At 72.9% G+C, this 52,735-nt stretch carries 40 protein-coding genes and 3 pseudogenes; 16 read left to right on the top strand and 27 right to left on the bottom strand.

All coding sequences use genetic code 11. From position 1 onward, the window contains the following. Positions 1-113 precede the first annotated feature (113 nt). Positions 114-1,643: an FAD-dependent monooxygenase gene (locus ACFC0B_RS10160; RefSeq protein WP_376084464.1), complete on the bottom strand. Its 1,530-nt coding sequence runs from the start codon at positions 1,641-1,643 to the stop codon at positions 114-116. After that, on the bottom strand, positions 1,640-2,506 hold the full coding sequence (locus ACFC0B_RS10155; RefSeq protein ID WP_376084462.1) for a TIGR03621 family F420-dependent LLM class oxidoreductase: 867 nt from the start codon (positions 2,504-2,506) through the stop codon (positions 1,640-1,642). The genes ACFC0B_RS10160 and ACFC0B_RS10155 overlap by 4 nt, the downstream gene beginning before the upstream one ends. Before the next feature lie 293 nt (positions 2,507-2,799). On the opposite strand from ACFC0B_RS10155, the gene ACFC0B_RS10150 reads away from it, so the two are divergent. Further along, a complete protein-coding gene (locus tag ACFC0B_RS10150; RefSeq protein WP_376084460.1) occupies positions 2,800-4,020 on the top strand; it encodes a cytochrome P450 in 1,221 nt (406 codons plus the stop codon). A 159-nt stretch (positions 4,021-4,179) separates the two neighbouring features. Here ACFC0B_RS10150 and ACFC0B_RS10145 read toward each other — a convergent pair whose 3' ends face one another. The 7 genes from ACFC0B_RS10145 to ACFC0B_RS10115 all read right to left on the bottom strand — a co-directional run bounded on the left by ACFC0B_RS10145 (position 4,180) and on the right by ACFC0B_RS10115 (position 13,584). Next, positions 4,180-5,124 (bottom strand): GlxA family transcriptional regulator, encoded by a 945-nt coding sequence (locus ACFC0B_RS10145; protein WP_376084458.1) that lies wholly within the window; start codon positions 5,122-5,124, stop codon positions 4,180-4,182. After that, a complete protein-coding gene (locus ACFC0B_RS10140) occupies positions 5,121-5,705 on the bottom strand; it encodes a cysteine hydrolase family protein (protein ID WP_376084456.1) in 585 nt (194 codons plus the stop codon). The genes ACFC0B_RS10145 and ACFC0B_RS10140 overlap by 4 nt, the downstream gene beginning before the upstream one ends. Positions 5,706-5,865: 160 nt before the next feature. Further along, the gene (gene vph, locus ACFC0B_RS10135; protein ID WP_376085090.1) at positions 5,866-6,822 is read right to left on the bottom strand and encodes a viomycin phosphotransferase; all 957 of its coding nucleotides are present in this window, start codon (positions 6,820-6,822) and stop codon (positions 5,866-5,868) included. Between the two features lie 95 nt (positions 6,823-6,917). Continuing rightward, positions 6,918-10,469 (bottom strand): indolepyruvate ferredoxin oxidoreductase family protein, encoded by a 3,552-nt coding sequence (locus ACFC0B_RS10130; RefSeq protein WP_376084454.1) that lies wholly within the window; start codon positions 10,467-10,469, stop codon positions 6,918-6,920. Positions 10,470-10,685: 216 nt separating this feature from the next. Next, positions 10,686-12,410: an FAD-dependent monooxygenase gene (locus tag ACFC0B_RS10125; RefSeq protein WP_376084452.1), complete on the bottom strand. Its 1,725-nt coding sequence runs from the start codon at positions 12,408-12,410 to the stop codon at positions 10,686-10,688. Beyond that, positions 12,407-12,922, bottom strand: coding sequence for a VOC family protein (locus ACFC0B_RS10120; protein WP_376084450.1), 516 nt, complete (start codon positions 12,920-12,922; stop codon positions 12,407-12,409). Before ACFC0B_RS10120 ends, ACFC0B_RS10125 begins: the two co-directional genes overlap by 4 nt. A gap of 95 nt (positions 12,923-13,017) precedes the next feature. Continuing rightward, positions 13,018-13,584, bottom strand: coding sequence for a TetR/AcrR family transcriptional regulator (locus tag ACFC0B_RS10115; protein ID WP_376084448.1), 567 nt, complete (start codon positions 13,582-13,584; stop codon positions 13,018-13,020). A 185-nt stretch (positions 13,585-13,769) separates the two neighbouring features. Between ACFC0B_RS10115 and ACFC0B_RS10110 the strand changes: the two genes are divergently transcribed. Next, on the top strand, positions 13,770-14,714 hold the full coding sequence (locus ACFC0B_RS10110; protein WP_376084446.1) for a fumarylacetoacetate hydrolase family protein: 945 nt from the start codon (positions 13,770-13,772) through the stop codon (positions 14,712-14,714). Here ACFC0B_RS10110 and ACFC0B_RS10105 read toward each other — a convergent pair. The 3 genes and pseudogenes from ACFC0B_RS10105 to ACFC0B_RS10095 form a co-directional block, all read right to left on the bottom strand. Beyond that, the gene (locus ACFC0B_RS10105; RefSeq protein ID WP_376084445.1) at positions 14,711-15,631 is read right to left on the bottom strand and encodes an LURP-one-related/scramblase family protein; all 921 of its coding nucleotides are present in this window, start codon (positions 15,629-15,631) and stop codon (positions 14,711-14,713) included. The two genes, ACFC0B_RS10110 and ACFC0B_RS10105, sit on opposite strands and share 4 nt — an antisense overlap. Before the next feature lie 297 nt (positions 15,632-15,928). Beyond that, entirely contained in the window at positions 15,929-16,546 is a 618-nt protein-coding gene (locus ACFC0B_RS10100; RefSeq protein ID WP_376084444.1) for a hypothetical protein, read from the bottom strand. Between the two features lie 521 nt (positions 16,547-17,067). Beyond that, positions 17,068-17,196: pseudogene (locus tag ACFC0B_RS10095) on the bottom strand (family 1 glycosylhydrolase); the annotation flags it as partial. Between the two features lie 301 nt (positions 17,197-17,497). On the opposite strand from ACFC0B_RS10095, the gene ACFC0B_RS10090 reads away from it, so the two are divergent. The 3 genes from ACFC0B_RS10090 to ACFC0B_RS10080 all read left to right on the top strand — a co-directional run bounded on the left by ACFC0B_RS10090 (position 17,498) and on the right by ACFC0B_RS10080 (position 23,821). Then, on the top strand, positions 17,498-21,553 hold the full coding sequence (locus ACFC0B_RS10090; protein WP_376084442.1) for an AAA domain-containing protein: 4,056 nt from the start codon (positions 17,498-17,500) through the stop codon (positions 21,551-21,553). Then, on the top strand, positions 21,553-22,392 hold the full coding sequence (locus ACFC0B_RS10085; protein WP_376084441.1) for a hypothetical protein: 840 nt from the start codon (positions 21,553-21,555) through the stop codon (positions 22,390-22,392). Before ACFC0B_RS10090 ends, ACFC0B_RS10085 begins: the two co-directional genes overlap by 1 nt. A 334-nt stretch (positions 22,393-22,726) precedes the next feature. Next, positions 22,727-23,821 carry a hypothetical protein gene (locus ACFC0B_RS10080; protein ID WP_376084439.1) on the top strand — a complete coding sequence of 365 codons (1,095 nt, stop codon included), beginning with the start codon at positions 22,727-22,729 and terminating at the stop codon, positions 23,819-23,821. Between the two features lie 12 nt (positions 23,822-23,833). Here the strand turns inward: ACFC0B_RS10080 and ACFC0B_RS10075 are convergent, their stop codons facing one another. The 11 genes and pseudogenes from ACFC0B_RS10075 to ACFC0B_RS10025 form a co-directional block, all read right to left on the bottom strand. Next, positions 23,834-24,445, bottom strand: coding sequence for a hypothetical protein (locus ACFC0B_RS10075; RefSeq protein WP_376084437.1), 612 nt, complete (start codon positions 24,443-24,445; stop codon positions 23,834-23,836). A 339-nt stretch (positions 24,446-24,784) separates the two neighbouring features. Continuing rightward, a pseudogene (locus ACFC0B_RS10070) lies at positions 24,785-24,943 on the bottom strand (family 1 glycosylhydrolase); the annotation flags it as partial. A gap of 186 nt (positions 24,944-25,129) precedes the next feature. Further along, entirely contained in the window at positions 25,130-25,861 is a 732-nt protein-coding gene (locus tag ACFC0B_RS10065; protein ID WP_376085089.1) for an SDR family oxidoreductase, read from the bottom strand. After that, positions 25,858-26,292 (bottom strand): SRPBCC family protein, encoded by a 435-nt coding sequence (locus ACFC0B_RS10060; RefSeq protein ID WP_376084435.1) that lies wholly within the window; start codon positions 26,290-26,292, stop codon positions 25,858-25,860. The genes ACFC0B_RS10065 and ACFC0B_RS10060 overlap by 4 nt, the downstream gene beginning before the upstream one ends. A 192-nt stretch (positions 26,293-26,484) precedes the next feature. Then, the gene (locus tag ACFC0B_RS10055) at positions 26,485-26,655 is read right to left on the bottom strand and encodes a hypothetical protein (protein ID WP_376084433.1); all 171 of its coding nucleotides are present in this window, start codon (positions 26,653-26,655) and stop codon (positions 26,485-26,487) included. Positions 26,656-26,705: 50 nt separating this feature from the next. Then, a pseudogene (locus ACFC0B_RS10050) lies at positions 26,706-26,972 on the bottom strand (transposase); the annotation flags it as partial. Between the two features lie 63 nt (positions 26,973-27,035). Next, entirely contained in the window at positions 27,036-28,571 is a 1,536-nt protein-coding gene (locus ACFC0B_RS10045; RefSeq protein WP_376084431.1) for a S8 family serine peptidase, read from the bottom strand. Positions 28,572-28,892: 321 nt separating this feature from the next. Further along, positions 28,893-30,236, bottom strand: a complete 1,344-nt coding sequence (locus ACFC0B_RS10040) for a GH1 family beta-glucosidase (RefSeq protein ID WP_376084429.1) — start codon at positions 30,234-30,236, stop codon at positions 28,893-28,895. Positions 30,237-30,359: 123 nt separating this feature from the next. After that, on the bottom strand, positions 30,360-31,106 hold the full coding sequence (locus ACFC0B_RS10035; protein WP_376084427.1) for a hypothetical protein: 747 nt from the start codon (positions 31,104-31,106) through the stop codon (positions 30,360-30,362). Between the two features lie 406 nt (positions 31,107-31,512). Then, a complete protein-coding gene (locus tag ACFC0B_RS10030; protein WP_376084426.1) occupies positions 31,513-32,061 on the bottom strand; it encodes a hypothetical protein in 549 nt (182 codons plus the stop codon). 1,032 nt (positions 32,062-33,093) lie between these two features. Beyond that, positions 33,094-33,654, bottom strand: a complete 561-nt coding sequence (locus ACFC0B_RS10025) for a hypothetical protein (protein ID WP_376084424.1) — start codon at positions 33,652-33,654, stop codon at positions 33,094-33,096. Positions 33,655-33,787: 133 nt separating this feature from the next. On the opposite strand from ACFC0B_RS10025, the gene ACFC0B_RS10020 reads away from it, so the two are divergent. The 3 genes from ACFC0B_RS10020 to ACFC0B_RS10010 all read left to right on the top strand — a co-directional run bounded on the left by ACFC0B_RS10020 (position 33,788) and on the right by ACFC0B_RS10010 (position 36,797). Beyond that, a complete protein-coding gene (locus ACFC0B_RS10020) occupies positions 33,788-34,465 on the top strand; it encodes a TetR family transcriptional regulator (protein WP_376084422.1) in 678 nt (225 codons plus the stop codon). Between the two features lie 173 nt (positions 34,466-34,638). After that, on the top strand, positions 34,639-34,833 hold the full coding sequence (locus tag ACFC0B_RS10015) for a DUF1918 domain-containing protein (protein ID WP_350544413.1): 195 nt from the start codon (positions 34,639-34,641) through the stop codon (positions 34,831-34,833). Between the two features lie 47 nt (positions 34,834-34,880). Continuing rightward, entirely contained in the window at positions 34,881-36,797 is a 1,917-nt protein-coding gene (locus tag ACFC0B_RS10010; RefSeq protein ID WP_376084420.1) for a SpoIIE family protein phosphatase, read from the top strand. On the opposite strand, the gene ACFC0B_RS10005 is transcribed toward ACFC0B_RS10010, so the two are convergent. After that, a complete protein-coding gene (locus tag ACFC0B_RS10005) occupies positions 36,794-37,537 on the bottom strand; it encodes a PIG-L deacetylase family protein (RefSeq protein WP_376084418.1) in 744 nt (247 codons plus the stop codon). The genes ACFC0B_RS10010 and ACFC0B_RS10005 overlap by 4 nt on opposite strands. A 263-nt stretch (positions 37,538-37,800) precedes the next feature. On the opposite strand from ACFC0B_RS10005, the gene ACFC0B_RS10000 reads away from it, so the two are divergent. From ACFC0B_RS10000 to ACFC0B_RS09980, 5 genes are all read left to right on the top strand, one after another. Further along, positions 37,801-38,820, top strand: coding sequence for an MDR family NADP-dependent oxidoreductase (locus ACFC0B_RS10000; RefSeq protein WP_376084416.1), 1,020 nt, complete (start codon positions 37,801-37,803; stop codon positions 38,818-38,820). A 36-nt stretch (positions 38,821-38,856) separates the two neighbouring features. Further along, positions 38,857-39,237: a MerR family transcriptional regulator gene (locus ACFC0B_RS09995; protein ID WP_376085088.1), complete on the top strand. Its 381-nt coding sequence runs from the start codon at positions 38,857-38,859 to the stop codon at positions 39,235-39,237. Between the two features lie 204 nt (positions 39,238-39,441). Then, complete coding sequence (locus ACFC0B_RS09990; RefSeq protein WP_376085086.1) at positions 39,442-40,050, top strand: ArsR/SmtB family transcription factor; 609 nt, start codon at positions 39,442-39,444, stop codon at positions 40,048-40,050. Next, a complete protein-coding gene (locus tag ACFC0B_RS09985; protein ID WP_376084415.1) occupies positions 40,047-41,342 on the top strand; it encodes an MFS transporter in 1,296 nt (431 codons plus the stop codon). The genes ACFC0B_RS09990 and ACFC0B_RS09985 overlap by 4 nt, the downstream gene beginning before the upstream one ends. A 139-nt stretch (positions 41,343-41,481) precedes the next feature. Further along, a complete protein-coding gene (locus ACFC0B_RS09980; protein ID WP_376084413.1) occupies positions 41,482-43,506 on the top strand; it encodes an FUSC family protein in 2,025 nt (674 codons plus the stop codon). 15 nt (positions 43,507-43,521) lie between these two features. Here ACFC0B_RS09980 and ACFC0B_RS09975 read toward each other — a convergent pair whose 3' ends face one another. After that, positions 43,522-44,928: an amidase gene (locus ACFC0B_RS09975; protein ID WP_376084411.1), complete on the bottom strand. Its 1,407-nt coding sequence runs from the start codon at positions 44,926-44,928 to the stop codon at positions 43,522-43,524. 243 nt (positions 44,929-45,171) lie between these two features. Between ACFC0B_RS09975 and ACFC0B_RS09970 the strand changes: the two genes are divergently transcribed. Continuing rightward, the gene (locus ACFC0B_RS09970; RefSeq protein WP_376084410.1) at positions 45,172-46,968 is read left to right on the top strand and encodes a beta-galactosidase family protein; all 1,797 of its coding nucleotides are present in this window, start codon (positions 45,172-45,174) and stop codon (positions 46,966-46,968) included. A 63-nt stretch (positions 46,969-47,031) separates the two neighbouring features. Here ACFC0B_RS09970 and glmS read toward each other — a convergent pair whose 3' ends face one another. Continuing rightward, entirely contained in the window at positions 47,032-48,858 is a 1,827-nt protein-coding gene (gene glmS, locus ACFC0B_RS09965; protein WP_376084409.1) for a glutamine--fructose-6-phosphate transaminase (isomerizing), read from the bottom strand. Between the two features lie 73 nt (positions 48,859-48,931). Further along, entirely contained in the window at positions 48,932-49,216 is a 285-nt protein-coding gene (locus ACFC0B_RS09960) for a hypothetical protein (protein ID WP_376084407.1), read from the bottom strand. Positions 49,217-49,419: 203 nt separating this feature from the next. Between ACFC0B_RS09960 and asnB the strand changes: the two genes are divergently transcribed. Both asnB and ACFC0B_RS09950 read left to right on the top strand, forming a co-directional pair. After that, positions 49,420-51,270 carry an asparagine synthase (glutamine-hydrolyzing) gene (gene asnB / locus ACFC0B_RS09955; protein ID WP_376084405.1) on the top strand — a complete coding sequence of 617 codons (1,851 nt, stop codon included), beginning with the start codon at positions 49,420-49,422 and terminating at the stop codon, positions 51,268-51,270. A 211-nt stretch (positions 51,271-51,481) separates the two neighbouring features. Beyond that, positions 51,482-52,606: a hypothetical protein gene (locus ACFC0B_RS09950; protein WP_376084403.1), complete on the top strand. Its 1,125-nt coding sequence runs from the start codon at positions 51,482-51,484 to the stop codon at positions 52,604-52,606. Positions 52,607-52,735: the final 129 nt, after the last annotated feature.

The following is a 52,735-nucleotide window of genomic DNA, read 5'->3' as shown; positions in this document are numbered from 1 at the left end:
TCACTACGTTGAGGGCCGCGGCGAGCACGCCGATGGCCACCGTTCCGACCACTGGCCACACCGAGGCAGCGAAAGCGGGGGCGGGGCGTCCGCCGTCGTTGTCGCCGCGGGGGTCAGCGCGGGTCGCCGAACCAGGCCCTGAGGGCCTCCGCGAGGGCCGGTCCGCCGCCCGGAGCCGGGGCGGTGGCGGGCGCCGCTGCCGGGTCGGTCCAGGCGATGTGGCCGTCGGGCCGCAGGAGCACGGCGGCGCCGCCCGTGGCGGCGGTGAGCTCCGGCGTGGGGCGGGCGCTGACGGTGTCGACCCGGTCGCTCCAGCGGTGCGCGCCGTCGTGGTGGCGCCGTCCGTCGCCGCCGGGTCGGAGCAGGATCCCGCGGGCCCGCCGCTGGAGGGCGGCGGTCGTGGTGCGGGCGCCGTCGGTGGTGACGAGGGGCAGGTTCGGCAGCCGGCGGCCGACGAGGGGGTGTCCGTCCACCGGGCTGGGGTGGCGGACGTCGGTGCCGGTGACGAGCTCCAGCAGGTACCGGTTGACGTCGTCGAGGCCGATCAGGTCGGTGAGCAGGTCCCGGAGTGCGCCGACGTGTTCCGGGCCCTGGACGAGGGCCAGTTGGGCGTCCAGCGCGCGCACGGCCCGGGCGCCGGCGGGGTGGCGCTCGTCGTGGTAGGTGTCGAGCAGACCGGGGGGCGCCCAGCCGTTCAGGTCGGCCGCGAGCTTCCACCCGAGGTTGACGGCGTCGTGGACGGCGGTGTTGATGCGCAGGCCGCCGAGCGGACAGAAGGTGTGCGCGGCGTCGCCCACCAGGAACACCCGGCCGTCGCGGTAGCGTTCGGCGTTGCCGCTGGTACTGGTGAACCGCTCGGCCCAGCGCAGCGCCCCCGCGGGCAGCGGCCAGCCGGTGAGCCGGGTGATCTCGCGCTGGAGCTCCTCCAGGGTGGCGGGTGCCCGGACGGCGCCCCGGGCCCGCCCGGTGGCGGTGGCGGTGGCGGTGGCGGTGATGACGCGCAGGACCCCGGGCCCGGCCGGGCAGGCGGAGTACATGGCGCCGGCCTCGGTCAGGCGCGCGCCCAGGTGCTCCGGGGCCAGCGCCGCGAAGTCCGTCTCGACGTCCGCGACCAGGCCGGAGAGCGCCCAGTCGCCGCCGGGGAAGGCGATCTTCGCGAGGCGGCGGACGGTGCTGTCCTGGCCGTCGGCGCCGACGAGGTAGGAGCCGCGCAGCTCGTACGGGCCGTCCGGGCCGCTGATCCGGGCGGTGACGCCGCCGGCGTCCTGGCGCAGGCCGGTCAGGCCGTGTCCGCGCCGGATCTCGACGCCCGAGGCGGTGAGCCGTTCGGCGAGTGCGGCCTCCAGGCGGGTCTGCGGGACGATCAGGCCGTGCTCCCGCGGTCCGGCCAGGCGCTGCGGGTGCAGCCAGAGCAGAGCGTAGTGGGCACCGGGCAGCGGGATGGCGTCGGCGCGCAGGTCGTCCAGGAGCCCGCGCTGGTCGAGCAGTTCGACGGTGGCGGCGTTGACGGCCTGGCCGGGGGCGTGCGGGTCGGCGGCGGGCAGCCGGTCAAGGACGACGACGGGCGCGCCGGCCAGGGCGAGCTCCCCGGCCAGGGTCAGACCGGCAGGGCCCGCCCCGGCCACGATGACGGGTGAGCTCACTGCCCGTCCTCCCGTAGCAGGCGGATCACGGGCGCGAACTGCTCCAGGTAGGGGCCGAGGACGGTGATGTAGCCGAAGCCGTGGTCGGCCCGGTGCCTGCGGATCTGCTCGGCGATCTCCCGGTGCGTGCCGATCAGGACGGTCGGCAGGTCCAGAATCCGGTCGACGCTCAGCTGGGGGGCCAGCGCGCGGGCGGCCAGGGCGCCGGAGCGCCGGTCCTCGGTGACGACGACCAGCTTGACCCCGATGTTGAACTCGGGCTCCCGGCCGGCCGTATGGGCGCGGACGAAGGCGACCCGCTCCGCCAGTTCCCCGGCGTCGGCCAGGGTGAGGCCGCCGCCGGGCTCCAGACGGGCGCCGATGAAGGCGACGGTGTCCGCCTCGCGGGCGGCCAGGGCCAGTTCGGCGTCCTCGTGGCCGCCGATCAGCAGCGGCGGGCGCGGCGCCTGGACGCCCTGCGGGAGGTGCTCCGGGTCGGACAGCAGGCGGCCGACCCGCTCGACCGTCTCCGTCAGGTGGTCGAGGCGCCGTTGCGCGCTCCACCCGGCGGTCGCGGCCACGACGCTCTGGCCCGCGCCGATGCCCAGCTCCAGCCGGCCGCCGGAGAGCCGGTCGACGGTGGCGGCCTCGCGGGCCAGCAGCTCGGGCTCCCAGAACGAGGCGTTGGCGACGTAGGTGCCGAGCCGGATCCGCTCGGTGGCGGCCGCCGCCGCCACCAGGCCGGGGAACGGGGACGAGCGGCCCACGTGGTCGACGGCGGACAGCACGTCGTAGCCGAGGCGCTCGGCCTCGCGCGCGACGACCGGCCAGTCCACCGCTGGGTCGATGATGCTGACCCCGAACCTCAACGGGCGTTCTGTCACGGGTTTCTCCTCGTCGGCTGGAAGGGTGGCACGGCTGCCGCGGCCGGGAGCACGAGCGGGCTGTGGCTGCCGGTCCACGGAGAGCAGCCGAGGTCGCGGCGCGGCCGGCGCGGCCGGCGTCCTCCTGCGGCCACTGTCGGGACGGCGCTAAAGCCACCCCTAAGGAGCCGAGCCCCGGCTCCGCCCGACTCCGCCCGCCACCGCCCGCCGCCGCAAGGCGGCCTTTAGGCCACGCCAAGCGGAGGCGGAAACGCTGGGCGCCGCCCGGACCGACCAGCCGCAGGAGGACCCCCATGGAGGGCACGGCCCACGCCGATGCCGCGCAGCGGCTGCCGGAGTTCCCCCAGCCGCGGACCTGCCCCTACCACCCGCCGGCGGGCTACCGGACGCTGCGCGAGCAGCAGGGCCCGCTGGCCCGGGTGCGGCTCTACGACGGCCGGGCGGTCTGGACGGTCGTCGGCCACGCGGAGGCGCGCGCGCTGCTCACCGATCCGCGGCTGTCCTCCGACTGGTCGCACCCGGGATTCCCGGTGACCAGCCCGCGCCGCGCGTCCATCCAGAAGCAGGCCCTGCTGATCGGCATGGACGCCCCCGCGCACACCGCCTACCGCCGCCGGCTGATCTCCGCCTTCACCGCGCGGCGGATCAACGAGCTGCGCCCGGCGATCCAGCGGCGCACCGACGAACTGGTCGACGCCATCCTGCGCCAGGGCCCGCCCGCCGAACTCTCCGGCGCGCTGGCGCTGCCGCTGTCCTCCCTGGTGATCTGCCACATCCTCGGCGTGCCGTACGAGGACCACACGTACTTCGAGCAGCAGACCGCCCGGCTGGTGGCCCGGCAGGCGGGCGAGCAGGACACCCTCGACGCGCTGCGCGGCCTGCGCGGCTACCTGGACGCCCTGATCGTCCGCAAGGAGGGCGAGCCCGGCGACGGCCTGATCGACACCCTGGTCCAGGAGGACCTAGCCGACGGCACGCTCAGCCGGGAGGAGATCTCCGCGCTGGCCCTCATCCTGCTGATGGCCGGCCACGAGACCACCGCCGGCATGATCACCCTGGGCACCCTGGCACTGCTGGAACACCCCGACCAACTGGCCGCCTTCCGCGCCGACCCCCGGCTCGTCCCCGGCGCGGTCGAGGAGCTGCTGCGCTTCCTCTCCGTCGCGGACGTCGCCACCCGGGTTGCCGCCGAGGACGTCCAGGTCGGAGCGCTGACCATCCGCGAGGGCGACGGCGTGCTGCTCCCGAACTCCGCGATCAACCGCGACCCGCGGGCCTACCCCGACCCCGACCACCTGGACCTGGCCCGTACGGACGCCCGGCACACCGCCTTCGGCCACGGCGCCCACCAGTGCCTGGGCCAGAACCTCGCCCGCACCGAACTGCAGATCGCCCTGCACACGCTGGTCACCCGCATCCCCACCCTCCGGGTCGCCGGCCCGGCCGACCGCCTCGCCGTCAAGCCCGCCGACAGCGGTGTCCAGGGCATCTACGAACTCCCGCTGGCCTGGTGACGACGGGCCCGCAACGCGTGGCCGAGAGGCCGCACACTCCGCAGCCGACGGAGGCCGACCGCCGCGCGTGGAGCGCCCGGCGGGCGGCGATCAGCTCGCGGTACCCGGTCCTGGAGGCCCTTGGAGTCCGGGATGGCCCTCGGCCCGTCGAACGGGCCGTCATGAGGCGAGGGCCTTGCCCGCACCGGTGCGAACAGCCTCGGCGCGGGCGCGCAGGCGGCGGAGCATCCTGGCGTCCTGGAAACCGGCCGCGCGGGCGGCGGCCTCCGTGGTCGCGCCGTGCGCGATGAGGTGCTCGGCCCGCTCGACGCGCAGCTCCTGCTGGTAGCGCAGCGGGGTGAGTCCGGTGGCCTCGGTGAAGTGGCGGGTGAGGGTGCGCTCGCTGACGCCCGACGCGCCGGCGAGGTCGGCGAGGCTGAGCCGGGCGGTGAAGCGGGCGTCGATCAGGTCCTGCACCCGGTGGACGGCGTCGACCAGGTGGGCGCGGTGCCGGAGCATCACGCTGACCTGCCGCTCGTCTCCGTTGCGCCGCGCGTGGACGACCATCTCCCGCGCGATCCGGGCGGCCGCTGCCGGCCCGTGCCGGACGGTGACCAGGTGCAGGGCCAGGTCGATGCCGCTCGCGATGCCGGCCGAGGTCACCACCCGGCCGTCCACCACGTACAGCACGTCGCGCACCACGGCCGTCCTCGGGTAGCGGCGGGCCAGTTCGTCCTGCAGGTCGTGGTGCGTGGTGCAGCGGCGCCCGTCCAGCAACCCCGCCCGGCCGAGCGCGTCCGCGCCCGCGCAGACGCTGGCGACCGTACCGCCGGCCGCGTGGTGGGCGGCCAGTCGCTCCAGCGTCGCCGGGGAGAGCTCCCCGTGCGCCCGCAGCATCGGCGCCCGCCAACCGGGAACCACGACCAGGTCGTCCGGCGTGAGCCGCGGCCACTCGACGGAAGCCCGCAGCGCGAGCCCCTGCGCCGTGGGGACGTCCTCCTGCTCGGCCACGTAGCCGACCGTGTAGCCGAGCCCGTGGTCCGCCGCCGTCGAGAACACCTGGGCGGGCCCGGAGAGGTCCAGCAGGTGCAGCTGCGGGACCAGCAGGAAGACGACACGGGTCACGATCCGGTCAGCTCCTTCACGGTGGTGACGGTGGCGAAACGGCCTGCCAGAGCGTACTCGGTGCGGGCGATGATCTCGTCCGTGGAGAGCGTGCGCGGATCGGCGAGGATCTCGTCGAGGCTGCGCCCGGCCGGCGCGTCGCGGTGCTCGATCGGGTGGGTGGCGGTCGCGTCCACCACGAACGTGACGTCGTAGCCGAGGTCGGCCGCCACCCGGGTGGTGGTCTCGCAGCACTGTTCGGTGCGAATGCCGCTGACCACCAGTCGGCGGACCCCCCGCTGGGTGAGCAGCTGCTGCAGGTTGGTGGTGGTGAACGCGTTGTGCGAGGTCTTGGTGACGACGGGCTCCCCCTCCACCGGCTCCAGCCCCTCCATCAGGCGGACGTGGCCGAGAGCGGGGTCGAACACCGTCCCGGTGCCGGGCTCGGCGTGCAGGACCCAGACGACGAGGTCGCCCTCGGCCCGGGCGTGCTCGACGAGCCGGGCGACCTTCCCGACGATCCCGGGGTCGGAGACGGCCGCCCAGTTCTCGCGGCGGCGGAAGGATTCCTGGACGTCGATGACGAGGAGTGCGTTGGTCATGCCTCGATCCTCACCGCCACGGGGCGCCCGGGCGAAGACCCCATCGGGCCTGGATGCGGAACGATCCGGTCAGGGCGGGTGCCGGCTGGTGCGTGCCGCAGCGACGGAAGGCCCCGGCATCAACCGTGGCCGCGCCGCCGACGGCGCCCGGCACAGGTGTTCAGCGGTAGCCCGCCAGCCCGTCGGCCACTTCCCCTTCATCGCCGTCGCGCCGGGCCTGGAGGGCCTGCTGGAGGGCGAAGGTGCCGCGGATCGCGGCGATCCGGCCGGCCGCGTCGCCGCCCGCGGCCCCGCCGCCGAGGGCGAGCACCCGGCCGAGCAGCTCCTCGCCGTAGGAGGCGCCGATCGCCGCGAGGTCCTCGGCCTGATCGCCGAGGGCGACCTCGTCCCAGTCCACCACACCGCTGAGCCTCGGCAGGCCGTCGACGGTCTCCCACAACACGTTCTCCCCGCCGAGGTCGCCGTGGACCACGGCGGAGGTGAGGTGGGGAAGACCGTCGAGGGCGGCGAGTTCCCGCGCGGCCCGGACCCGGCCGGCGTCGTGCATGAGCGGGAGGAGCTCCGCCCGGACCCCGTCGGCGAACTCCCGCCACTCCCCTTCGGGAGCGTGCGGAAGGGCCGCGCGCGCCCGATCGTCACCGCCGGCCGCGGCCAACGCCGACAGCAGCGCGGCGTACTGCGCGGCGACCGCCTCCGCCGCCTCGGGGTCTTCGAGGACGTCCTCCGCCAGGACCGCCCCGGGCACACGGGTGAGCACCAGGTACGCCGGCTCGTCCGGGCCCGCGCCGCCTCCCTCCTCCAGCGGCTCGGGGGTGCGGAACCCGAGGCCGAGCCCGGCGAGGTCGCGCAGTCGCGCGGCCCGGCCGGGGAGCCGCTCGGCCGCAGCACCGGTGCGGGCGAAGCAGACGACGCGCTCCGCCCCGATGACCACGTGGTGGAACTGCCCCTGGCGGATCGTCAGCCCCGCCGGATCCTCGCCGGGCAGCAGTCTGCCGAGCAGGGTGCGGTGCGTTCCGGAGATCACCATGGCGCCTGAACCCTCCTGCTGCGAACGGCGGTCGGGAGGCGACCGGACCGGGCGCCGCCCGAGAGACCGTACGCCCCGCCGCTTCGGCAGGCCAACTACCCGAAAGACCGGCCCGATGAGCGGCGATCAGGCCGCCGCCCCGCGGGTACTCACGGTCCGGGGTTACCGGACCGGACGAGCCGCCGTCAGGCGAACGGCTCCGGCGTCACCCCGCCCTGGGCGCGGTCCGGGGAGTGCAGGCGGTCGACCAGCTCCTCGGAACGGGCCCGGTACCGCGCGACCGATGCCATCTTGATCTCCTCGTAGCCGCGCACCATCTCGGGCAGTGCGGCGATTTCGAGAGCCAGCGCGTGAACGTCCTCGTCGAGGACTCGGCAGACCTCGGTCATGGTGGCCTCGTACTCGGCCACCAGGGCCCGTTCGGTGCGTCGCACGCGGGCCGCTCCGAACGGGTCGAGGCGGGTGCCGCGGAGGCCGCGCATCGCCGCGAGGGCGCGGAAGGCGGGCTTGAACCAGGGGCCCAGTTCGATCTTGCGGGTCATCCCGAGTGCCCGCAGCACGGGCGGATGGAGCCGGTAGGAGATCCGCGCGCCGTCCCCGAAGCGGGCCCTCACCTCCCGCTCGACCTCGGGGTCGAGGGAGAGCCGGGCCACCTCGTACTCGTCCTTGTACGCCATCAGCTTGTACAGGTACGTGGCCACGGCCTCGGCGAGTGCGGTCGAGCCGGGCACGCGTTCGCCCTCGGCCCGCCGCACCCGTTCGACGAAGCGCAGGTACCTCGTCGCGTAGGCGACGTTCTGGTACGCGATGAGCTCCGGAACGCGGACCTCCAGCAGCCGGGCGAGCTCCGACCCGGGGGCCGCCCCGGCCGAACCGAGGACGCCGCGGGCCGTGGCGGCGAGGCGGCCCCCCGGCCGCGCCGGAGCGGAACTCCCGTGCAGGAGGGCGGCGAAGGCCTCGGGGTCGGCAACGGCCTGACGGCCGAGGCGGAAGGCCTTGAGGTTGGCTTCGACCTTGATGCCGTTGAGGGTGATCGCCTCCTCGATGGCGTGCGCCGGGATCGGCAGCGCACCGGTCTGGTAGGCCGCGCCCGTCAGCAGGAGATTGGCGAACTGGTCCTCGCCCAGCAGGTCGCCGGCGAGCCGCCGCGCGTCCAGGAAGACGGTGTCCCGGGCTCCTGCCCGAATCCGTTCCTTGAGCGGTTCGGACGGCGGGAACGGCACGGTCGGGTCGATCACCATCCGTCCGGTCGGGACCTCTGCCGTGGAGACGACCGCCACCGTCCGCGCCCGGGCGGTCGCCGACAGGTTTCCGGGTTCCGCGGCCACGAGCAGGTCGCAGCCGAGGTAGAGGTCGCACTCCCCCAGGGCGGCCTTGCCGGCCTGGTCCGTCGGTTCCGTGGTGATCTTGATGTCGGAGACCACCGCGCCGCCCTTCTGGGCCAGGCCGGTCTGGTCGAGGGTCCGGACGTGCAGGCCCACGAGCGAGGCCGCGGTGCTGAGGATCTGCGCGAGGGTGACCACGCCGGAGCCGCCGATGCCGGCGATCCGGGTGGTGTGGGACGCCGGCACGGCGGGTTCCGGATCGGGCAGGGCGGCGCTGTCCGGCATGGGTGCGGCGGTGAAGGCGCGCCCCCGGGCGGCGGGGACGACCGTGAGGAAGGAGGGGCAGTCCCCCGCCAGGCAGGCGTAGTCCTTGTTGCAGGAGGACTGGTCGATCCGGGTCTTGCGGCCGAACTCGGTGTCGACGGGTTGCACGGAGAGGCAGTTCGACTGCTGCCCGCAGTCGCCGCAGCCCTCGCACACCCGCTCGTTGATCACCACGCGCTCGGCAGGCTCCGGCGCGAGGCCGCGCTTGCGCTTGCGCCGGAGTTCCGTCGCGCACTCCTGGTCGTGGACGAGCACGGTGACGCCAGGCGTCCGGGCGAGCAGGTCCTGGGCCTCGGGCAGCCGGTCGCGGTGCCAGACGACGACGCCCTTCGGAAGCGCGGCCCTCCGGTAGCGCTTGACGTCCTCGGTCGTGACGATGACGCGCTTGACGCCCTCCGCCAACAGCTCCTGGGCGATCGCGGGCACGGGCATGACGCCGACGGGCTGCTGCCCACCGGTCATCGCCACCGCGGAGTTGTGGAGCAGCTTGTAGGTGACGTTCACCCCGGCCGCGACCGCCGCCCGGATGGCGAGGCTGCCGGAGTGGTGGAACGTGCCGTCCCCGAGGTTCTGGATCAGGTGGTCGCGGGTGAGGAACGGTTGCATCCCGATCCACTGGGCACCCTCGCCCCCCATCTGCGTCATGCCGATGACGTCCCCGGCCTGGGCCGGGTCCATGAGCGTGACCATGGCGTGGCAGCCGATCCCGGCTCCGACGGCGGCGCCCTCGGGTGCCTTGGTCGAGAGGTTGTGCGGGCAGCCGGAACAGAAGTAGGGGGTCCGGGTCGCCATCGGCAGGAGCGGCAGCACCCTGCGCCGGGCCGCTGCCGGCTGCTCGGCGTCCAACCAGCCGCGCACGGTGGGGAATTCGGCCATCGCGGTCAGCCGGGGGGCGAGCCGGGAGGCCACGGTGTCGGGGTCGAGTTCTCCGTCGAGGGGGAACAGGACCGTTCCGTCGGGTGCGCGCTTGCCGGAGACGGACGGCTGGTCACCGCGCCCGTAGAGCAGGTCCTTGAGGGCGGTCTCGATCAACGGCCGCTTCTCCTCCACGACCACGATGTGGCGCAGTCCGCTCGCGAACCGCTCGACGACCGTGGGTTCGAGCGGGTGGATCATGCCGAGGTGGAGCAGGCGCACACCCCGCCGCTCCAGTTCGGCGTCGTCGAGCCCGAGGATGCGCAGGGCCTGGCGGACGTCGAGGAAGGTCTTGCCCGCCGCGACGATGCCGATGCGGTCGTCGGGCCCCGTCACGGTGATCCGGTTGAGGCCGTTGGCGGCCGCGTACCGGCGGGCGATCTCCAGGCGGGCGCCGTCCCGGGTCCGCTCCATCCGGCCCAGGGCCGGCTGCACCAGCCGGGTGCCGACGGTATGGCGGTACGGCACTCCGTCGATGACGCGGTCCGGGTCGACCGGGGAGATCCGGCCCGCGCTCACGTCGACGGTGCCGGATCCGTCGGCCACCGCCGTGACGATCTTCAGGGCCACCCAGAGGCCGGACGCCCGGGACATCGCCACGCCGTGCAACCCGAAGTCGAGCGCCTCCTGCGGGTCGGACGGGTAGAGGGTGGGCAGACCGAGGTCGGCGAGGAGCAGTTCGGAGGCGCCGGGAACGGTGGACGACTTGGCGGCGGGGTCGTCACCGACCAGGGCCAGCGCGCCTCCATCCGGGTGGGTGCCCATCAGGTTGTTGTGCCGGATCGCGTCCGAGGCGCGGTCGAGCCCCGGGGACTTGCCGTACCAGACGGCCGTGATGCCGTCGACGCGCTTGTCCGGCTGCGCGGCGGCGAGCTGGGTGCCCTGGACGGCCGTCGCCGCCAGCTCCTCGTTGACGCCGGGGCGGAAGACGATGTCGTACTCGTCGAGGAGGGGGCGGCAGCGCGCCAGCTCCATGTCGTATCCGGCGAGCGGCGAACCCTCGTACCCGGAGACGAATCCCGCGCTGCTGCGGCCCGCCCGACGGTCGGCGCGGCGGATGTCGAGCGGCAGGCGGGCGAGAGCCTGGATGCCGGTGAGATGGATGGTGCCTTCTTCGCGGACGTGGCGGTCCTGGAGCGAGGGCCGGGGTCCGGTCGTGTTCTGAGGGGTCACCGCTGTGTTCCTCCGGGTGGGGCATCGCAGGTGGTCGGCGGGGAGGGCGCGGGCCCTTCGGCCGGTCTGCCGGGCGCGCCGGGCCGTCGAGTGGGGGCGGGAGGCCGGGGCGATGGATCGGGAGCGCCGGGCGCGAGGACCGGCGCTCCCCACAAGGTCCGCCCCCGGACGGAGCCGTAATGCCGGCCGCGGCCGGGGGCAGGACCTGACGAAGCACTACGGGGCGGGCCGCTCGGCTCCGCGGAGCAGGTCGGTGAGAGCCGACGCGGGGGTCGATCCCCCGGTGCTGTGCCACGCGATGTGACCGTCCGGCCGGACGAGGAGGGCTCCGTCCGCACCGATCCCGAGCAGCTCGGGACAGCGGCCGTCCGGGCTGGTGACGTCACGCCCGAGGACGACGGTCCGCTGCACCATGCCCTCCCAGGTCTCCGCGGACTCCTCGCAGGACTCCGTGAGGGACTCCGTGAGGGGCTCCGTGAGGGACTCCGCCCAGCCGGTTCCCTTCGGCCCGGTGATGAGGGTGAAGCCCGGTCCGAGGAGGTCGTGAGTGGACACCGGTTCCCCGTCGCGTTCGACCCAGGCGTGCGGAAGCCGCGCTCCGGGAACGGCGGTCGGCGTGTAGTCGGTGGCCGAGGGCGGGGGGCCGCCCGCGCCGAACACCTGCCGGGCCGCTCCGTAGACGTACCCGATCTCCTGGTTGAGCGCGTCGAAGTGCGGGCGCTGCCGGGGGACGGCCTCCGCGATCCGCCGGCGTTCCGCCTCGGCGACCTCCGGGTCCGGACTGGCGAGGCGTGCGGCGATTCCGCCCGTCTCGGGCCCGATGCCGACCTCGGCCATCTTGATGGCGTTCAGCATGCTGTGGCGGGCGTTGTCGACGGCGATGGGGCGGCGTTCCCGCTCGTAGCTGTCGAGCAGGGCGTCGGAAGCACGGCCGCCCAGCACGGCGGCGAGCTTCCAGCCGAGGTTGTCCGCGTCGGCGAGGCCGCTGTTCATGCCGAGACCGCCGGTCGGCGGGAACTGGTGCGCCGCGTCGCCGGCGAGGAGGACACGGCCGCGGCGGTAGGTCTCGGCGGTCCGGGCCGTCAAGGTCCACGACCCCACGGAACGGATGTCCACGTCGAGTTCGGTGGTTCCGACGGCGTCCCGGATGATCTGGGCACACCGTTCGGGCGGGTAGTCCTGCGGCGATTCGACGGCCGGGTCGAAGCTCCGCTGGAAGGTCCACCGGCGGGCGCCGTCCATCCCGATGAGGACTCCCGGGGAGGTGTCGTTGATCAGCCAGACCAACAGGGCGGGGTCCTGGTGCATCCACGGGGAGAGATCGGCGTGGAAGTAGATGTTCAGCTCGTGGCCGAGGACCGGAGAGCCTTCCATCGCGATGCCGAGCTTGTCGCGCGTGCTCCCGACCGCTCCGTCCGCCGCCACGACGTAGCGGGTGCGCAGGACCTGCCGCCCGCCGGGGCCTTCCAGGGTGACGTCGACGGCATCACCGTGGTCCGCCACCTCGACGACAGTGGTGTCGTAGTGGACGGCGGCCGCGCCCTGGGCGAGGACCGCGTCCAGGAGGTGCTGCTGCACCCGGTCCTGGGCGCAGGAGGCGAACAGCTCGGCGGAGGCGTGCGCCCGCTGCGCGAGCGAGCTCTGCGCGCCGTCCGCGAAGTCGATCCGGCCCAGGGGCTCCCCGGCGAGGGTCCGCTTCCACAGGATGGTGCCGGCCTGGGCCGGGTCCACCGCGTCCGCCCGGACGGCGTCCGCGATGCCCCAGGCCCGGAACAGTTCCATGGACCGGGTGTTGACGACATGGGCCCGGGGGTGCGGGTTGATCCCGCCATACTGCTCGCAGACGACACTGCGGACGCCGTGGCGGCCGAGGACGAGCGCGGTGGCCAGTCCCACGGGACCGGCTCCGATGATGACGACCGGGGCGTCGATGTCCGTCATGCGCGCCTGACCAGGTCCGCGAGGGACTCACCGGATTCGAAACGCCGCACCAGGTCGTCGGGGTCGAAGTCGACCCCGATCGGGTTGGCTTCGAAGTCCCCGGACCGGAACCACTCGTCGAGCGCCTCCGCGGTGGCGAAGTTGTCGATCTGGAGCTCGACGTGATTGCCGTCGGGGTCCTCGAAGTACATCGAGGTGGTCGGCCCGTGGTTGATGCACCAGAAGGGGGCGATGCCGCCGCCCTTCAGCCGCTGGTACGTGTCGAGCAGATCCGCGATCGTCGCGTAGGTGAACGCCACGTGGTGAAGGCCGCTGTGGGCCTCCGTCGGACGCTCGGACGCCCCGGTGGCGACCAGCGCGACGCGGTGGTGCTCATCGTCGTAGGTCAGGAAGGCGAGGGCCTTGTTGGCGAAGGCGATGCGGCCTTCGAGGACGCGCACGTACCAGTCGGTCATGGCCGACAGGCGGCCGGTGCGCAGCACGACGTGGGCGAGTTTTTCGGGAGAAGCCATGGAGTGGCGACCTCCTGTTCGAGGGCACGGCAGCCCTCTTGACTGCCATACAAGAGAAACTTAGGCACTCTCTTGTATGGCAGTCAAGAGATGGTTCAGCGCGCCGCCGCGACCGCGACCAGCGCCTCCATCAGCAGGTCGACGAGCTCCTCGGTCGGCCGGTCCAGCTCCCGGATGCTGACCAGCAGCCCTTCGAAGAGCACGTGCGCCACGTCCGCCACCGGCGCGACGTCCGCCCCCTCGGGCAACCGGCTCGCGACAGCGGCGAGGAGGCGGCCCTCCAGCCACTCCCGCATGCGGGAGTAGGCGTCGGCGAGGGCCGGCGACTCGCCCATGCGGTCGTACGCCTCCCGGTGGAGCCCGCGATAGGCCTCCAGGTCGACGAGGAACGTCACCAGCTGCCGCCGGGGATCGCCCCCGATCGCCGGATCCGCCTCGACGCGCTCCCGCTCCCGCAGGAACAGGCGGTCCAGCGCGGCGGCGAACAGTTCGTCCTTGGTCGGGAAGTACCACCGCACGGCGTTCGCCGCGACGCCCGCCGCCCTGCCGACCTCGGCCAGGCTGGTCCCCTTGTACCCCTGGGTGGCGAATAGTTCCCAGGCGCTCTCGACCAGGACGGCCTCGCGCTCGGCTTTCGGGATCTGCTGACGGTTCCTTGGCATGACAACCAAGCCTAGGCGGCACCCCCGCGCACCCCCGCCCGCACCCCCGCCCACGCCCCGTCCACGCCCCACCTGCGGCTCCGGAGAGCCGGAGCCCGACGATCGATGAACTCTTGACTTCGAAACAAGAACGCTCTTGACTTTAAAACAAGAGAATTCCTTCCCCCGACCCGCGGGAGTCATTGATGCGCCTCTACAGCACAGCCCTGGGCATCGCCAGGGAGGACGCCCCCGGTGAGCTCTCCCTGCTCGATCTCCCCTTCTCCGACCTGGGCGCCCTCCTGCGCGGCCCCGGGGTCGCGGCGGCCCGCACGGCGGCGGTCCTCCGGCGGGTCCCGCTCGACGGGGTTCGGGTGCACGCCCCCGTCCGCCGGCCCGGGAAGATCCTGATCGTCGGCCTGAACTACCGCAGCCACGCGGAGGAGGCCCTGGAGATGTTCGCCGCGATGGGGCGGCCCGACATCGTCCTGCCCGCCGAGCCGAACTTCCAGGTCGTCGCGGGATCCGCGGTCATCGCCCCCGGCGACGACATCCGCCTCCCGGCGGTCGCGGCCGGACAGGTCGACTACGAGGGCGAGGTCGCCGCCGTCATCGGCAGGCCCGCGACCGCCGTCGACGCCGCCGACGCGAGGGACCACCTCGCCGGCCTGACCATCGCCAACGACGTCTCCGCGCGCGACATCCAGAAGCGGGCGATGTCCGGCGATCCGATCGCCTCCATCGGCGTGTCCAAGAGCTTCGACACCTTCAAGCCGCTCGGCCCCTGCCTGGTCACTCCGGACGAATTCCCGGAGCCGCTCGACCTGCGGCTGCGCACCCGGGTCAACGGCGAGGTGCGCCAGGACGATCGCACCAGCGGCTTCCTTCACGGCGTGGCCGAGCTGGTCTCCTTCCTCTCGCACTACCAGACCCTCGAACCCGGCGACGTGATCCTCACCGGAACGCCCCGCGGCGCCGGCGTGTTCTCCGGTCGCCACCTGCGCCCCGGCGATGTCGTCGAGGTCGAGGTCGAGCACCTCGGCACGCTCCGCAACCGCGTGGCGGCCGCCCCCGGGACCACCGGCGCGCCGACCGGTGCCGGCCTCCCCGCCCGCACGGGGGAGGCCGGCACCGCGAACCGGGCTCGCTAGCCGAGGCCGCGGGCGTCCTGCTTCAGCGCGGTGTCCACGGTCAGCGCGGTCGCCACGACGAGGCTGAGCAGCGGGTCGGCGAGCGGGCGGTGGATCTGGAGCACGTAGTTGTCGGCCGTGGTGAACATCGTCTTCGCCAGGCCTTCCCAGGTCTTGGTGATCCGGGCGATCTCGGTGTCCGTCTCGTCGACGATGGAGAAGTTCCAGGCCCGCCAGTTCTCGGCCTTGACGGCGCCGACCTTCCGCCCGCCGACCTCCAGCGCGAAGTTGATCTTCCCGATGGCGTTCTGCTGAACGATCTGGCCGACTTCCTGGCCGTTCGGAAGCTGCACGATCACCCGCGACTTGATGAACTTCGCCGGGCGGGTCAGCAGCAGCGCCGGGGCACCCTGCGCGTCACGGATCTCCAGCTTGTGGGTCAGGTACTGGTCGAGGGAGGTGAGCAGCCGGAGAACCTTGCGCAGACCGCTCTGGCCGACCTGGACCACCGAGCCCAGCGCGGCGCCCTGCTGGTCGAAGACGGCGTACTCGTTGGTCAGCTCGATCAGCTTGGCCTTCTGGTTCACCACGAGGACCGGCTCGGAGAACAGGGTGCCGCCGCCACCGGAGACCGGGCCGACACCCGCCTGCTGCTGTACCTGGCGCTGCACCTTGGCGGAGTCGCCGACCGGAGCGACCGGCTGCCCGGGGAAGCCGGGAGTGTTCGTGTTCTGGGACATGGCGGGCAGGCTAGGCCCAATCCTCCCCGGATCGCCAGATCGTTCGACCGCCGCCGTTCGTCCGCGGACCGCCGGTTCCGCCCGTGACCTGCGGCTTCTGCGGCTGCGAACGCCAGTTGTCCGCCACCCGACGGCGGCGGTATGACCGACGTCACACCCGGGACGCCGGCTCGGGCCCGGTCGAGCCACCTCAACCACCGTGCCCGCCAGGCCCGGTGGGCCGCGATCAGGTCGCGGCACCAGGCGCAGGAAGCCCTGGGGGTGCGGCGCTGCGTCTCGAAGTCGACCTGGACCAGACCGAGCCTTTGATTGAACCCCTCGGCCCGTCGAACGCCCTGTCATCCTGCGCAGGCCGACACATCGTCAGCCCGGGGGGGGGAATGCCCGGGCACGGATGGCCACCAGTCGGGTGCACCTGCTCACACCGGTCGTGCCCATCCCACGGACTTCGTCGACGCGGCGGCTGCTCACCACAGGCCGGTGTGCCCGCCTCGTCTACTGCAGGATGTTGATCGCGCGGGCGATCACCAGGGCAGCGACGATGAGGGAGGCCGCGGCCTCCACCATCATCAGCAGCTTCGCCCATCTCCTGACAGCGGAGACGTCGGCCGGGCTGAACGCCGTGGCGGTCCAGAAGGCCAGCGACAGGTAGTCAGCGAACGTCGGCACCCAGTCGGCCGTCACGTAGGCCGAGTGCTGCATCTCGGGAAACACGAAGCTCGGGCTCGACTGGATCGGGTGGGCGCGGGCAGCTGCACCGCCTCGGTCGAGGTCCCAGTACCACAGCGCGAAGGCGATCACGTTCGTGGCCCAGGTCACTCCCCCGGTGGCCAGCAGACCGGTGGCGTTGTCGGCGAACAGCTTGTCATTGGTCAGGATGTCCGCCACCAGGTGGACACCCGCATAGAGGTTGGCCACGGTGATGAAGCCGATCATGACGTCGGTGACCACTCTGAGCCACCGCTTCTGCCGATCGATCCGCCCCGGGTCACCGAGGATCAGTGCCCCCAGCAGGGTGAGCATGACCACGGGAACCATCCATGCGGGGTCCAGCCGGTACGAGGCGGGCAGCGCCAGGTGGAGCATCGCGGCCGTGGCGATCGCCAGTGCCACCGGCCACCAGCGCTCACCCCGCGCGGCGGCCTGATCGAGTGTCGCCGACGGTGAACCGGTCGGCCCAGGGCTTGATCCCATGCCTCATTGTGCCGACGCCCGCCGCGTTGGCCTCGGACGGCACACCACCCCGGACGGGTGGACCAGGTGATCTTCACGGCCCTGCGGTCCTCGGCAAGCCGCTTGAGCACCCACCAAGACCCTGGCCACCGGGCCGGGCCGGTTCGGCACCACCGTCAACGCCGTCGCCTCGGGCTTCATCGCCACCGACAAGGCCGCCGCCACCGCCGCGCGGATCGCCGTGCTCCTTCGAGGACCTGCCGACGCTCGCTGCCGAGCGGATCCAGGTAGGCCGTGTCGGCCGCCCAGAGCCGGTCGGGTCGCCGACCGGGACTACTGGTGACGGCTCCTGCGCCCGTCGATCACCCGTTGCCGTGACGTGCGACCACAGACGCCCCTGTCCGCCATGCCCGCCTTCCGGGACTGGACCGTCGCGCGCCACCACTGACCCCGAAGGCCAACTACCGTACGCGGCGATTCCGGTGCGCCGCGATCAGGTCGCGGTACCAGGTGTATGAGGACCTCGGGGTGCGCATCTGCGTCTCGAAGTCGACGTGGACGAGGCCGAAGCGCTGGTGGTAGCCCTCGGCCCGTCGAACAGGGTGTCATCCTAATCCTCGTTCTGGAGCTCCCCCTCGACGCCGGCTCGGCCAGCGCGTACACCGTCTAGCCCGTTTCTCTCCCGTTGCCCTGCGTGCCCACGAAGCGCCTGCTTGCCGATGACGCGCCCGGGGCGCACGTCTTCACGCAAGCAACACTCCTATGCGCTCCCCGTCATCTCCGATCAAGCTCCGAATTTTGCCTCTTCCTCTCAACAGAGCTCGTAGCCTGGTGCGTTCGCCCACCGACCAGGCGGACTTACGAAGAGGATCGGACCAGAGGGGTAGCAAAGTGAACGGCACCGCCACTCGCGCACGGGAGGAGGCCGTGGCCTCTCAAGCTCAGCGATGGGCCGACGAACTCATTGATCTCGGGCCGCGCAACACCTTGCTGCACTTCAAGGACTCGAAGACTGGCAGTCTCGACCTGACCGCAATCTCCGCCGAGCAGCAGTACGCGCTACTGAGCGGCCGAAAGGTCCGGCTCGCGAGCCTCGTCCCCGATCCGTCCGATCACAAATCTGCCTGCCTTCGCGCGCGCTACCTGCGGCGCCGGATCCTGGAACTGGACGAGGAACAAGGTGTCGAGGCAGGTCGCCTGGCCTGCGGACTGCTGAACGTGGACCCGCCGAAGACACGTGGCACAACCGTCGTCCCCCCGCTGCGCGCTCCCCTCGTGCTGCTGCCCCTGACGATCCAGCCGCGCACAGCCACCGAGAACGACTACGTCCTCCAGATCGACGGCGAGCCGGAGATCAATCCGGTCCTGCTTTACGCGCTGAACCGCCAGTACGGTCTGGACGACGACCTCGACCAACTGGCCGACCAGGCTTCGGCCACGCTTGAAGAGCAGACGGATCCGGGTACCCGGGTTCGCGCTGTTTACGACCACCTCGCCAAGTCCCTCCGTCGAAGCGGGCTGCCCGCGTCGTTCGAGGAACGCCTCGTGGTCGGGGCATTCAGTTTCGACCGTCTGCCCATGGTCAACGACCTGAAGAACTCGGTCTCATTGCTCGCCGAGCACCCCGTCATCGCCGCCATCGCCGGCGACAGCTCGGCGGCCCGCTCGCTGCTGGAGGACACGGAGACCCCTCCCCCAGTGGGCGAGATCCCGCCACAGGAGGAGTTCCTCGTCCACGATGCCGATGCCTCTCAGCAGCAGGCGATCCGCGCCGTGCTGGCCGGCCGACATGTGGTCATTGAGGGCCCTCCCGGAACGGGTAAGAGCCAGACCATCGCCAACCTCATCGCCGCGCTGGCTGCTGAGGGACGGCGCGTCCTCTTCGTCGCGGAGAAGCGCGCCGCGATCGAGGCGGTTACCGATCGACTCGCCCAGGCCGACCTCGACGGACTCGTTCTCGATCTCCACGGGAACAAGTTGAACCGTCGCCAGCTGGCCCAACAGCTTCTTGAGACCCTCGACCGGTCCGGCCAGGAGCCGCCGCCGCGCCCTGAGCAGTTGCACACCTCGCTCGAGCACTTCCGCAGTCAGACCGGTCAGCACGTCGCTGAGTTCCACAAACTGCGGTCCCCGTGGGGAGTAAGCGCCTACCAAGCCCTGACGGTGCTGTCAGGAGTTCCGCCCGAGCACCGGACCCGCTGGCGCCTGCCCAGCGGCGTCCTGAAGCAGTTGGACCTGGCTGCACGGCAACAGGTGGAGCGGGACCTTCACAAGTTCGTCAGCCGAAAAGGGCTGCAGATTCGGCGCGGCCAGTCCCCCTGGGCGCGCACCCGTGTACGGGACGCCAAGGAACTCCGTCCAGTCCTCGAACGACTCGACCAGCTGGCGGGCACGGCCTTCCTGGATACTCGCCGGGATATCGAGACGCTCATCACCGCAGCAGGGCTGTGCCAGGCACAGGACGTCCACGGCTGGCAGCAGCTGCTAGAACTCTTGCAGGCCGTGTCCGGCACCTTCGAGGAGTTCACTGCGGAGGTCTTCGGACCACAGCTCGACCGGCTCGTCGCCGCCACCGCTGACCGAGCGTGGCGTAAGCAGCACGGGCAGCCCATCGGCTGGTGGCAGCGGCGCTCCTTGGTCCGTGAGGCCACGGCCATCCATCGGGACGGACTTCGCGACCGCCAGCTCCTCCACACACGGCTGGTCCAGGTCCAAGCGCAGCGGACTCGCTGGCAGAGCGTGTCGGCGGACGGCGCACCGCCGTCCACCGTTCCTGAACTCGGCGCCACCCTGAAGAACTTCATCGAGCTTCGCGACCGGATCGCCGCAGTCGCCCTCTGCGCGGGTGTCGACGGCTGGGCGAAAAAGCCTGCCGATGAGGTCGCCGAGATCGTACGAGTACTCGACGCCGACCGCGCGACGCTCTACCAGATGCCCGAACTCAACCAGCTGACCGACCGCTTGGAGGCCGCCGGGCTTGGGCCGCTGCTTGACGAGCTGGCTCAGAGCCTCCCCACGCCCGAGGCGGTGGTCGACCGGTTCCAGTACGCCTGGTGGTCATCCGTGCTCGACGAGATCAAGATGCATTCCCAGCACGTTCGCACCTTCACCGGACGGGAACACGACCACGCCGTCGCGCAGTTCCGCCGCACCGACAGCGACCACACGGCCGCCAACGCCGGCCGCGTGCGATACACCGTGGCGGCCCGGCTGCGCAAGGCCCGCGATACCCACCGCGACCAGAACGCCGTGGTCCGCGACCAGGCCGCCCGCAAGACGCGCCACCTGCCCCTGCGCAAACTGGTAGCCAAGGCCCCCGACGTGCTGTTGGCGGCCAAACCCTGCTGGGCCATGTCGCCGCTCGTGGTCAGCCGGGTGCTACCGGCCACCCGGCTGTTCGACGTGGTGGTCTTCGACGAAGCCAGCCAGATCCTGCCGCACGACGCCATGACGTCGATCATGCGGGGCCGCCAGGTCGTCGTCGCGGGCGACCGGAACCAGTTGCCGCCCACCTCGTTCTTCAGCCGCGTACTGAGTGGCACCGACAACCAGGAGGACGCTGACGACGAGGACGGGAACGATCCCGGCGTCTTCGAGTCGCTCCTGGATTTGCTCAGCAGTCGGCTGCCCCGCGTCCACACCCTCCGCTGGCACTACCGGAGCAGTGACGAGAGACTGATCGCCTTCTCCAACCGCGAGATCTACGGCGACCAACTCGTGACGTTCCCCGGGACCGCCGTCGAGAGTCCGATCCGTTTGGAGGTCGTCGACGGACACGCACTGCCCGGCCAGGACGGCTCCGCGCCCCAGGAGGTCGCGCGAGTGGTGGAGCTGGCCCTCGACCATGCCTGCCGTACCCCCGACCTCAGCCTCGGCATCATCACCATGGGCCAAAAGCACGCCGACCGCATCGATCTAGCCCTACGGAGAGCCCTCGAGGCACAGCCGGATCTGCAGGACTACTTCAGCCCCGAGGCGGGCCCCGGCCGGCGCTTCTTCATCAAAAACCTCGAGCGCGTGCAGGGTGACGAACGCGACGCCATCATCCTCAGCATCGGGTACGCCAAGGCCGCCAACGGGCGGCTTGCCCAACGTTTCGGGCCGCTCAACAACGAAGGCGGAGAGCGCCGGCTCAACGTCGCCATCACGCGCGCACGCAACCGCATGACAGTCGTCAGCTCGTTCTCCCACCACGACTTCGGCCCGCGTGCCGAAACGAAGAACCGCGGCCCCGAGCTGCTGCGCCTGTTCCTCGAGTACTGCGCTGTCCAGGGTGACCTCACCCGGTCGGGCGGACGCCAGGAGACGTACGAGCTGAACCCGTTCGAGCGGCAGGTCCTGGAGGCCCTGCGGTCCTCAGGCGTCCCCGCCGTCCCACAATGGGGCGTCTCCGGCTACCGCATCGACTTCGCCCTGGCTCATCCTGAACGCCCCGGCCAGATGCTGCTCGCCGTGGAGACGGATGGCGACCGCTACCACCGGACAGTGAGCGCACGAGACCGTGACCGGCTCCGCCAGGCTCACCTGGAACGGCTGGGATGGCAGTTCCACCGGATCTGGGCCGCAGACTGGTTCGCCGACCCCCAGGCCGAGACGGACCGCCTTGTCGGTGTCTGGCAGGACGTCGTCCGCGCGGCCGATGAGCCGCCGAGCGGCACAGCGCCTCAGACCTCGGTCCCCGCTCCGCGCCGGGCAGAAGAGCCGTCGACGCGGCGAGGACACAGACCGTCGTTGACGCCCGGTGGCAGCATCGGCACCTACTCCGACACGGATCTCCGCTCGCTCGCCGGCTGGATTCTCAGCGACGGCTACCAACTCGACCGTGACACCCGGATCAGTCAGGCCATGACCGAACTCGGCTTCCGGAAGCGAGGACGGGTCATTGTCGAACGCCTCAACCAGGCCTTCGATCACTCTCAGCAGTTCGCGGACGAGGAGCACATCTGATGGCCCAGCTCGATCCCATGACCATCCAGCGCATCGCGCGACTCGTGGTGGACGTGGACGGCCCCTTCGAACGCCCCGGCTACCAGCTCGCCGAACTGCTGAAACGAGCGGCATGGCCGGTAGCCGCCGAGTACGACGGCACGGCGCGAGTGTCCTGGCTGACGGAGACGATCACGGAGTCGGCCAGTGACGAAGCCGCCATCAGTCGCTTCCTGTGTCGTATCTGCGACCCGCTGGAGTACGAGGACGGCATGGCGTCCGCCGACCTCCTCCGGCAAGGTCTCAACCAGATCCTCACCGCAGAGCAGCTGTCGATCACCTACGTTAGCGGCCGCCCGATGGTGGGTGCGCTCGGGCAGGACGGCCGGTCGACCACCTTCAGCCCGCCCGAGGACTTGGAGGCACGTGTTCGACGACTGGTCAGCAGCGAGGAGATCACGCGTCAGCTCATGCAGCGGGTGAACGAGACTCGTATCTGCGCGGACAACGGTGCGTACGTCTTCACCCTCATCGGTATCGGAAGCTTCACCGAAGGTCTACTACTCGATGTGCTGACCAAACGCGACCCGAGCCTGGCCCAGGGGTTCCCGAATCCGAACGGTGGAAGGCCGGTGCCGCTGGCTAAGGCCGGCCTGGCGCTGCTACTGGACACCGCCCGGTCCCGAGGTTGGATTCAGGTCGACGCACACGACTTCATGAAGATCGTCCGCGAGTACCGCAACTTCGTCCACCTTCGTCAGCAGCGGGAACGCGGGATCGATCCCGACCACGACACCGTCATGATGTGCTGGGGCCCTGTCCTAGCCGTTCTCAACGATCTCGATTCGAGTCTGCAGTGACCACTGCCTGGCAGATCATGCCCGGTGAGTGACGACCGAGTCGCGGTACCAGCCGCACGACGGCCCCCTGCCCCTCAACACAACGCCGCCATCCTGGCCGCAGCCACCTGACCTTCGGCCAACTATCGCGTTGTCGACAATAACTGGCATTGCTGCGAACCGCGGAGTTTCGCTCCGCTCCGTAGATTGGAAGCACGAGTACGTCGTCGAGTGTTTCCGCCGATTCGAAGGCGAGGCCATGTCCGACTCCTCCGTCCCGCGCTCCCGTTCCCGTGGATCCTCCCGACGCCGGAGGTCCCGTTTCACCGACCAAGATCGATTCACCCAACCGGAGTTGCTCGCCGAACGACTGCTCATCCATGTGGACGCCACGCGTGTGGGGTGGGTGCGGGAGCAGCTCAACACAGGCCGGAGCGGGCTCGTGATCGGTGGGCCGAAGGCCCTCAGGAAAGCGCTGGACCTACGGGAGGAGGGCTATGAGGACGTGCTCCTCGCCGACCCGGCGTTCTACGAGGTCGACATAGCGACAGCAGACGTGCCCTACCTGCAGCGGACCGGTGAGTTCCCCGCCACCGACCCGCTCGGTCAGGCAGTCCAGGAGCAGCTCGCCGTCGGCGCGACGGCGGCGCTCACGCCAACCGGGTACCTCCGAGCCGGGGACACTGCCGCTGTGCGGGCTGCTGTGCGCGAGGTGGCCGTGCGTGAGGATCCTCGAATCGTGCTCGCGCTACCGATCGACGTGGGCTGGTTGCAGATCGCCCTGGTCGACAGTCTCATTGATGAACTGAGCACAGCACCGGGGTCCAAGGCCATCATGCTCGGCGGCCAGTTGGACCCACTGGCGCGCTTCCCCGAAGCTATCACCGGCCTGACCCGAGTCCTGGCTCATGTACCAGGCACCGCCTTGCTGCGGGCCGATCTCGCGGCGTTCGGCGCGCTCGCCGGGGGCGCGGCATTCGCTGGCTACGGGCTTTCGGGGCGCCTCCGGCACGTCGTACCGCCCGGCGAGCCGACGAAGAGCTCGGGGTTCGCCGATTCACCGTCCGTTCTGTTCCCCGAGTTGATGGCCCTGTTCCTCGGAAAGACCCTCGCGCGCCGCTTCGCCGCGACGCACGCACCCGTTTGTGAGTGCACGGCCTGCGGACGACGGCCGTTGGACAGTTTCCCGAGCAATCGTGACGCCAGAACGGCAGCCCAGCACAACACATCCGTGCTGTTGTCCTGGCAGCAGACGTTGCAGACCCAGGCGCCCGGGCCCGACCGCCAAAGGTGGTGGCAGGAACGCTGCCGTGCCGCCGTGAACCGCTATCCGCTCGTCAACGCCGCCATCCAGCAACCGAACGGATTCAGGGTCCAGCCGCAACTGCTGCGATGGTCCATCCTGAATGCGACGACACCTTCGACATCGGCAGGCGCAGGAGCAGACTGATAGACGGGCGGTTCAACCAAGTCGCCCATACAGCTCCTCGACGAAGTGCCAGGCCGCTGCGGTGTGCCGCAGCGGCCTGTACGCCTCAGGTTGCAGGGCTATCCGGATCCCGTCCTGATCATGGACGAAGACGCCGATGCCGTAGAAAGCGGCCTCCGTCAAGATCTCGTCCAACCCCGCGCACGGGGGCCGGCGTAGCAGGACAGCTCGGCGGCAGAACGGTGCGAATCGGCCTGCACGCTCGAGACCCCGCCGCCAGTCGGTGGCCGACACAACCGCGAGGTCGACGGCGAGCGGCCGGACCGCTCGACGTGTGACCAGCTCCGTGTCCGACTCGACCGCTCCGTGAGGGAAGCCAGGAAGCTCTTCCCGCTGCGGGAGCGAGCCCACCGGAACGGGAAGGTCGACCGGAAGGCCGAGCAGTCGCTCCAGTACGGGGATGCTGTCCAACCGCTCGGCGCCAACCGCTTCCCGCCTGCGATGCTCACCTTCATCAATCCGGTACAGCAGAAGGGCACGGGTACCCAGGACTGCGAGCATGATCCCTTCGCTCTCCGAGGACACCTGCGAGAGAGCCGCCTCGCGGACAGAACGCCAAGCCGCAGGATTCACCACACTTGCCATGGACCCCACCTTGCCGTACCGCGCGGCACCACGGCCAGGCGCCCCTCCGCGCCGGGCTTCCGGGATTGCACGAGCGGGTCTCGCATCCTCAGGGCTGCACGAGCCCGAGCAACTGCGTCGGGCCAGGGCAAGGAGTCTCCTGGCATCGGGATCCTTCCGACTGGACACGCGAGGTGATGTCCTGAAGCCGCAAACCCATATTCCCTGCGCAACCGACCCATGACTGAACCACTGGGGACTGGCTACGGACTCGTCGAACACGCCGTCTTCTGCCTGAGGCCGGGGCTCAGCTGCTGCGGTCCGCGCCATCCAAAGGGCCCATCGAATACTGCCAAGCGGTCATCCATCTCCGCGGCTTCGTGAGGCCAACTGCTTTGAAAAATTTGACCGATGAGTGGTAATCAGGTCGCGGTACCAGGTGTACGAGGACCTCGGGGTGCGCACCTGCGTCTCGAAGTCGACGTGGACGAGGCCGAAGCGCTGGTGATAGCCCTCGGCCCGTCGAACAGACTGTCATTCTACCCAGAACCCAATTCTCCATCTTCAATCATCTTGCTTTTTCGGACAGTTGGGGCATCGACTGACGGATGCCCCGCAGAACCCAATGCGTCGTAGGCGAAGGCGAGCCTCGGCACGGATTCCATGCCCGGAGCCCGGGCGCCGTCCGCACGGACCGGGCGGATTTCAGAGTGTCTGGACGAGGCCGCCATCGATGACGGAGTCGCTGACGGTGACGTTACCCGCCCGGTCGCCGGCCAGCAGCACGACCAGGTCGGCGACCTCCTGGGGGAGGCTGAAGCAGCTGATCGCCGACTGCGGGACGGCGGCTCGAGCGATGTCCTCCGGATCTCCGCCCGCCGCTTTCTCGACCGTCGCGGCGACGCCGTCGTCACCGAGCCACAGCGCTGTGGACACCGTCCCGGGGCTGACTGCGTTCACCCGCACTCCGCGCGGACCGACCTCCTTGGAGAGGGCCTTGCAGAAGTTGGAGAGCGCCGACTTGGCCGCGCAGTAGTCGATGATCGTCGGGTCGGGCAGGAACGCGTTGACCGAGCTCACGGTCACGATTGAGGCGTTGCCGCGCTCGATCAGACGGGGCAGGGCCGCTCGGGTGGTTCGGACTGCGGCGAGAGAGTTGATCGCCAGTCCCTGGATCCAGTCGTCGTCGGTGACCGACAGGAGACCGGTCAGCCGAAGGCGTACCGCGCCGACGTTGACCAGGATGTCCGGCCCGCCGAACCGCGACACTGCCTCCTCGACCGCGACTGCGGGGCCGTCCGCCGCGGTGAGGTCGACGGACACCGGGTGCACCTGCGGGGCGAGCGCGGTCAGCGGACCGGTGATACCGCGCGCTACCGCGACCACGTTCGCGCCTTCGGCAGCGAGCGCCCGCGGCTGCCGCGTACGTGAGGTCAGGACCGCTCGATGGCAGCTTTGATCCGGCGTCCGAAGTCGGGGGCGTCCTTGCGGGCGGCATGCGCGGCCGGGCCGAGCAGGGCCTTGCCGAGGCCGTGGCCTTCGAGCACGGTGAAGATCCGGACCCGGGTACGGCCGTCCGGCAGCGGTTCGAGGTCGTAGCCACCTTCAGCGGTGATGAGGTTCTTGCCCCACTGGACGGTGCGCGGCGCCTCCACATCGGTGATGCGGAACTCGCGGGAGGTCTTCATCCCGGCATCCTTCACGGTGCTGCGGAAGACCGTTCCGACGATGGTCGGGCCGTCCGAAGTCTTCGCGATCTCCAGAACCCGGTGGCTGAACTCGGGGTCATGGCGGCCGTCAGCGAGATAGGCGAAGACCTTGTCCACCGGGCGGTCGACCTCGACGCCGGCCTCGAACTGTCCCGACATGTCGGCTCCTCGCGGTGGGCCTGGGCAGCGCTTCACAGCCGGGATTCCAGCGAGTCCCGGCCCACTCCTCCCGGCCGCGGGGCGCAGCATGAGGCCGGCGGCGCCGATCCACGGCAGCCGTCCAGTAGGGTCCGGGGCTTCTGCTGGGCTCCTTGTCCAGCGTAAGCCGAGGCTCACGTCTGGGTGTCGCCGTCAGCGCGGTTCGCCGGGGCTGTCGGCGGACAGCAGGTGGTCGGCGCCGCCTTCGACGATCTTGGCCGTGTCGGGGAAACGGGGGAGCATGGTCGTCTCGTAGGTGCGGACGACTTCGTCGACGTAGGTGCAGTCGGGGAACGCGAGGGCCAGCTCGGCTGCCTCGAGCATGGCGAGATTGACGAGCGGGGTGCCGCAACGGTCCACGATCACATGGTGTTCAGCAGTGCGATATGCAGGCGGGGCCAGATGCCGGCCTCGGTCCAGTCCCGCAGGCGGCGCCAGGCCGTGATTCCGGAGCAGCCCACGGCCTGCGCGGGGACATCGCGCCATGCGACACCGGTCCGCAGCACGTAGATGATGCCCGCCGGGGCCGCCCGGTCCGGGACCCGTAGTCGCCCGGGGTGGCGGTGGCGTCGTTCGGGAGCGGGCGGCAGCAGCGGAGCCACCCGCTCCCACAGGTCATCCGGCACAAGAGCAACACGCACCCGGACAGCCTGCCGACCAAGATCACCGAGCACGAGGGTGCAGCTCAACTCATTTTGAAACGATCAGTTGACCGCGCGCAGGGCGTTGACGATGCCGAAGCCGTAGAACCCGTTGACCCGCTTGCCGCCCGCACAGACGGCGTCCGCGGTGGCCTCACCGGCCCCGGCGGTACCGGCGGCCGGGGCCGTCGGGCAACCCGGGTTGTCCGCCTGGGCCTTGAGCATCGCCTGCAACTGCTCCGGGGTCGCGTGCGGGTGGGCGGACTTCAGCAACGCGGCCACACCGGCGACGTGGGGCGTGGCCATGGACGTGCCCTGCTCGTAGCCGTACTGGTTGTTCGGCAACGTCGACAGGATGCCGCCGCTCTTGGACGGCGTGTCCGAGGCGACGTACTGGTCGCCGCCCGGCGCCGCGACGTCGATCACACCGAGGCCGTAGTTGGAGTAGTACGCCCGCGTGTTCGTGGGGCCGGTCGCGCTGACCGTGACGACGCCCGGCAGTTGCGCGGGCAGGTCCCAGCAGGTGTGCGGGTCGACCGTCCGGCTCGACGGGGTGGAGTCGTCGGGGCTGCCGCCGTCGGTGAAACCGTCGGAGGCCAGGTCGTGGTTGGCGTTGCCGGCCCCGGCGACATTGAGGGTGCCCTTGCGCTGCGCGTAGAGCTGGGCGCGGTCGACCGCGTCGATGATGGCCTTCTGGTCGGGGTCGTCCAGGCAGTTGTACTGCCAAGGGTCCACGTAGTAGCTGTTGTTGGTGATCTGCACGCCGTGGTCGGCGGCGAACACGAAGGCGCAGACGACGCTCTCGGCGTAGATCAGCTGGCGCGGAGTGGGCTGGGAGACCGTGATCCCGGAGACCTTCACCCCGGGCGCCACGCCCGCGACGCCGACACCGTTGCGGGCCGCGGCGATCGTGCCCGCCACGTGGGTGCCGTGGAAGTAGTTTGGGTCGACCGGCCGCCAGGCGCCGTACGTGGTGTCGGCCTTGCCGCCGGCGCAGTTCGCGGACTGCGAGGGGGAGAAGTTCAGGGCGAGGTCCGGGTGGGTGTCGTCGACGCCGGTGTCGATCACGGCGACCGTGACGTTCCCGCTGCCCGGGTCGATCTTCGCGGCCTGGTCCGCGCCGATCGCCCGCAGCGCCCACTGCTCGGCTTCGAGGGGTTCGGCGCCGCTTCCGGACGCCTTCCCTATGCTCGCGACCTCGCTTGCGGACAGAGGCCGCACCGGGCCCGCGTCGCCCGCCCCCGCCGGGCTCAGCGGCGAGGTCCGCGTGGCCCCCGCCGACTGCACGCCGGGCACCGCGCGCATGCGCCGGGCGAAGTCGGGATTCGCCGAGTGGACGACGATGACGCCGATCCCGTCGTAGGTGACGACGATGCTGCCGCCGGCCGCGGTGACGGCCCGCTGCACCGCCGCGATCGTGCGACGGTCGGTCTTGGTGTTGACCACGTACGCCAGGGTGTTCGCGTCCTCGGCCCGCTCGGCGACCTGCGCCCGGGGAGCCGCCGAGGCCGTCGCGGGGAGGGCCCCGAGCGAGGCGGTCAGCGACAGCACGACCGGTGCGGCCAGGCCGAGCCGGAGTAAGGAACCTATTCGAGCCATGTGATCTCCACATCATCCGGGTGCGGGACCCGGCCGGGGAACGGAGCGCCGGCCGGGCTGGTACGGGACGGGTGGTGCAGGAGTGAAGCTAACCTGCCGCCTCGCGAACCGGCAATGACCTTGCACGAACTCTCCGGAGGCGGCGCGCTTCGGGTCCCCCTACAACCAACCCGCGACTGAAACCACTGGCGATGGGCTGCGGATTCATAGAACGCCCTGTCATTTGCGCAGTTTCTCGGGCCCAGCCGCCGCAGCCGCACCATCCGGATGACCTCTCGGCCGCTACCGGAAGGCCATACATCCCGCAGCGATTGAAGCCAACTACATTGGCAGCCGCGCCCGGTGGGCTGCGATCAGGTCGCGGTACCAGGCGTAGGAGGCCCTGGGGGTGCGTTTCTGGGTCGCGAAGTCGACGTGGACGAGGCCGAAGCGTTGGTGGTAGCCCTCCGCCCATTCGAAGTTGTCGAGGAGGGACCAGGTGTAGTAGCCGCGGACGTCGACTCCTTCGGCCATGGCGGCGGCGAGGGCGTCGAGGTGGGCCGCGAGGTAGTCGATGCGGGGGCGGTCGGGGGTGGTGGAGGCGTCGACGGAGCAGCCGTTCTCGGTGATGGTGAGGGGTGGGAGGGCCTCGCCGTAGACGTCCCGCAGGTGGAGGAGGAGGTGGGTGAGGGCTTCGGGGACGACGGGCCAGCCGAAGGCGGTGTGGGCGGGGGCCTCGGGGATGTCGAGGAGGGTGAAGGGGAGGACGGGGTCGGTGGGGGCGCCGATGCGGGTGGGGTTGTAGTAGTTGACGCCGAGGCCGTCCAGGCCGGGGGCGTGGATGAGGTCGAGGTCGCCGGGGCGGACGGCGCCGAAGATGTCGTCGGGGACGCCGAGGGCGGAGAGGTCGGGGTAGCGGCCGAGGAGGACGGGGTCGGTGAACAGGCGGTTGTGGAGGGCGTCGTAGGCCTCGGCGGCGGCCGTGTCGGCGGGTGAGGGCGAGGCCGGCTCGACCGGGGTGAGGTTGTTGGAGAGCATCACCTCCAGGCCGCGGTCGTGGAGGATCGAGGCGGCCAGGCCGTGGGCGAGGAGTTGGTGGTGGGCGGCCGGGAGGGCCTCGAACATCAGGGTGCGGCCGGGGGCGTGGATGCCCATCGCATAGCCGTAGACGGTGTGGACGAAGGGCTCGTTGAGGGTGATCCAGGCGGGGACGCGGTCGCCGAGGCGGTCGGCGACGACGGTGGTGTAGTCGGCGAAGCGGTACGCGGTGTCGCGGTCGAGCCAGCCGCCGGAGTCCTCAAGGGCCTGCGGGAGGTCCCAGTGAAAGAGGGTGGGGAGCGGGGTGATGCCGGCTTCGAGGAGGGCGTCGACGAGACGGTCGTAGAAGGCCAGGCCGGCGGAATTGACGGCACCCGCACCGGCGGGGAGCACACGGGGCCAGGCCATGGAGAAGCGGTAGCCGTCCAGGTCCAGGCCCCTCATCAGGGCGATGTCCTCGGGATAGCGGTGGTAGTGGTCGCAGGCGACCGCGCCGGTGTGACCGTCGCGGACGGCCCCGGGCCGGGCGACGAAGGTGTCCCAGACGGAGGGTCCGCGGCCGTCCTCGTCGACGGCACCCTCGATCTGGTACGCGGCGGTGGCGACACCCCAGCGGAACCCCGCCGGCAGGTCGAAGCGGTCCGGCATGGCAGCCTCCCGGCAAGAACATGAGGAAGGCTCATGTTACTGGCGCCGCGCCGAAACACCAGAGGAGGCGGGCCGGCGCCGGGCACGACCGGCCTCGACGGCGACGGATCCGCCGACCTTCCGTCAGCCTCCGGTGCCGACCGAGGCGAAGGGCTCGGGACTCACGCCGAGCAGCCCTCCGAAGGGGGAGTTCAAGGCGTAGATGAAGACGACCATGAAGGCGATCAGGCTGGTGAAGCCCACGGCCAGGACCAGATGCGTGCGGGTGCGCCGGATTCCGAAGAGGAACATCAGGCCCAGGGTGAGCGCACCGCCGGCGAGCAGGCCGAACCACATCACGCCCGACATGCCCCCGCCTCCGTCCGCCTCGCGTCCCTGGCGCGCCTGGTAGGCGACGGAGATCTGTCCGAACGCCAACTGGTCCACCTGCTGCTGCGCGTTGGTGGCGGGTTCGAAGGACGTCCACGCGTTCTGCACGTCGTGCAGAAGCATCCAGCCGCGCGGGCCCAGCGGCTTGCGCTGCTCCATCAGGGGCCACTCCTCGTTCTGGACGTAGGTGGCGTAGGTGACCGCCGCCGCGCGGGCCCGCTGAGCGGCGTCGGGCGGGAGGCCGTCGGCGAGCAGATACGTCTGGTGCAGTGCCCCCGCCTCGGCGCTGATATTGGCATCGACGCCGTCCTTGGCCTCCCACACCGAAACCAGCGCGAGACCCAGCACGAGGGCGTACAGCACACCGACCATCATCGTCAGGTATTCAGCAGTGTCGTCATCGCCCACCTCCTCCGTCGGCGCCGATCGCTTGGCCCTACGGCTGTTGAGCAGGGCCGCACCCCCGGCGACGACGACGAATCCGGCGACGATGCCGATCACGACGATTACTTGTTCCATGGCGCCCTTGAGCTTCGGTCGGGTCGGCGACGCGCCCTGCGGCGGCGCCGCGCGATAACTGCGGCGGCGATCGCGGGAACGAACAGGACCAGGAAGAACATGAGGAGGAAGGTGTGCGGCAGAGCGGCCGCGTTGGTGCTGAAGCGGCCGGAGTGCAGGAGGGGTGACCCTACGTGGCCTCCCCCGACACCCGGTCCAGGGGAGCGGGACGGTGACGGGGACGCGGCACTGGAAGCGCTGGGGGAACTGGAGGAACTGGAGGAACTCTGCGAGTTCTGTACAGGCCTACGCCCGTTGCCCGGCACGCCGGTACCGGGAGCTGCGGGTGCAGGTGCCCCTGCTGCCGGAGCTGCGGGCGCGGGTGCTGCTGCGGGCGCCGGAGCTCCCGCTACGGGCGCCCCTGCTGCGGGTGCGGGAGCGGGTGCCGCAGGAGCTCCCGCTGCGGGCGCGGGCGCCACGGGTGCAGGTGCAACGGCCCCAGCTGCTCCGCCCGCAGGGGCCACGGCCGCAGCCGCTCCGGGCGCGGGAGGAACAGCTGCGGGAGCACCAGCCGCAGGACCACCAGCTGCAGGAGCCCCAGCCGCGCGCGCCCCCGCCGCAGGAGCAACAGCGGCGGCCGCCCCGCCCGCAGGGACACCAGCCGCGGGAGCACCAGGTAAGGCAGCACCGGGTACGGCAGCACCGGGCGCGGGAACCCCGCCCGCAGCGACAACGGGTACAGGTGCTCCCGGCACGGGAACCCCGGGCGCAACAGCACCGGCCGCAGGTGCACCCGGCGCCGGAACCCCGCCCGCAGCAGCACCAATCGCAGGCGCTCCGGGTGCGGGCGCAGCAGCCGCAGGCGCTCCGGCCACGGGAACCCCGCCCGCAGGAACAGCGGCTGCGGGAGCGCCGACCGCAGCCCCTCCGCCCGCCGGGGCCCCGGCCCCAGGAGCACCAGGCGCTCCGGCCCCGCCCGGGGGCGCCCCGGGTACGCACGCGGGGGCGCCAGGCGGTGCCGGAGCCGACACCGGCGCCGCTGTCGCCCCGACTCCTGCCGGAGTCGGTACCGCCGGAGTCGGTACTCCCGGAACGGGTGCCGCTGCAGTGGGCGCCCCCGCAGCGGGTACTCCCGCGCCCGTGAGGGGTCCCGGGCTCGCCCCCACGCCGATGTAACCCGAGTGCGCCGTACGGGTGATGGTGCGGTGGCCGTAGGCCAGCACCCCTTGAGCGGTGACCAGCCCCTCCTGCTCACCGGGCAGAGCGCGCAGGGTCGCCGTGCACACAAGGGTGGTGACCGGCGGGAGTTGGAGGATGGATCCGTCCTCGCTCCCCGGGCAGCGGGGCTCGGCCCCGGGGGCGAGGGTGTCAGTGATCCGCAGGTCGGTCACCGGGGCTTCACCGTCGTTGCGCAGGTGGTAGCTCACCCGCACCTCGCTGCCGGTCTTCACCTCGGGGGTGCCCGGCCGGCCGTCGACCGTCACCGACAGCACCAACCCCCCGGCTCCCGGCCCACCGTAGGGCAGGCTGGCGGCGAGGTTGGCCAGCGGCAGGTCGGCGACCGAGCCGGCCAGCACGAGGCCGGCGGCAGCCGCGCAGAAGGACAGTCTCCAGCCAGGCATATGATCTAGTTATCGCCCAGGGGACGGCCCAAGCCTCCCCGACACGCCTGCCGAGGGGTATTCACCCGTACCGATCACCCCGCAGGGGTAACGGCAGCACCCGCAGGGACCACAGCCGATCCGGCGGTGGCCACGAGATACAGCACCTCGGCTACGACCTCACCTCCGAACTCCTCGCCCGGGGCGCCCAGCGGCTCGCCACCGGCCCCGCCGCGGCCCCCGGCGTGCGCGGCCCCGTCGAGGCGTTCGGTCTCGACGGGGTGCGCGACGGCTGCGCCGCGATCGGGCTCCGCCCCTGCTGACCCGGCGGCGCGGGCCCGTACCGCCGGGTCAGCGCACAGGCGCACCGCCAGGCCCCCGTGCGGGCGTCAGCCGAGCGTGGCGCCGCGCTCGCGGGCCAGGTCGTCCAGGCCGTAGCGGGTGACGTGCTCCGGGTTGGCCAGGTCGACGGTGCGGAGGCCCTCGGCGGCCAGACGCTCGTTGATCTCGTCCAGATGCTCCCGGACGAGCTGCTTCTCGGCGTCGGTGGTGCGGCCCTTGTGGGGGCGGCCGGCGTGCTCCAGGCTCGCGTAGTTGACCCGCTCGCGGACGGCGGCGGCGCCGACCGGCGCGCTCTGCGCCGGGACCGTGCGGGCGGCCCGCCCGGCGCCCCGCAGCACCTCGGCCATCGGCGCGACCGTCGCCAGGCGGTCGAAGGCCTCGGCGGTCATCACGACGGTGTCCGGCTCGTCGCCGTCCGGGTAGTGCAGCTCGACCGTCACCAGGTCGAGCGCCAGGCCCGCGACCCCGGCCAGCTCCCCGGGCAGCGCCTCGATCTCGACCGGGCCGTCCGCCAGATCGGGGTGCTCGCGGACGACGATCCGCACCAGCTCGTCCTCCTCCGCGTGCCGGCCGGTCAGGTCCGAGAACCGGATGATCTTCTGCCCCATGTCTTCCTCTCCCTACCCCTGGTGATCAGCCCCTGTGACCAGCGCAGAGCCTAGCCGCGTCCGGGAGCGCGCAACGTCCCCGTCCGGGTCCGGGAATTGGCCCGCCGAACAGCGGATGCGGCACAGTGGCCCCATGAGCGCGGACACGAGGAGTCACCCGGCCCCCGGGCGGACCGGCCCCGGGCGGCGGCGGCCGGTGCAGCAGCGCAGTCAGGAGCGCTACGAGCGGATCCTGGACGCCTGCGCCGCGCTGCTCGACGAGGCCGGGGCCGCGGCGCTCACCACCAAGGAGGTGGCCCAGCGCGCGCAGGTGCCGATCGGCACCCTCTACCAGTTCTTCGCGGGCAAGGAGGACCTGCTCGCCGCGCTCGCCGGCCGCAACCTCGACCGCTACCTGCACCGGCTCGACGAACGGCTGCGCGCCGAGGTCCCGGCCGGGCCCGCCGGCTTCACCGACCTCGCGGTGGAGGAGTTCGTCGCGATGAAACGGTCCGTCCCCGGCTTCGGCCAGGTGGACTTCGGGCTCACCGGACCGGCCGTGCCGAGCGGCGTGGACGACGACCGGCACCTGCTGGACACCGAGCTGGACAACAACACGGCCGTCGCGCTGCGGCTCCAGGCGCTCGGCGGCGAACTCTTCGCGACGGCCGACCCGGCGGCGCTCACCCTCGGTCTGCGGGTGGCCCTGGAGGCGGCGGACGCGGTGCTCAAACTCGCCTTCCGCGGCGACCCGCAGGGCGATCCGGCGATGATCGCCGAGTGCAAGCGGCTGGTCCGCTGCTACCTCCTCGAACAGCTCGGACCGCGCTGAGTGACCGCCCGCGGCAGGCCCGGGACAGGCCCGCCGCGGGTGCGCCGCCGGTGCGCGGCGGGCGCCGGTGAGCCGTTGCGACCCGGGCCGGCGGGCAGCACAGTGGAGACAGGAGGGCGGCACCAGCCGGCCCACCGGTCCCCGCTGTCCCCCGAACCCCGAGGAGCAAGACCATGCACGCAGCGGTAGGCGACCAGCTCCACATCCACAGCCGGGCGGTGGGCATGGTCGACCAGAAGGGCGAGATCGTGGAGGTGCGCGGCCAGGACGGCCAACCGCCCTACGTGGTCCGCTTCGAGGACGGCCACACCGGCCTGATCTACCCCGGCCCGGACTGCAACATCGAACCCCGCGAGGCGATCCACTGACGCCACCGGCCACCGCCCCGCGCCCGTCCGGCCCGGGGCGGTGAGCCGTGCTGCCCGCGGCGGCCTCCGCCGCCGGCACCCCGGCCCTGCCCGGGCCGCTGGCCGCGCTCGCGCCCCTGCTGGAGCAGTACGGCTACCCGGCGCTGGCCCTGTTCGTGCTGCTCGACAACTGCGGGATCCCCGCGCCCGGGCAGACCGTGCTGGTGCTGGCGGCCGTCTTCGCGGGCACCGGCCACCTGGAGTTCGCCGCCGTGGTGGCCATCGCCTTCACGGCGGCGGTGCTCGGCAACACCCTGGGCCACCTGATCGGCGCCACCGGCGGCCGCGCCTTCGTGCACCGCTGGGGCCGGTACGTGCTGCTCACGCCGGAGCGCATGGCCGGCGCCGAGGTGTTCTTCGCCCGGCACGGCGGCCAGGTGGTGACGGTCGCCCGGTTCGTCGACGGGCTGCGGCAGACCAACGGCATCATCGCCGGGACGACCGGCATGCCCTGGCCCCGGTTCCAGGTGTTCAACGTGCTCGGCGCCGCGCTCTGGGTGGGCGTGTGGGCCGCCGTCGGCTACCTGGCCGGCAGCCACGTCGGCACGGTCTGGCGGACGGCGGTGCGCTACCAGCTGTGGCTGCTGCTCGCGCTCGGTGCCCTCGCCGTCCTGCTCGCCGCCCGGTACCTGCTGCGCGGCCCCCGGGGCCGGGCCCGGTGGCGACGGGACCGGGTGCGGTGGCGACGGAGCCGGGCGCGGTTGCGACGGGCGCCCCGGCCGGTGAGCCTGGAAACGATCACCTGGGAGGCGAGGATGACCGAGGTCGGGACGCGCACGGGCCCCGGGAGCGCGGAAGCGCACCGGGCGCCCGCCAACCGGACCGTCGTCCTGTCCGTCCTCGGGGCCACCGCCCTGGCCCTGGGCGCGCAGGCCGTGGGCGGCACCAGCGCCCGGCTCGTCCTGCTGCTGGTGTTCGTCCCCGCGCTGCTGGCCGGCCTGGGCACGCTCGCCCAGACCCTCGGCGCGGCGATCTGGGTCACCGGGGTGATCGTCGTCAGCTCGGTGTACTTCCCGCCGGAGTCGATCAACGGGCGGGCCCTGACGCTGGCCACCGTCGTCGGCGCCTCGGTCTTCGCCGTGCTGCTCTGCGCCCGCCGGGTGCGGCGCGAGCACGAGCTCCACCGGATGCGGCAGAGCGCCGTCGCCCTCCAGCGCCAACTGCTGCGCCCGCTGCCCGCCCTGACCCCCGACGTCCTGCTGCACGGCCGCTACCGGCCGATCGAGGAGGACGCCATGGTCGGCGGCGACCTCTACGACATCGCCGACACGCCCTACGGCACCCGGGTCGTCATCGGCGACGTCCAGGGCAAGGGCCTGCCCGCGATCGGCACCGGCTTCGCCGTGCTCGGCGCCTTCCGCGAAGCGGCCTTCCGCGAGCCCGCGCTCACCGACGTCGCCCTCGCCCTGGAGGCCGCGGTCACCCGGCACAACGCGTACGCGGCACAGAGCGGTGAGGTCGAACGCTTCGTCACCGCCACCGTGCTCTGCCTGGACCGCACCGCCGCCGTGCAGGCCGTCAACTGCGGCCACCTCGCCCCGTACCTGCTGACCGCCGGGACCGCGGAGGCCGTCCCGCTGGCCCCCGGCGTGCCGCTGGGGCTCGCCGACCTGGCCGGGGAGGTGCGGACCGTCCAGTGGTTCGACCTCCCCGCCGACGGGACGCTGGTGCTGCTCACCGACGGGGTCACCGAGGCGCAGGACCGCGCGGGCGCCTTCTACCCGGTCGAGCAGCGGCTGCGCGCCCTCGGCGACCGCACCCCGGACCAGCTCCCCGAGGCCGTCGACGAGGACGTCCACCGCTACAGCCTCGGCCGCCGCCGGGACGACCTCACGGTCCTCGCCCTGCGCCGCAACCCCACCGCCCACCCAACCCGCCACACGGCCGACGCGGCGCCTTCACCGACGCCGCCGCCGACGCCCTAACGGAGCGGGAAGACCTCGAAGGCGACGGCGAAGCGCGTCCCGAGGCGGGTGCCCGCGCCGCGGCCGGCGCCCTCCAGGAAGCCGCGGGCGTCCGCCATCGCGCCGCCGAGGCCGGCCAGGTAGGCCTTGTGGGCCTCCAGCGAGGCGACGCCGCGGTCGAAGTGCCCGGTGGTGTCCGCCGCGTGCGCGGCGTCGGGCGAGCCGGCCGCCCAGATCTGCTGGACCCCGTCCCACGGCTCGTGCCCCTCGTCGACCAGCTCGCGGAAGACCCAGCGGTTGCCCGCGTCCCGCACCGCGTCCAGGGTGGCCCGGCCGACGGCGATGTGGTCGGCCTGGTTGAGGAAGACCCCGCCCCAGGTGTCTCGGAAGTTGCTGGTGATCACGATGTCCGGACGGTGCCGGCGCACCGCGCGGGCGATGTCGCGGCGCAGCGGCAGGCCGTACTCGACGACGCCGTCCGGGTGGCCGAGGAACTCGACGGTGTCCACGCCGACGACGGCGGCGGAGGCGATCTGCTCGGCCTCGCGCAGCGGGCCGCACCGCTCGGGGGCCATGCCGTCGATGCCAGCCTCGCCGCTGGTGACCATCACGTAGACGACCTTCTTGCCCTGGTCCGTCCACCGGGCGACGGCGGCGGCCCCGCCGTACTCCATGTCGTCGGGGTGGGCGACGACGACCAGGGCGGTCTGCCAGTCCTCGTCGACGGGCTGGAAGGGCGCGGGCGCCTGCTGCTCGGACATGGTGGTGCTGCCTCTCCGTGGTGCCGGTGCGTGCGGTCGTGAGGTCGTGAGGTCGTGAGGTCGTGCAGTCATACGGTCGTTCAGTCGTGCGGTCCTACGGTCGTACCGGACGTGACTCTAGAAGATCACCGGGCCGCCCGCCGGGTGATCACCGCGCGCCGAACCGCGGACTTGCCCCTGACGCGCGGGGCAGGGGTTAGCGTCCCCGCACCGCGTGGCGGAACGGCCGCCGCGCCGCTGCCCGAGCACCCTGGAGTCCGCCCATGCCGTCCTTCCCCACCACCGTCCGCGAGGTCCGGCTCGTCGCCGCCCCGCCCGGGCTGCCCCGTCCCGAGCACTTCACCGTGGCCGAGCGCCCGCTGGCCGCCCCGGGCCCGGACGAGGTGCTCGTCCGCAACCGGGGCTTCGTGGTCCTCCCCGGCCTGCGCACGCTCATCGGCGGCGCCTTCGCCGACGCGCCCTTCTCGATCCGGCCGGGCGACCCGCTGCTCGGGCCGGCCGTCGGCGAGGTCCTGGCCGCGCCGGACGGCGGCCCGCTGCGCCCCGGCGACCTGGTCACCCATCTGCTCGGCTGGCGCGACCACGCGGTGGCCGGAGCCGCCGCGTTCACCCGGGTGGAGGACGGCTTCCCCGACCCGCTCGCCCTGCTCTCCCCCGGCCTCGTGGGCTACGGCGCGCTGACCCGGGCGGCGGCGGTCCGGGAGGGGGACGTCGTCCTGGTCACCGGAGCGGCGGGGGCGATCGGCACGGTGTCCGGGCAGGTGGCCCGGCTGCTCGGGGCGGCCCGGGTGATCGGCACCACCGGCTCGGCCGCCAAGGCGAAGCGGCTGACCGACGAGTTCGGCTACGACGCCGTGCTGGTGCGCGGGCAGGGCCCGATCGCCGACCAGCTCGCCGCGGCCGCCCCGGACGGCATCGACGTGCTGCTGGACATGGTCGGCGGCGAGCAGCTGACGGCGGCCGTGGACGCCGCCCGGCCGGACGCGCGCTTCGCCCTGATCGGCTCGCTCGCCGGGCAGATGGACCCGGCCCGGCGCGGCGCCGACGCGCCGACCGTGGTGGACAGCTTCCGGCTGCTCACCCGGAACGTCACCGTGCACGGCATCAGCGGGCAGCGCTACGAGGAGCTGGACCCGGAGTGGCGCGAGCGGCTCGGCGGCTGGCTGCGCGCCGGTCGGCTGACCGTCCCGATGACGGTCCTGCCGGGCATCGAGCAGGCCCCCGGAGCGTTGTCCCGGCTGATCGACGGTGACGTCTTCGGCGCCACGGTCGTCGAACTGTAGCCGGGGCGCGCTCGGGGAGGGCGGATGGCGGGACGGATGAGGATCGGCGACGCGGCGGCGGCCGCGGGCACCACACCGCGGGCGCTGCGCTTCTACGAGGAGCGGGGCCTGCTGCCACCGCCCGCCCGCACCGCCGCGGGCCAGCGCGAGTACGGTCCGGAGACGGTGAACCGGGTGCGGGTGATCCGGGCGCTGCTGGCCCTCGGGCTCACCGTCGAGGACCTCGCCAGCCGCTCGCACCGGCTGGACCTGCTCGCCGCGGACCCGCCGCGCAGCTGCGCGTCGGAGGACGACTTCGGGCCGGACACCTTCGCCCCGGTGATCGAACAGCGGCTCGCCGCCCTCGACGCGGAGATCGCCCGGCTGACCCGGCTGCGCGAGGCCCTGGCCCGGCACACCGGGACCGACGCGCCGTAACCGACCCGCCGGCACCTTACAGAGACTTCTCTGCAGAGACCCCTATGCAGAGAAGTCTCTGCATCCTACGATTCCGTCATGCCCAGCGAACACCCCGTGCCGCCCGGCACGCCCGCGGCTCCCACGCCTCCCACGTCTCCCACGCCTCCCGCAGCTCCCGTGGCTCCCTCAGCTCCCGCGACGCCCGGCGAGCCCGAGCGGCCGATGCGCCGGCTCGACGCGCGCAGCCTGCGCGGCCTCGCGCACCCGCTGCGGATGAAGATCTTCGAACTGCTGAACCTCGACGGCCCGGCGACCGCCACCCGGCTCGCCGAGCGGCTCGGCGAGAACACCGGCACCGTCAGCTGGCACCTGCGCCACCTCGCCGAACACGGGTTCATCGAGGAGGAGACCGGCCGCGGCACCAAGCGCGAGCGCTGGTGGCGGCGCGTTCCCGTCACCAACCAGCTCAACACCACCGACTTCCGCGACGACCCGGACAGCCGCGGCGCGGTCTCGCTCTACCTGCACGAACTCGTCGGGCAGTACTTCAACCGGATCAACACCTACATCACCGAGGACTGGCCGGACGAGTGGCGCAGCGCCGGCACCATCTCCGACTGGAGCCGGCTGCGGCTGACGCCCGCCCAGCTGCGGGCGCTCAACGACGAACTGTTCGCCGTCGTCACACGCCACCGGCCGGACCCGGACGCCGAGCCGGACCCGGCGGCCCTGCCGGTCGTCGTCCAGCTCCAGTCCTTCCCGCGCCGCCCGCAGCCCGGGGCGCCGGACTCACCCGAGGGCGCCGGGGGCCGGGAAGGGGACGCCGGGTGAACCGGGACGCCACCGCCCCGCGCAGCCTGCTGCGCCGCCACCGGGACTTCCGCCTGCTCTGGTGCGGCGAGACGGCCGGCAAGTTCGGCTCCTCCGTCACCGGCGTCGCCATGCCGCTGATCGCCGTCTCCGAACTGCACGCCTCCACCTTCGAGATCGGCCTGCTGAGCGCCGCCGCCTGGGCCCCCTGGCTGGTCATGGGCCTGCCGGTCGGCGTCTGGGTGGACCGCTTACGCCGCCGCCCGGTCATGCTGGCCGCCGCGGGCGCCTCGCTCGCACTGTTCGCCGCCGTCCCGGTCGCCGGCTGGGCGGGCCGGCTGAGTGTCGGGCTGCTGCTGGCCGTCTCCCTGCTCGCCGGCACCGCGGCCGTCTTCTTCCAGACCGCCTACACCGCCTACCTGCCCGACCTGCTCTCCCCCGCCGACCAGCCCGAGGGCAACGCCAAGCTGCACGGCAGCGCCTCCGCCGCCCAGATCGCCGGTCTCGGCTCCGGCGGCCTGATCGCCCAACTCGCGGGCGCCGCCAACGGCATGTTCGCGAACGCGGCGACCTTCCTGGTCTCGCTGCTCTGCCTGGGCCGCATCCGGCACCGCGAGACGCCGCCCCGGGCCGCCGCCGACCGGTCCCTGCGCCGCGAGGTCGGCGAGGGCCTGCGGCTGCTCGCCGGGGACCCCTGGCTGCGCACCTTCGCCCTGTTCGCCGGCGCCTCCAACCTGGCGCTGATGGGCTACCAGTCGATCCAGGTCGCCTTCCTGGTCCGCGAGGTCGGCCTCGCCCCGGGCACCGTCGGCGGGCTGATCGCGACGGTCAGCAGCGGCGGCGTCCTCGGCGCCTTCGTGGCCCGCCGGGTCGCCGCGCGGATCGGCACGGCCCGCGCGATGGTCCTCTTCGAGCTCGGCCTGTGCGCGCTCGCCCTGCTGATCCCGCTCACCGGCCCCGGCTCGGGCGTGCTCTGCTACGCCGCCGGCGGGTTCGGCGTCTCGGTGGGCGTGGTGGCCGGAAACGTGATCAAGTCGAGCTTCCAGCAGCGCTACTGCCCGCCCGAGCTGCTCGGCCGCATCAGTGCCGGCGGCGCCGTCCTCAGCTACGGCACCATCCCGCTCGGCGCCCTCCTCGCCGGCGCCCTCGGCACCGCGCTCGGCCTGCGCCCGGCCCTGTGGATCACCACCGCCGGGGTGCCCCTGGCCGCGCTCGTCCTGCTCTTCTCCCCCGTCGGCCGCACCCGCGACCTGCCCACGACCCCCCGCCCCGCCGACACCCCGCTCCCGACCCCCGAGCCGGTCACCACCTGACGGGCCGCCGGCCGGCCCGCCGCGGGACCGGGCACCGGGTGCGCTCCTCGACGGTCCCCGCCCGTGCGGCCGGCCCGGTGCGGCGCGGCCGCGCGTGCCGCGCCCGGGGCGGCGCGGGCTGGCGCCGTAGGTTGACGGCATGGCACAGGACGCGCCGGGTGGCCGGCTCTCACCTCCGAAGTGGCTGACCGCCGGGCTGCGGCCGCAGCCGGCGCCGGTCCCGTGGGCGGCGGTGGCCCGGGCCGCGGTGGCGCTGGCGGCGCCGCTGGCCGTCGGGCTGGCGGCGGGCAGGCCGGCGTACGGGGCGCTGGCGTCGATGGGCGCCCTGTCCGCCGTCATCGGCGACACCGCCGACGCCTACCGGATGCGGGTCTTCAACATCGCCGTGCCGCAGCTGTTCGGCGCCGTCGGCGTCGCGCTCGGCACCGTGGTGTTCGGGCGCGACTGGGCAGCCGTCGCCGTCCTGACGCTGGTCGCGCTGGTCTCCGGGATGATCTCCTCGATCGGCTCGGTCGCCTCCGTCTCCGGTCTGCTGCTCCTGCTCAACGCCGTCGTCGGGGCCGGCCTGCCGATGCCGCGCCCGTGGTGGACGGCGCCGCTGCTGCTGCTCGCCGGCGGCGCGGTGGTGCTGCTGCTCACCCTGTTCGCCTGGCCGCTGCGCGGCGGCGTGCCGGAACGGGCGGCGGTGGCCGGCAGCTACCGGGCCGTCGCCGCGTTCGTCCGCGCCGCCGGCACCCCGGAGCACGACGAACGGCGGCTGGCCGTCACCCAGTCGCTCAACTCCTCGTACGACCTGCTGCTCGCCCACCGCACCCGCCGGCACGGCCGCTCGCCCGGGCTGGCCCGGCTGATCGCCCGGCTCAACGCGCTGATACCGGTCGTCGAGGCGGCCTCCGCCGCGAAACTGCGCCCGGTCGCCCGGCTCGGCCCGCTGCCGGAGGCGTACCCCGCCGCCGTCCTGACGCTCGCCGACGCCGTCGAACGCGGCCGGGCCGCCCCCGCCCCGGGCGAGGACCCCGCCGCCTTCCTCGCCCTGCCGCCGCCGACCGGGCCGTCGGAACGGGCCCTGGACCAGGCCCTGCGCTACGCGGCCGCGGTCGACGCCGAGCCCGGGCGCGCCGACGCCGACCCCGACCGGCTCGGCCGCCCCGCCGCCCCCGGCGAGCGGGCCCGGCGAGCGGCGCGGGCCGCGCTGCTGTCCGGCGCGTCCTGGCGGTACGGCCTGCGGCTGGCGCTGTGCATCGGCCTGGCCCAGGCGCTGGTCTCGGTGCTGCCGGTGCCCCGCTCGTACTGGGTCGCGCTGACCGTCACCTTCGTCCTGAAGCCGGACTTCGGCTCGGTGTTCTCGCGCGCCGTGCTGCGCGCCTTCGGCACGGCCCTCGGGCTGCTGATCGCGATCCCGGTGCTCGCCGAGGTGCCGCGCGGCTGGTGGGACGTGCCGACCCTCGCGCTGCTGGCCACCCTGATCCCGGCGTTCTCGGCGAAGGGCTACGCCTTCCAGACGGCGGCCATCACGCCGGTCATCCTGCTGCTCTCCGACCTGCTCAACCACCAGGGCTTCGGGCTGGTGCTGCCCCGGCTGTACGACTCGCTGATCGGCTGCGGGATCGCCCTGGTGGCCGGCTACCTCTGCTGGCCGGAGTCCTGGCACACCCGGATCGGCGACCGGCTGGCCGACGCGGTCGCGGACACCGCCGCGTACGTGGCGATGGCCTTCGCCGCCGCCCCCGGCCGCGACCAGCCCTCCCGGCCGCGCCGGCGCCGACGGCTCTACCGGGACCTCTCGGCGGTCCGCTCCGAGTTCCAGCGCGCCCTCACCGAGCCGCCGCCGACCGGCACCCGGGCGGCCGCGTGGTGGCCGCTGGTGATCGCGGTCGAGCGGGTGGTGGAGGCGACCACCGCCACCCGGGTCCGGGTCGAGCACGGCGTCCCGGCGCCGCCCGCGCGGGAGGTCGCCGCCATCGCCGGCGACCTCGCCGCGCTGGCCGAGGCGCTCCGCACCGGCACCCCGCTGCCCGCCCCGCCCGACGCCACCCCCGCCGGACCCGAGCCCGCCCCCGCGCCCGGCACCGGCGCCGCCCCCGGCAGCGGCGACGACGTCCTCGCCCCGCTGCGCCGCGAGGTCCGCGCGGCCCGCGCGATCGCCTCCCCGGTCCTCGGCTGACGGCGCCCGGGGCGGTCAGTCCTGGATCCGCCGCCAGGGCCGGTCCGCCTCCAGCGCGAACGCCAGCTCCAGGAGCAGCCGTTCCTCGCCGTGGGCGGCCGACAGGTGCACGCCCACCGGCAGGCCCTCGGGGCTCGCGCCGACCGGCAGGGCGACGGCGGGGCCGCCGGAGACATTGTTGACCGGGGTGAAGGCGACGTAGCGGGTGAGCCGCTCCAGCAGCTCACCGAACTCGACGTTCGGGCTCAGGTGGCCGATCGGCGGCGGGACGTGCGCCAGCACCGGCGACAGGACCGCGTCGTGGGTGCGGAACATCCCCGCGTACGTCCGCTCCGCCCGGCGCAGCCGCCGCACCACGCCCGGCACCTTGGCGAACTCGCGGTGGAAGAGCCGCCGCAGGCCGGTGGTGAGCCCGTCGAGCCGGGCCGCCCGGAAGCCGGGGTCGACGGTCAGCCGGCCGGTCGTGGCGATCAGGAAGGCGAGGTAGCCCCAGTAGAGGACGAAGTCCCGGGAGAACTCCTCGCCGAACGGAAGCCGCACCGGCGTCACCTCGTGGCCCAGCGCGGCCAGCCGGGCGGCGGTCTCCTCGACCGCCGCCCGGGTCGGCCCGTCGGTGGGCGCCGTCGGGGAGTCCACCGCGAGGCCGATCCGCAGCCGGCGCGCGCCGGGGCCCTCGACCAGGCCGAGCGGGGGCAGCGCCGGGTTGCGGTGGTGGCGTTCGGCGGCGGCGAGGAACGCGGCGGTGTCGCGGACGGAGCGGGTCAGCACGCCGTCGGTGATCAGGTCGACCGGCAGCCGGCGGCCCTGGGCGTTGGGCACCATCCGGCCGCGGGTGGGCTTCAGGCCGACCAGGCCGCAGCAGGCGGCGGGGATCCGTATCGAGCCGCCGCCGTCGTTGGCGTGCGCGATCGGGACGACGCCGGAGGCGACCAGGGCGGCCGCGCCGCCGGAGGAGGCGCCCGGCGAGTGCGAGGTCCGCCAGGGGTTGCGGACCGGGCGGGCCGCGGCGTACTCGGTGGAGGCGTTGAGGCCGAACTCCGGCAGCCGGGTCTTGCCGAGGACGGACAGGCCGGTGCCGAGGAACTGCTCGGCGAAGCCGGCGGTGCGGCGGGCCGGCCGGGCGCGGAAGGCCGAACTGCCCTGGCCGGTGGGCATGCCGCGCAGGTCGGTGTTGTCCTTGAGGTAGCTGGGCACGCCGTACAGCGGCGCGTCCGACCCGGCGCCGGCCCCACCGTGCGGCCGCCCGTACGCGGCGAAGGCGACCGGCGCGAGCGCCGCGTCCACCCGTTCGGCGCGGGCCGCGGCGGCCGCCGCCAGCTCGGCGGGGCTCACCTCGCCGGCCCGCACCAGGGCGGCCAGGGCCACCGCGTCGTGCTCCCCCAGCGCGTCGTCCCCGTAGGCGTGCACCCGCTCGTCGGCCATCCGGACTCCCCATCCCTGCCAGTCGGTGGCGGCACCGGACCCGGGCTTCCCTACCTACCCGTCGGTAATGCCGCGCGAGCTGAGCAGTCTAGGTCGGGAGCGGCGCGCGGAGAACCCCCGCGCGGCGCGGGCACGATCACGCCGCACCGCCCGTTCGGTCCTGCGACGCTTCCGGGATCCCGACCGCCGGGCCCGACCTCCGGCGGCCCGCGTCACCACCGCCACCACCGAAAGCTGGTCCGCATGATCGAGCTCGACGTCGACGGCAGCGGATTCCGCCGCAACGGCGCCCCGCACCGCATCGTCTCCGGCGCGCTGCACTACTTCCGCGTCCACCCCGCGCTGTGGGACGACCGGCTGGCCCGGCTGCGCGCCCTGGGCGTCAACACGGTGGACACCTACATCCCCTGGAACTTCCACGAACTCCCCGGCGGCGGGTTCGACTTCACCGGCTGGCGGGACGTCGCCCGGTTCGTCCGGCTGGCCGAGCGGCACGGGCTGGACGTGATCCTCCGCCCCGGCCCGTACATCTGCGCGGAGTGGGAGTTCGGCGGCCTGCCGGCCCGGCTGCTGGCCGTGGACGGGATCCGGCTGCGCAGCTCCGACCCCGCCTTCCTCGCCGCGGTGGACGGCTGGTTCGACGCCCTGGTGCCGGAGCTGCTGCCGCTGCTGGGCCGCCGGGGCGGCCCGGTGGTGGCCGTCCAGGTGGAGAACGAGTACGGGAGCTACGGCAACGACGCCGCCTACCTGGCGCACCTGCGCGACGGCCTGGTCTCCCGCGGCGTCGACTGCCTGCTGTTCACCGCCGACGGCTCCGAGGACTTCATGCAGCAGGGCGGTGCGATCCCGGGCCTGCTGGCCACCGCCACCTTCGGCTCCCGGGCACCCGAGCGCTTCGAGGTGCTGCGCCGGCGGCAGCCCGAAGGCCCGCTGGCGGCCATGGAGTTCTGGATCGGCTGGTTCGACCGGATCGGCGATCCGCACCACGTCCGGGACGCCGGGGAGACCGCCGCCTCGCTCGACGAGCTCCTCGCCACCGGCGCCTCGGTCAACCTCTACATGGCGCACGGCGGCACCAACTTCGGCCTCTGGGCGGGCGCCAACCACGCCGGCACCAGCCCGGACACCCCCGGCTACGAGCCGACCGCCACCAGCTACGACTACGACGCGCCGATCGGCGAGGCGGGCGAGCTGACCGAGAAGTTCCACGCGCTGCGGGCCGTCATCGGCAAGCACCTCCCGCTGCCCGACGTCGAACTCCCGGCCCCGCCACCCCGGTTGGCACCGCGCCGGCTGGACCGCGCGAGCGGCCGGGCCCGCCTGCTCGACTCCCTCGACGCCCTCTCCACCCCCGTCCACCGCCCCGTCCCCGAGCCGATGGAGCGCCTCGGCCAGTCGCTCGGCCTGATCCACTACCGCACGCGCGTCCCCGGCCCGCGCCCCGAACTCCCGCTGCGCGTCGACGGCATCGGCGACCGCGCCCAGGTCTTCGCCGACGGCCGACCGCTCGGCGTCCTCGACCGCAACCGCCCCGGCGAGACCCTCCCGCTGGCCACCGGCCCCGCCGGCGTCACCCTCGACATCCTGGTCGAGGCCCTCGGCCGGGCGAACTACGGCCCCCAGCTGGACGACCGCAAGGGCATCCGGCGCGGCGTCTCGCACGAGCGCCAGCGCCTGCACACCTGGGAGATCCGCCCCCTCCCGCTCACCGACCTCACCGCCCTCGCCTTCCACGACACCCTCGCCGCCGCCGACGGCGACCCCGCCTTCCACCGCTTCGAGACCGACCTCGACGCCCCCGCCGACGCCTTCGTCGCCCTGCCCGGCTGGGGCCGCGGCCTGCTCTGGCTGAACGGCTTCCTGCTCGGCCGCCACACCGACGAGGGCCCGCAGCGCACCCTGTACGCCCCGGCCCCGCTCTGGCGACCGGGCCGCAACACCCTCGTCGTCCTCGAACTCACCCGCCACGGCGAGTCGCTGGAACTCCGCGACGAACCCGACCTCGGCCCCACCACCCGCGCCCCCAGCGCCGACTACTGACCTCCGCCGGGCCCGGGGGCCGGTCGGGTGTCCCCCGGCCGGCCCCCGGGCGCGTGCGCCCGGCTACTCGACGGTGACGCTCTTGGCGAGGTTGCGGGGCTTGTCGACGTCGCGCTCCAGGGCCACGGCGGCGTGGTAGGCGAGCAGTTGGAGCGGGATGTTGAGGAGCAGCGGGTCCAGCTCGGGCTCGCTCTTGGGGACCACGATGCAGTGGTCGGCGAGCTTGGCGTCGGGGCGGCGGTGGGCGACGGCGAGGACCCGGCCGGCGCGCGCCTTGATCTCGCCGAGGGTGGTGAGGTTCTTGTCGAGCAGCTCGTCGTCCGGGACGAGGGCGACGGTGGGCAGCTCGGGGCTGATCAGGGCCAGCGGACCGTGCTTCAGCTCGCTCGCCGGGTAGGCCTCGGCGTGCACGTAGGAGATCTCCTTGAGCTTCTGCGCGCCCTCGCGGGCGACGGGGTAGCCGCGCACCCGGCCGATGAACATCATCCCGGTGGAGTCGGCGTACTCGGCGGCGAGGCCGGCGATCTCGTCGCTCTGGGCGAGGATCTCGCGGATCTGGCCGGGCAGCGCGTTGAGGGCGGAGACGATCCGGCGGCCGTCGGCGGGCGAGAGGTCGTGGATCCGGCCGAAGTGCAGGGCGAGCAGCGCGAAGGCGACGACGGTCGAGGTGAACGCCTTGGTGGAGGCGACCGAGATCTCCGGGCCGGCGTGCAGGTAGATGCCGCCGTCGCACTCGCGGGCGATGGCGCTGCCGACGGTGTTGACGACGCCGAGCACCCGGCCGCCCTTGCGCTTGACCTCCTGGACGGCGGCGAGGGTGTCGTAGGTCTCGCCGGACTGGCTGACCGCGATGTAGAGGGTGTCGGCCTCGATGACCGGGTTGCGGTAGCGGAACTCGGAGGCGGGCTCGCTGTGCGCGGGGATCCGGGCCAGCTCCTCGATCAGCTGGGCGCCCATCTCGCCGGCGTAGTAGGCGGAGCCGCAGCCGAGGATCTTGACCCGGCGGATCTCGCGCAGCTCGCGGGCGTCCAGGTTGAGGCCGCCGAGGTGGGCGGTGGCGAACCGCTCGTCGAGGCGGCCGCTGAGGGTGCGCTCGACGGAGCCGGGCTGCTCGTGGATCTCCTTGAGCAGGAAGTGCTCGTAGCCGCCGGTGTCGTAGGAGTCGATCTCCCAGTCGACGGTGGACGGCTGGCGGTGGGTGGTGCGGGCGTCCTCGGTGAAGGTGCGGAAGCCGTCGGCGCGCACGGTGGCCAGCTCGCCGTCCTCCAGGTGGACGACCTGGCGGGTGTAGCGGACCAGGGCGGAGACGTCGGAGGCGACGAACATCTCCTTCTCGCCGATGCCGAGCACGATCGGGCTGCCGTTGCGGGCGACCACGACGCGGTCGGGCTGCTCGGCGTCGAGGACGGCGATGCCGTAGGTGCCGACGACCTTGCCGAGGGCGGCGCGCACGGCCTCCTCCAGCTCCACGCCCTCGGTGGCGTGGGCGGCGATCAGGTGGGACAGCACCTCGGTGTCGGTCTCGGAGCGGAAGACGGCGCCGTCGGCGGCGAGCCGCACGCGCAGTTCGTCGGCGTTCTCGATGATGCCGTTGTGGACGACGGCGACGCGCTCGGCGTTGTCCAGGTGCGGGTGGGCGTTGGCGTCGCTGGGGACGCCGTGGGTGGCCCAGCGGGTGTGGCCGATGCCGGTGGTGCCCTTGAAGCGGGCGGGGACCTCGGCGGCGAGGTCGGCGACCCGGCCCTTGACCTTGCGGACCTTGATGCCGCCGGTGCGTCCGGCGACGGCGACGCCGGCCGAGTCGTAGCCGCGGTACTCCAGCCGGGCGAGGCCCTCCAGCAGGAAGGGGGTCGCGTCCTTGGGGCCGATGTAGGCCACGATTCCGCACATGGTGGACTCCTTGGTTCCGTGAAGACGAGGCCGGCCGGACGCGCCGTGCCGACAGGACCTGAACGCGGGCCGGTCAGCCGTAGACGATCCGGCGCAGCTGCCGGGCCGAGAGTTCGGGTGCCGCGACCCGGCGAGCCGGCAGCTCCTCGGCGAGCCGGGCGAAGATCCGCTCGTTGGTCAGGCCGCGTGCCTGCAGTTCGCCGTGGCGGCGCCGGACGTACTCCTCGGTGGTCTCGGAGAAGTACGCCAGCACCTCCGCCACCACCCGCGCCGCCTCCCGGGGCCCCAGCGGGCTGGTCCGGGTGAGGTGGGCGAGCAGGTCGTCGTGAGGGTGCGAAGGACCGGTCGAGCTGGACACGAGTGGGGAGCCTAGGCGGCCTCTCGCCGAAAGATCAAAGATCCTGCCCGAAATCGGGCAGGATCTTGCCGTGTTCGAAGCATGAACGGGGGTCTTGAAGCCGCCCGAGTGACCACGTAGCGTGATGACTTGCTCACACACCGGGGGGTCCGGGGGAGGAACGGGAGCGTCGGAAGAGTGTCGGAAGAACCGGAGGCTTGCTGATGTGCGGGATCACCGGGTGGGTCGCGTACGACCGTGACCTGACCGTCGAGCACACGGTGCTCGGGGCCATGACGGACACCCAGCTCTGCCGCGGCCCGGACGCCGGCGGCGTCCGCCTGGAGCGGCACGCCGCGCTGGGCCACCGGCGCCTCGCGGTGCTCGACCTGGAGGGCGGCGTCCAGCCGATGACCGCCGAGCACGACGGCCGGCTGCTGGCCGTCCTCAGCTACAGCGGGGAGGTGTACAACCACCGCGAACTGCGCGCCGAGCTGGAGGCCGCCGGGCACCGCTTCCGCACCCGCAGCGACACCGAGGTGGTGCTGCGCGCCTACCTGGAGTGGGGCGAACACCTGGCCGAACGGCTCAACGGCATGTTCGCCTTCGCCGTCTGGGACGCGCGCACCGAGGAACTGCTGCTGGTCCGCGACCGGATGGGCGTCAAGCCGCTGCACTACCACCCGACACCCGACGGCGTGGTCTTCGGCTCCGAGCCGAAGGCGCTGCTCGCCCACCCCTCGGTGCGCCCGGTGGTCGACCTGGACGGGCTGCGCGAGCTGCTCACGCTGGCCCGCACCCCGGGGCGCACCCCGTACCGGGGCATCGCCGAGGTCCGGCCCGGCCACGTGGTCCGGGTGCGGCGCCAGGGCACCACGGTGCGGCGGTACTGGTCCCTGGAGGCCCGCGAGCACACCCAGGACCTCGCCACCACGATCGGCACCGTCCGGGCACTGCTGGAGGACATCGTCCACCGCCAGCTGGAGGCCGACGTGCCGCTCTGCTCGCTGCTCTCCGGCGGCCTGGACTCCAGCGCCGTCACCGCGCTGGCCGCCCGGACGCTGCGCGCCGCCGGCGCCGGCCCGGTCCGCTCCTTCGCGGTCGACTTCACCGGCCAGTCCGAGCACTTCGCCCCGGACGCCGTCCGCACCACGCTGGACGGCCCGTACGCGGAGATGCTCGCCCGGCACGTGGGCGCCGACCACCGGGTGATCGAGCTGGACACCGCCGACCTCGGCGCCCCGGCCCAGCGGCTGGCCACCCTGCGCGCCCGGGACCTGCCCGGCGGCGTCGGCGACATGGACGCCTCGCTGCTGCTGCTCTTCCGCGGGGTGCGCGAGCGCTCCACGGTGGCGCTGTCCGGCGAGTCCGCGGACGAGCTGTTCGGCGGCTACCGCTGGTTCCACGACCCACGGCTCGTCCACGCCGACGACTTCCCGTGGGCCCCCGTGCTGAGCAGCCTCGGCGGCACCGGCAGCGGACCGCGCGAACAGCTGCTGGACCGGGAGCTGCTCGGCAAGCTCGACCTGGACGGCTACCGGCAGGCCCGCTACCGGGAGGCGCTCACCGAGGTCCCGCACCTGCCGGACGCCGACCCGTTCGAACGGCGGATGCGGGAGGTGTCGTACCTCAACCTGACCCGCTTCGCCTGCATCCTGCTGGACCGCAAGGACCGGATGAGCATGGCCACCGGGCTGGAGGTGCGGGTGCCGTTCTGCGACCACCGGCTGGTGCAGTACGTCTTCAACACGCCGTGGGCGATGAAGCACTTCGACGGCCGGGAGAAGAGCCTGCTGCGCGCCGCCGTGCGGGACGTGCTGCCGGCCGAGATCGCCGACCGGATGAAGAGCCCGTACCCGATCGTGCAGGACCCGCGCTATCCGCAGCTGCTGCGCGGCGAACTCGCCGCGCTGGCCGCCGACCCCGGCTCCCCCGCCCTCGCCCTGCTGGACCGGCGGGCGGTGTCCGACGCGCTCGCGCCGGACACCGACCCGCAGTCGGTCCGGCTGGCGACCGATCTGGCGCTGGACCTCGACGCGTGGCTGACGGAGTACCAGGTGTCCCTGGAGCTCTGAGCGGCGCGCACCCGGGCGGCGCGGAACACCGCGCCGCCCGGCCCCGTCGCACGGTCCGTGACCAGCCTCCAACCCGCCTCGTCGACCTGGCGGGACGTGCGATAGCGTCGCCGACACCTCCCGAATGGCGGCCGAAAACACGGAATCCGAAGCCCGTGCCGTCAGGATGGGGAGAGTCCCGTCCGTCTCGATCCGCCGGGGGATCTCCGTCATGCAACCGCGAGCTTTCGCGATCCTCACCGCCCTGCTGCTCGGGGTGCTCGGCCTGGGGTCGGTGGCCGTCACCGACTGGACGCCCGAGCCGGTCACCGCCGCGGTGGCCGGGGCGGCCGCCCCCGGGGCCGGCAGCGCGCCGGCCGGCACCGCGGTCCCGGCCGGCGGTGCCACCGCCACCCCCACCGGGGACCCGGCGGTGTGGACCCGCTCGACGCTGCGCAACAAGCTGATGGCCGAGATGGACGCCAGCGACCCCGGCGTCGCCCTGGCCGACCTCGACAAGATCACCAAGCAGCTGCCGTACACCGTCCGGTTCTGCCACCCGATCGCCCACGAGCTCGGGCACGCGGCGGTCAAGCGGTTCAACGCCGACTTCCAGAAGGTCATCTCCTACCCGCACGAGACCTGCGCGGCCGGCTACCTGCACGGCGCCGTCGAGGAGATGCTCAACGCCTCCCCCCAGCCCGAGACCGACCTGGTCAAGCTCTGCGCGCCCAAGAACAGCGGCCCGTGCATCCACGGCGTCGGCCACGGCACGATGTTCGTCGCCAAGCAGGACGTCGCCAAGGCACGCGAGCTGTGCAACAAGTTCACCACCGACCAGAACCGGATCCGCTGCTCGGAGGGCCTGTTCATGCAGCTCTTCGGCCCGGACGAGGAGGACGAGAAGGCCAAGGCCAACCTCCCCGCCGACAAGCTCGCCCAGGACCCGCTCTACCCCTGCAAGGAGCAGCCGGCACTGTTCCAGTCCGCCTGCTACTTCTACGCGCCGACCTTCTACCTCTCCTCGCACGACTACCCGAACCACCCCGAGGTGTACGCCGAGGCCCTCAAGTGGTGCCTGGGCGGCAAGGCCTCCGGCGGGGCGGTGGACTGCAGCCGGGGCGTCGGCTCGCGCACCATGAAGTACAACCTGGACCGCGAGGACTGGGCCGCCCAGCAGTGCGCGACCGCCGCCGACGGCTGGCAGCGCAAGGCCTGCGCGGAGGGGCTGGTCAGCTACTACACGGTCAACTACACGGACGCGGGGGCGTCCGGCCGGCTCTGCGCCAAGTTCACCGACAAGGAGATGCAGGGCTACTGCCGGTCGGCGAGCGGCCTCTCCGCCTCGCTGGACTGACCGCAGCCGTCCCGGCCGGGGGGGGGGCCCCCCCCCGCGGGGGGCCCCCCCCCCCGGGGGCCCCCAAAACCCCGGGGGCCGGGCGCCGCCGCCCCCCCCCCCCCCCCCCCCCCCCCCGGCCCCCCCGAC

It is taken from the genome of Kitasatospora sp. NPDC056184 (assembly GCF_042268405.1).
GTDB lineage: Bacteria > Actinomycetota > Actinomycetes > Streptomycetales > Streptomycetaceae > Kitasatospora.
This window is presented reverse-complemented; position numbering and strand designations above follow the sequence as displayed.

What these genes read in the sequence shown, in the direction of transcription:
- ACFC0B_RS10150 (WP_376084460.1), top strand. Translation starts at nt 2,800, where the DNA reads ATGGAGGGCACGGCCCACGCCGATGCCGCGCAGCGGCTGCCGGAGTTC.
- ACFC0B_RS10140 (WP_376084456.1), bottom strand. Translation starts at nt 5,705, where the DNA reads ATGACCAACGCACTCCTCGTCATCGACGTCCAGGAATCCTTCCGCCGC.
- ACFC0B_RS10125 (WP_376084452.1), bottom strand. Translation starts at nt 12,410, where the DNA reads ATGACGGACATCGACGCCCCGGTCGTCATCATCGGAGCCGGTCCCGTG.
- ACFC0B_RS10120 (WP_376084450.1), bottom strand. Translation starts at nt 12,922, where the DNA reads ATGGCTTCTCCCGAAAAACTCGCCCACGTCGTGCTGCGCACCGGCCGC.
- ACFC0B_RS10115 (WP_376084448.1), bottom strand. Translation starts at nt 13,584, where the DNA reads ATGCCAAGGAACCGTCAGCAGATCCCGAAAGCCGAGCGCGAGGCCGTC.
- ACFC0B_RS10110 (WP_376084446.1), top strand. Translation starts at nt 13,770, where the DNA reads ATGCGCCTCTACAGCACAGCCCTGGGCATCGCCAGGGAGGACGCCCCC.
- ACFC0B_RS10085 (WP_376084441.1), top strand. Translation starts at nt 21,553, where the DNA reads ATGGCCCAGCTCGATCCCATGACCATCCAGCGCATCGCGCGACTCGTG.
- ACFC0B_RS10075 (WP_376084437.1), bottom strand. Translation starts at nt 24,445, where the DNA reads ATGGCAAGTGTGGTGAATCCTGCGGCTTGGCGTTCTGTCCGCGAGGCG.
- ACFC0B_RS10060 (WP_376084435.1), bottom strand. Translation starts at nt 26,292, where the DNA reads ATGTCGGGACAGTTCGAGGCCGGCGTCGAGGTCGACCGCCCGGTGGAC.
- ACFC0B_RS10055 (WP_376084433.1), bottom strand. Translation starts at nt 26,655, where the DNA reads ATGCTCGAGGCAGCCGAGCTGGCCCTCGCGTTCCCCGACTGCACCTAC.
- ACFC0B_RS10045 (WP_376084431.1), bottom strand. Translation starts at nt 28,571, where the DNA reads ATGGCTCGAATAGGTTCCTTACTCCGGCTCGGCCTGGCCGCACCGGTC.
- ACFC0B_RS10040 (WP_376084429.1), bottom strand. Translation starts at nt 30,236, where the DNA reads ATGCCGGACCGCTTCGACCTGCCGGCGGGGTTCCGCTGGGGTGTCGCC.
- ACFC0B_RS10025 (WP_376084424.1), bottom strand. Translation starts at nt 33,654, where the DNA reads ATGGGGCAGAAGATCATCCGGTTCTCGGACCTGACCGGCCGGCACGCG.
- ACFC0B_RS10020 (WP_376084422.1), top strand. Translation starts at nt 33,788, where the DNA reads ATGAGCGCGGACACGAGGAGTCACCCGGCCCCCGGGCGGACCGGCCCC.
- ACFC0B_RS10015 (WP_350544413.1), top strand. Translation starts at nt 34,639, where the DNA reads ATGCACGCAGCGGTAGGCGACCAGCTCCACATCCACAGCCGGGCGGTG.
- ACFC0B_RS10005 (WP_376084418.1), bottom strand. Translation starts at nt 37,537, where the DNA reads ATGTCCGAGCAGCAGGCGCCCGCGCCCTTCCAGCCCGTCGACGAGGAC.
- ACFC0B_RS10000 (WP_376084416.1), top strand. Translation starts at nt 37,801, where the DNA reads ATGCCGTCCTTCCCCACCACCGTCCGCGAGGTCCGGCTCGTCGCCGCC.
- ACFC0B_RS09995 (WP_376085088.1), top strand. Translation starts at nt 38,857, where the DNA reads ATGAGGATCGGCGACGCGGCGGCGGCCGCGGGCACCACACCGCGGGCG.
- ACFC0B_RS09990 (WP_376085086.1), top strand. Translation starts at nt 39,442, where the DNA reads ATGCGCCGGCTCGACGCGCGCAGCCTGCGCGGCCTCGCGCACCCGCTG.
- ACFC0B_RS09980 (WP_376084413.1), top strand. Translation starts at nt 41,482, where the DNA reads ATGGCACAGGACGCGCCGGGTGGCCGGCTCTCACCTCCGAAGTGGCTG.
- ACFC0B_RS09975 (WP_376084411.1), bottom strand. Translation starts at nt 44,928, where the DNA reads ATGGCCGACGAGCGGGTGCACGCCTACGGGGACGACGCGCTGGGGGAG.
- ACFC0B_RS09970 (WP_376084410.1), top strand. Translation starts at nt 45,172, where the DNA reads ATGATCGAGCTCGACGTCGACGGCAGCGGATTCCGCCGCAACGGCGCC.
- glmS (WP_376084409.1), bottom strand. Translation starts at nt 48,858, where the DNA reads ATGTGCGGAATCGTGGCCTACATCGGCCCCAAGGACGCGACCCCCTTC.
- asnB (WP_376084405.1), top strand. Translation starts at nt 49,420, where the DNA reads ATGTGCGGGATCACCGGGTGGGTCGCGTACGACCGTGACCTGACCGTC.
- ACFC0B_RS09950 (WP_376084403.1), top strand. Translation starts at nt 51,482, where the DNA reads ATGCAACCGCGAGCTTTCGCGATCCTCACCGCCCTGCTGCTCGGGGTG.